The 56,314-nt window shown below is 72.8% G+C and carries 51 protein-coding genes, 2 tRNA genes and 1 pseudogene (2 of these 54 only partly in view); 24 read left to right on the top strand and 30 right to left on the bottom strand.

All coding sequences use genetic code 11. The annotated features are described in order from the left end of the window. Nucleotides 1–76: the final stretch of an iron uptake transporter permease EfeU gene (gene efeU, locus ACZ7OY_RS04115; RefSeq protein ID WP_471909920.1), read on the top strand. 797 nt of this gene lie to the left of the window's left edge; 76 of the gene's 873 nt are visible here — the last part of the coding sequence; the start codon falls outside the window, past its left edge; the stop codon is at nt 74–76. Further along, a complete protein-coding gene (locus tag ACZ7OY_RS04110) occupies nt 36–1,037 on the top strand; it encodes an SCO2278 family lipoprotein (protein ID WP_471909919.1) in 1,002 nt (333 codons plus the stop codon). The genes efeU and ACZ7OY_RS04110 overlap by 41 nt, the downstream gene beginning before the upstream one ends. A gap of 63 nt (nt 1,038–1,100) precedes the next feature. Here ACZ7OY_RS04110 and ACZ7OY_RS04105 read toward each other — a convergent pair whose 3' ends face one another. The 4 genes from ACZ7OY_RS04105 to ACZ7OY_RS04090 all read right to left on the bottom strand — a co-directional run bounded on the left by ACZ7OY_RS04105 (nt 1,101) and on the right by ACZ7OY_RS04090 (nt 5,840). Beyond that, on the bottom strand, nt 1,101–1,838 hold the full coding sequence (locus tag ACZ7OY_RS04105) for a bifunctional DNA primase/polymerase (RefSeq protein ID WP_471909918.1): 738 nt from the start codon (nt 1,836–1,838) through the stop codon (nt 1,101–1,103). Between the two features lie 353 nt (nt 1,839–2,191). Beyond that, nucleotides 2,192–3,196, bottom strand: coding sequence for a small ribosomal subunit Rsm22 family protein (locus tag ACZ7OY_RS04100; RefSeq protein ID WP_471909917.1), 1,005 nt, complete (start codon nt 3,194–3,196; stop codon nt 2,192–2,194). 203 nt (nt 3,197–3,399) lie between these two features. After that, entirely contained in the window at nt 3,400–4,590 is a 1,191-nt protein-coding gene (locus tag ACZ7OY_RS04095; RefSeq protein WP_471909916.1) for a serine hydrolase domain-containing protein, read from the bottom strand. Beyond that, the gene (locus ACZ7OY_RS04090) at nt 4,527–5,840 is read right to left on the bottom strand and encodes a multidrug effflux MFS transporter (protein WP_471909915.1); all 1,314 of its coding nucleotides are present in this window, start codon (nt 5,838–5,840) and stop codon (nt 4,527–4,529) included. Before ACZ7OY_RS04090 ends, ACZ7OY_RS04095 begins: the two co-directional genes overlap by 64 nt. 87 nt (nt 5,841–5,927) lie before the next feature. On the opposite strand from ACZ7OY_RS04090, the gene ACZ7OY_RS04085 reads away from it, so the two are divergent. Continuing rightward, nucleotides 5,928–6,935, top strand: coding sequence for a Gfo/Idh/MocA family protein (locus ACZ7OY_RS04085; RefSeq protein ID WP_471909914.1), 1,008 nt, complete (start codon nt 5,928–5,930; stop codon nt 6,933–6,935). A 49-nt stretch (nt 6,936–6,984) separates the two neighbouring features. Here ACZ7OY_RS04085 and ACZ7OY_RS04080 read toward each other — a convergent pair whose 3' ends face one another. After that, nucleotides 6,985–8,640 (bottom strand): alkaline phosphatase D family protein, encoded by a 1,656-nt coding sequence (locus ACZ7OY_RS04080; RefSeq protein ID WP_471909913.1) that lies wholly within the window; start codon nt 8,638–8,640, stop codon nt 6,985–6,987. 719 nt (nt 8,641–9,359) lie between these two features. After that, nucleotides 9,360–10,652: pseudogene (locus ACZ7OY_RS04075) on the bottom strand (D-alanyl-D-alanine carboxypeptidase family protein); the annotation flags it as partial. Nucleotides 10,653–10,870: 218 nt separating this feature from the next. Here ACZ7OY_RS04075 and ACZ7OY_RS04070 point away from each other — a divergent pair. From ACZ7OY_RS04070 to ACZ7OY_RS04055, 4 genes are all read left to right on the top strand, one after another. Further along, entirely contained in the window at nt 10,871–12,328 is a 1,458-nt protein-coding gene (locus tag ACZ7OY_RS04070) for an ABC transporter permease (protein ID WP_471909912.1), read from the top strand. A 104-nt stretch (nt 12,329–12,432) separates the two neighbouring features. Then, nucleotides 12,433–13,155, top strand: coding sequence for an ABC transporter ATP-binding protein (locus ACZ7OY_RS04065; protein ID WP_471909911.1), 723 nt, complete (start codon nt 12,433–12,435; stop codon nt 13,153–13,155). A gap of 197 nt (nt 13,156–13,352) precedes the next feature. Further along, the gene (locus ACZ7OY_RS04060) at nt 13,353–13,898 is read left to right on the top strand and encodes a DoxX family protein (RefSeq protein ID WP_471909910.1); all 546 of its coding nucleotides are present in this window, start codon (nt 13,353–13,355) and stop codon (nt 13,896–13,898) included. Nucleotides 13,899–14,028: 130 nt separating this feature from the next. Next, complete coding sequence (locus tag ACZ7OY_RS04055; protein WP_471909909.1) at nt 14,029–15,318, top strand: flavin-containing monooxygenase; 1,290 nt, start codon at nt 14,029–14,031, stop codon at nt 15,316–15,318. A 151-nt stretch (nt 15,319–15,469) separates the two neighbouring features. Here the strand turns inward: ACZ7OY_RS04055 and ACZ7OY_RS04050 are convergent, their stop codons facing one another. From ACZ7OY_RS04050 to ACZ7OY_RS04010, 9 genes are all read right to left on the bottom strand, one after another. Continuing rightward, nucleotides 15,470–16,597, bottom strand: coding sequence for a tryptophan dimethylallyltransferase family protein (locus ACZ7OY_RS04050; RefSeq protein WP_471909908.1), 1,128 nt, complete (start codon nt 16,595–16,597; stop codon nt 15,470–15,472). Nucleotides 16,598–16,834: 237 nt separating this feature from the next. Beyond that, nucleotides 16,835–18,187: a cytochrome P450 gene (locus tag ACZ7OY_RS04045; protein ID WP_471909907.1), complete on the bottom strand. Its 1,353-nt coding sequence runs from the start codon at nt 18,185–18,187 to the stop codon at nt 16,835–16,837. 8 nt (nt 18,188–18,195) lie between these two features. Then, a complete protein-coding gene (locus tag ACZ7OY_RS04040; RefSeq protein ID WP_351616636.1) occupies nt 18,196–18,789 on the bottom strand; it encodes a GTP-binding protein in 594 nt (197 codons plus the stop codon). Then, nucleotides 18,764–19,141: a DUF742 domain-containing protein gene (locus ACZ7OY_RS04035; RefSeq protein ID WP_351616638.1), complete on the bottom strand. Its 378-nt coding sequence runs from the start codon at nt 19,139–19,141 to the stop codon at nt 18,764–18,766. Before ACZ7OY_RS04035 ends, ACZ7OY_RS04040 begins: the two co-directional genes overlap by 26 nt. Next, on the bottom strand, nt 19,138–19,539 hold the full coding sequence (locus tag ACZ7OY_RS04030; RefSeq protein ID WP_351616640.1) for a roadblock/LC7 domain-containing protein: 402 nt from the start codon (nt 19,537–19,539) through the stop codon (nt 19,138–19,140). Before ACZ7OY_RS04030 ends, ACZ7OY_RS04035 begins: the two co-directional genes overlap by 4 nt. Next, nucleotides 19,536–20,720 (bottom strand): ATP-binding protein, encoded by a 1,185-nt coding sequence (locus ACZ7OY_RS04025; RefSeq protein WP_471909906.1) that lies wholly within the window; start codon nt 20,718–20,720, stop codon nt 19,536–19,538. The genes ACZ7OY_RS04030 and ACZ7OY_RS04025 overlap by 4 nt, the downstream gene beginning before the upstream one ends. A gap of 280 nt (nt 20,721–21,000) precedes the next feature. Further along, nucleotides 21,001–22,638 (bottom strand): flavin-containing monooxygenase, encoded by a 1,638-nt coding sequence (locus tag ACZ7OY_RS04020; RefSeq protein ID WP_471909905.1) that lies wholly within the window; start codon nt 22,636–22,638, stop codon nt 21,001–21,003. Between the two features lie 14 nt (nt 22,639–22,652). Then, entirely contained in the window at nt 22,653–23,693 is a 1,041-nt protein-coding gene (locus tag ACZ7OY_RS04015; RefSeq protein WP_471909904.1) for an NAD(P)-dependent alcohol dehydrogenase, read from the bottom strand. A gap of 9 nt (nt 23,694–23,702) precedes the next feature. Next, nucleotides 23,703–24,647, bottom strand: a complete 945-nt coding sequence (locus ACZ7OY_RS04010) for an alpha/beta hydrolase (RefSeq protein WP_471909903.1) — start codon at nt 24,645–24,647, stop codon at nt 23,703–23,705. Between the two features lie 216 nt (nt 24,648–24,863). Here ACZ7OY_RS04010 and ACZ7OY_RS04005 point away from each other — a divergent pair, with 216 nt between their 5' ends. The 12 genes from ACZ7OY_RS04005 (at nt 24,864) to ACZ7OY_RS03950 (ending at nt 36,869) form a co-directional block, all read left to right on the top strand. After that, nucleotides 24,864–25,055, top strand: a complete 192-nt coding sequence (locus tag ACZ7OY_RS04005; RefSeq protein ID WP_471909902.1) for a hypothetical protein — start codon at nt 24,864–24,866, stop codon at nt 25,053–25,055. Continuing rightward, nucleotides 25,055–27,379, top strand: coding sequence for a TOMM precursor leader peptide-binding protein (locus ACZ7OY_RS04000; RefSeq protein ID WP_471909901.1), 2,325 nt, complete (start codon nt 25,055–25,057; stop codon nt 27,377–27,379). Before ACZ7OY_RS04005 ends, ACZ7OY_RS04000 begins: the two co-directional genes overlap by 1 nt. 210 nt (nt 27,380–27,589) lie before the next feature. After that, nucleotides 27,590–28,645 (top strand): sensor histidine kinase, encoded by a 1,056-nt coding sequence (locus ACZ7OY_RS03995; RefSeq protein ID WP_471909900.1) that lies wholly within the window; start codon nt 27,590–27,592, stop codon nt 28,643–28,645. Nucleotides 28,646–28,684: 39 nt separating this feature from the next. Next, nucleotides 28,685–29,296, top strand: a complete 612-nt coding sequence (locus ACZ7OY_RS03990; protein ID WP_351616658.1) for a response regulator transcription factor — start codon at nt 28,685–28,687, stop codon at nt 29,294–29,296. A 272-nt stretch (nt 29,297–29,568) separates the two neighbouring features. Beyond that, on the top strand, nt 29,569–30,282 hold the full coding sequence (locus ACZ7OY_RS03985) for a phosphoadenylyl-sulfate reductase (RefSeq protein ID WP_471909899.1): 714 nt from the start codon (nt 29,569–29,571) through the stop codon (nt 30,280–30,282). Further along, nucleotides 30,264–31,190, top strand: coding sequence for a sulfate adenylyltransferase subunit CysD (gene cysD, locus ACZ7OY_RS03980; RefSeq protein ID WP_384730007.1), 927 nt, complete (start codon nt 30,264–30,266; stop codon nt 31,188–31,190). Before ACZ7OY_RS03985 ends, cysD begins: the two co-directional genes overlap by 19 nt. Further along, a complete protein-coding gene (locus ACZ7OY_RS03975) occupies nt 31,190–32,509 on the top strand; it encodes a sulfate adenylyltransferase subunit 1 (RefSeq protein WP_471909898.1) in 1,320 nt (439 codons plus the stop codon). Before cysD ends, ACZ7OY_RS03975 begins: the two co-directional genes overlap by 1 nt. Then, nucleotides 32,506–33,600, top strand: a complete 1,095-nt coding sequence (locus ACZ7OY_RS03970) for an ABC transporter substrate-binding protein (protein WP_471909897.1) — start codon at nt 32,506–32,508, stop codon at nt 33,598–33,600. The genes ACZ7OY_RS03975 and ACZ7OY_RS03970 overlap by 4 nt, the downstream gene beginning before the upstream one ends. A gap of 27 nt (nt 33,601–33,627) precedes the next feature. Next, on the top strand, nt 33,628–34,425 hold the full coding sequence (locus ACZ7OY_RS03965) for an ABC transporter ATP-binding protein (RefSeq protein ID WP_471909896.1): 798 nt from the start codon (nt 33,628–33,630) through the stop codon (nt 34,423–34,425). Next, nucleotides 34,412–35,302, top strand: coding sequence for an ABC transporter permease (locus ACZ7OY_RS03960; RefSeq protein ID WP_471909895.1), 891 nt, complete (start codon nt 34,412–34,414; stop codon nt 35,300–35,302). Before ACZ7OY_RS03965 ends, ACZ7OY_RS03960 begins: the two co-directional genes overlap by 14 nt. 5 nt (nt 35,303–35,307) lie before the next feature. Beyond that, nucleotides 35,308–36,081, top strand: coding sequence for a sirohydrochlorin chelatase (locus ACZ7OY_RS03955; RefSeq protein ID WP_471909894.1), 774 nt, complete (start codon nt 35,308–35,310; stop codon nt 36,079–36,081). Further along, a complete protein-coding gene (locus tag ACZ7OY_RS03950) occupies nt 36,078–36,869 on the top strand; it encodes an AfsR/SARP family transcriptional regulator (RefSeq protein ID WP_471909893.1) in 792 nt (263 codons plus the stop codon). The genes ACZ7OY_RS03955 and ACZ7OY_RS03950 overlap by 4 nt, the downstream gene beginning before the upstream one ends. On the opposite strand, the gene ACZ7OY_RS03945 is transcribed toward ACZ7OY_RS03950, so the two are convergent. From ACZ7OY_RS03945 to ACZ7OY_RS03885, 13 genes are all read right to left on the bottom strand, one after another. After that, nucleotides 36,853–38,334 (bottom strand): APC family permease, encoded by a 1,482-nt coding sequence (locus tag ACZ7OY_RS03945; RefSeq protein WP_471909892.1) that lies wholly within the window; start codon nt 38,332–38,334, stop codon nt 36,853–36,855. The genes ACZ7OY_RS03950 and ACZ7OY_RS03945 overlap by 17 nt on opposite strands. A gap of 32 nt (nt 38,335–38,366) precedes the next feature. After that, entirely contained in the window at nt 38,367–39,614 is a 1,248-nt protein-coding gene (locus ACZ7OY_RS03940) for a beta-ketoacyl-[acyl-carrier-protein] synthase family protein (protein WP_471909891.1), read from the bottom strand. Then, nucleotides 39,611–39,841, bottom strand: a complete 231-nt coding sequence (locus ACZ7OY_RS03935; protein WP_471909890.1) for a phosphopantetheine-binding protein — start codon at nt 39,839–39,841, stop codon at nt 39,611–39,613. Before ACZ7OY_RS03935 ends, ACZ7OY_RS03940 begins: the two co-directional genes overlap by 4 nt. 20 nt (nt 39,842–39,861) lie before the next feature. Then, the gene (locus ACZ7OY_RS03930) at nt 39,862–40,869 is read right to left on the bottom strand and encodes a beta-ketoacyl-ACP synthase III (RefSeq protein WP_471909889.1); all 1,008 of its coding nucleotides are present in this window, start codon (nt 40,867–40,869) and stop codon (nt 39,862–39,864) included. Then, entirely contained in the window at nt 40,866–41,858 is a 993-nt protein-coding gene (locus tag ACZ7OY_RS03925) for a VlmB-like protein (RefSeq protein WP_471909888.1), read from the bottom strand. Before ACZ7OY_RS03925 ends, ACZ7OY_RS03930 begins: the two co-directional genes overlap by 4 nt. Then, nucleotides 41,855–42,352: a flavin reductase family protein gene (locus ACZ7OY_RS03920; RefSeq protein WP_471909887.1), complete on the bottom strand. Its 498-nt coding sequence runs from the start codon at nt 42,350–42,352 to the stop codon at nt 41,855–41,857. Before ACZ7OY_RS03920 ends, ACZ7OY_RS03925 begins: the two co-directional genes overlap by 4 nt. Beyond that, on the bottom strand, nt 42,349–42,891 hold the full coding sequence (locus ACZ7OY_RS03915) for a hypothetical protein (protein WP_351612897.1): 543 nt from the start codon (nt 42,889–42,891) through the stop codon (nt 42,349–42,351). The genes ACZ7OY_RS03920 and ACZ7OY_RS03915 overlap by 4 nt, the downstream gene beginning before the upstream one ends. Nucleotides 42,892–42,900: 9 nt before the next feature. After that, nucleotides 42,901–43,401 carry a type II toxin-antitoxin system RatA family toxin gene (locus ACZ7OY_RS03910; RefSeq protein ID WP_471909886.1) on the bottom strand — a complete coding sequence of 167 codons (501 nt, stop codon included), beginning with the start codon at nt 43,399–43,401 and terminating at the stop codon, nt 42,901–42,903. Nucleotide 43,402: 1 nt separating this feature from the next. Continuing rightward, complete coding sequence (locus ACZ7OY_RS03905) at nt 43,403–44,710, bottom strand: aspartate aminotransferase family protein (RefSeq protein WP_471909885.1); 1,308 nt, start codon at nt 44,708–44,710, stop codon at nt 43,403–43,405. A gap of 9 nt (nt 44,711–44,719) precedes the next feature. Further along, nucleotides 44,720–45,859 carry an acyl-CoA dehydrogenase family protein gene (locus ACZ7OY_RS03900; protein WP_471909884.1) on the bottom strand — a complete coding sequence of 380 codons (1,140 nt, stop codon included), beginning with the start codon at nt 45,857–45,859 and terminating at the stop codon, nt 44,720–44,722. 42 nt (nt 45,860–45,901) lie between these two features. Continuing rightward, nucleotides 45,902–47,509: an aldehyde dehydrogenase family protein gene (locus ACZ7OY_RS03895; protein WP_471909883.1), complete on the bottom strand. Its 1,608-nt coding sequence runs from the start codon at nt 47,507–47,509 to the stop codon at nt 45,902–45,904. A gap of 159 nt (nt 47,510–47,668) precedes the next feature. After that, a tRNA-OTHER gene (locus ACZ7OY_RS03890) sits at nt 47,669–47,761 on the bottom strand. 26 nt (nt 47,762–47,787) lie between these two features. Next, nucleotides 47,788–47,880, bottom strand: a tRNA-OTHER gene (locus ACZ7OY_RS03885). Nucleotides 47,881–48,064: 184 nt separating this feature from the next. On the opposite strand from ACZ7OY_RS03885, the gene ACZ7OY_RS03880 reads away from it, so the two are divergent. Together ACZ7OY_RS03880 and ACZ7OY_RS03875 are read left to right on the top strand one after the other, a co-directional pair. Then, nucleotides 48,065–49,072 carry a bifunctional lysylphosphatidylglycerol flippase/synthetase MprF gene (locus ACZ7OY_RS03880; protein WP_471909882.1) on the top strand — a complete coding sequence of 336 codons (1,008 nt, stop codon included), beginning with the start codon at nt 48,065–48,067 and terminating at the stop codon, nt 49,070–49,072. Nucleotides 49,073–49,096: 24 nt separating this feature from the next. Continuing rightward, nucleotides 49,097–49,303, top strand: coding sequence for a hypothetical protein (locus ACZ7OY_RS03875; protein ID WP_471909881.1), 207 nt, complete (start codon nt 49,097–49,099; stop codon nt 49,301–49,303). An 88-nt stretch (nt 49,304–49,391) separates the two neighbouring features. Here the strand turns inward: ACZ7OY_RS03875 and ACZ7OY_RS03870 are convergent, their stop codons facing one another. Further along, complete coding sequence (locus ACZ7OY_RS03870; RefSeq protein ID WP_351622034.1) at nt 49,392–50,201, bottom strand: AfsR/SARP family transcriptional regulator; 810 nt, start codon at nt 50,199–50,201, stop codon at nt 49,392–49,394. Between the two features lie 139 nt (nt 50,202–50,340). Beyond that, nucleotides 50,341–52,017: an AMP-binding protein gene (locus ACZ7OY_RS03865; RefSeq protein ID WP_471909880.1), complete on the bottom strand. Its 1,677-nt coding sequence runs from the start codon at nt 52,015–52,017 to the stop codon at nt 50,341–50,343. Between the two features lie 242 nt (nt 52,018–52,259). Between ACZ7OY_RS03865 and ACZ7OY_RS03860 the strand changes: the two genes are divergently transcribed. The 3 genes in view from ACZ7OY_RS03860 to ACZ7OY_RS03850 are tightly spaced (each overlapping or abutting the next) and all read left to right on the top strand, a layout consistent with a single transcriptional unit that may run on beyond the window. Beyond that, a complete protein-coding gene (locus ACZ7OY_RS03860; RefSeq protein ID WP_471909879.1) occupies nt 52,260–53,996 on the top strand; it encodes a hypothetical protein in 1,737 nt (578 codons plus the stop codon). Then, nucleotides 53,993–55,243 (top strand): hypothetical protein, encoded by a 1,251-nt coding sequence (locus ACZ7OY_RS03855; protein WP_471909878.1) that lies wholly within the window; start codon nt 53,993–53,995, stop codon nt 55,241–55,243. The genes ACZ7OY_RS03860 and ACZ7OY_RS03855 overlap by 4 nt, the downstream gene beginning before the upstream one ends. Continuing rightward, nucleotides 55,243–56,314: the 5' portion of a nitrite/sulfite reductase gene (locus ACZ7OY_RS03850; protein WP_471909877.1), read on the top strand. The gene runs 611 nt beyond the window's last position; the window shows 1,072 of its 1,683 coding nt (coding positions 1–1,072); it begins with the start codon at nt 55,243–55,245; its stop codon lies beyond the right edge, outside the window. Before ACZ7OY_RS03855 ends, ACZ7OY_RS03850 begins: the two co-directional genes overlap by 1 nt.

Here is a 56,314-nt window from a genome sequence, read left to right as displayed (position 1 = left end):
GTTCGCCTCCGGGAAGGGGAAGGTGACGGCACCTGATGACCAGGGTTCGCGGCCCACGCAGGCCGAGCAGTCTTGAGCGGAGCGCGCTGATCGCGGCCTCGGTGACCGTCCTGTCGCTGACGGCGGGCGGCTGCGTGGTGGTGCACGGCGAGCGCGAGGTGCTCCCGGCCACCACGGCCCCCGAGGCCGCCGAGGCCCTCGGGCAGTTCACCGCCGCGTACAACAAGGCCGACCAGGCGTACGACCGTTCCCTGGACGCGGACTTCGTCGCCGGCGCCCTCTCCGACATCGACGGGGCGCGGCTGACGGCCGGGCACAGCGTCAGCCCGTCCGGCAACCAGGGGCACACCGCGCTGACGTTCTCGGACGTGCGGTACACCGTCCCCAAGAAGGCGGGCTGGCCCCGCTGGTTCGTCGCCGACGCCAAGGCCAACAAGGGCGGTTCGGCCCGCTGGCTGATGGTGTTCCTGCGCGGCGGCCTGTCCGAGCCGTGGCGGGTGTCCTATCTGACGCTGGTGGCCCCGGACGCCGTACCGCAGTTCGCCAAGGACAAGGACGGCTGGGCCGAGACCGTCCCCCTGAACCAGACGGAACTGGCCGTGGACCCCGCGGACTTGAGCCAGGACTACGCGACGTACCTCAGGAACGGCGGGAAGTCCTTCGCCGACGGCACGTACACCAGCGTGCTGCGCGCGGAGCGGACGAAGGGTGCCAGCCGGCCGGGGCTGGCCACGCAGTACATCGACGAGGCGCTGACCCGGGACGACTACGCCCCGCTGGCGTTGCGCACGGCGGACGGCGGGGCGCTGGTGTTCTTCACCACGCACCACTACGTGAAGCAGACGGCTGCCGCCGGCGCGTCCGTGCCCACGCCCAACGAGAGCGTGCAGGCGCTGACCAAGGGCGAGATCAAGCAGTCCCTGACGATGGAGTTCGTCTCCAACCAGGTGGTGCTGGACCCGAAGCGGGGCGCGGGGACCGGCCAGGTGTCGATGATCGGCAAGGTCCAGGGTCTGACGGCGGGCCGGGGCGAGTAGCCCCGACGTGAGCCCGTCGGGCGTACGGGTGTATGGGCGTACGGCCGTGGCGCCGGGCCGCCGTCAGTGGCGCAGGGGCCAGGCCGAGGCGGCGTGGTCGGGCTGGTTCCCGGCATGGCGGGAGCAGGCGTCGGTGAGCGCCTCCAGCAGGGTCAGCGGGTCCGGCAGCCGGTGTTCGGGGCCGCGCAGCCAGCGCACCTGCCGTCCGTCGTCCCCGGGCAGCCGGGCGGGCGGTACCAGGACGTAGGAGCCCCGGCAGTGCCAGCGCATGCCCGGGTGTTCGTCCGCCGTCTCGGGGTGGCTGTCCAGCTCGCACGGCCACCACTCGTCCTCGTCCTCGGGGGTGCCGCGGGTGAGGGTGAAGAAGAGCATGCGCCCGTCGTCGCTCTCGGCGACCGGGCCGACCTCGACACCGGCGGAAAGCAGGCTCTCCAGCGCCTCGGCGCCCGCTTCCAGGGGCACGTCGAGGACGTCGTGCACCATGCCGGTCGCGGTGATGAAGTTGGCCTGCGGCTGGTGCCGGGCCCAGCGCTCGATCTGGGCGCGGTCGGTCGTGGACTGCGTCTGCCATGCGAAGGACACGGGGTGCCGGGCGGGTGTGGGACAGCCGACGCGGTCGCAGGAGCAGCGGTAGCCGGGTGCCGGGTGCGCGGCGGGCGCGAGGGGCAGTCCGGCCCGGGCGGCGGCCAGCAGCAGGGCCTCACGGCCGCCGGTGTCGGCGGTCTCCTTCGGGCGGCGGCCACGCAGCCACCGGGTGAGTCTGCCCTGCCGGCGGGTACCGCCACCGTTCTCCGCGCTCATCTATCGCCTCGCCTCGCTGTCGTGCGGCCAGCATGCCTCATCGTCCCACCTTCCGGCCCTTCGGGGAGCCAGTGCCCCCGATCGGGGCAGGTGGTGACGAGCGGGGCATAGGGGTTACGAGGGGTTACAGGCGACGGATCGACACCCGGATCGTTAACTTTCACGCCTCGCACGCCGTCCCTGTCCGCCCTTTCGCGCCCTCCTTCCCGTCCGCACCGCCTGAGTGCGCGCCGAACGGACTCGGCCCATCGCGCCGGACGGACTCGGCCCATCGCGCCGGACGGACTCGGCCCATCGCGCCGGACGGACTCGGCCCATCGCGCCGGGCGGGCGGCCGGCCGTACCGGACGGGCTCAGCCGGTCGTGTCGTCCCCGTCGTACGGCGGCCAGGCGTCGCCCCAGTCCGCGTCGCGCGCGGCCTTGTACAGGTCGCCGTGGCGTTTGGCGACCGTCGTGCGGCGCAGCTGTTCGTCGGCCTCGCACAGGTCGAGGAGGACCTGGCCCTTGCGGATCTGCGGGCGCCGGACCACCCGGGCGGGGGCCGGGGTCACCGGGAGGCGGGTGGCGGCGACGTAGCTGAACTTCTCGTCCTCGTAGGGGAGGGAGCCGCCCTTGACCTGACGGTGCAGCGAGGAACGGCTGACCCGGGCCGAGAAGTGGCACCAGTCCGTGCCGGGGACGATGGGGCAGAGGGCGGAGTGCGGGCAGGGCGCGGCGACGCGGAAGCCGGCGGCGATCAGGCGGTCGCGGGCGGCCAGGACGCGGGCGTAGCCGTCGGGAGTGCCGGGCTCGACGATCACGACGCTCCCGGCGGCGGCCGCGGCCGCGTCGACGACGGACACGCGGTCGGCCTCGGTGAGCTCGCCGAGCACGTACGACACCGTGACGAGATCGGTGCTCTCGATGGTGAGCGCCGCTCCGATACGAGAGCGCTGCCAGCGGGCGTCCCGCAGGGCGGGGTTGGCCGCGGCGATCTCGCGGCCCAGGGCGAGCGCGGGCTCGGCCCAGTCCAGCACGGTCACCGGCCGGAGACCGTCCCAGGTGGCGCTGACGGCCCAGGTCGCCGCTCCGGTGCCGCCGCCCACGTCGACGTGGCTGCCGGGCGCCCAGCCGGGCACGGCGTCGGCGAACGCCTCCAGCGCGGCCCGGACCGCCTCGAAGGTCGCCGGCATCCGGTACGCGGCGTACGCGGCGACGTCCGCGCGGTCCCGCAGGATCGGCGCGTCGGTGGGGGTGGCCCCCCGGTAGTTGGCGATGAGCCGCTCCACGGCTCCCGAGGCCTGCCTGGCCGGGAGCCCGTCGAGAAGGGCGGCAAGGGCGCTGCGGAGGGTCTCGGCCGGGGCTGCGGGGACGTTCACCCGCCGATTCTCTCAGGTCCCGGGCGGCCCCGGACCGGCCGGGACCCGGCGGCCACGCGCCTGCGGGCCCGGCGGTCGCGCGCCATCGGACCCGACTGCGCGGCCGGACTCTCCCGGCTGGTCGCCCTGGAGGATCCCGCCGGACGGATCGGCGCGAGGGGTCGCCGGACGGATCGCCGTGGAGGACCCGTCGGACGGGGCCGCTACGCCCCGCGCACCGCTCGGGCCAGCCGGGTCGCGGCCGCCGCGCGCGGACCGCTGTCCGCCGGGCGTCTGCGCGGATGGACCGTGTTGGCCAGCAGCACCAGGAAGGTGTCCGTGGCCCGGTCCAGGACCAGCGACGTCCCCGTGAAGCCGGTGTGGCCCGCCGCTCCCCGGCCCGCCAGCTCCCCCATGAACCACGGCTGGTCCAGCGCGAAGCCGAGGCCCGGCGCGGTCAGCAGGAGCTCCACGAAGTCCGGGCCGAGGATGCGGGCGGGTCCGTACGAACCGCCGGCCAGCAGCGCGCGGCAGAACACCGCCAGGTCTCGCCCGGTGGAGAACAGGCCCGCGTGGCCGGCCACCCCGCCCAGCGCCCAGGCGTTCTCGTCGTGGACCACGCCCCGCAGCATCCCCCGGTCCGCCTTGGCCCACGGGCGCCGCTGGTCCTCGGTGGCCGCCGCGCCCGGACAGGGGCCGTACCCGGTGGCCGTCATGCCCAGCGGGCGGGTGATGCCGTCGCGGACGAGCACGTCGAGGGTGCGGCCGCCGACGCGTTCCAGGACGTGCTGGAGCAGCAGCATGTTCAGGTCGGAGTAGCGGTACGTGCCGGGCGCGCCCACCGGCGCCTCCGACCGCAGCCGCGCCAGCCGCTCGGCGTCGTCCGCGCAGTCGTACAGCGGGAGTTCGGGGCGCAGCCCCGAGGTGTGGGTGAGCAACTGCCGTACGGTGATGCCGTGTTCGGCGGCGGCGCGGAAGTCCGGCAGATACGCGCCGACCAGGGCGTCGATGCCGAGCGTGCCCCGCTCGATCTGCTGCACCGCGGCGACCGACGTGAACAGCTTGGTGAGGGAGGCCAGATCGAAGGGCGTGCCGACGGTCATCGGCACCCGCTCCCCGGGCGGCGCCTCCACCCCGGTGTCGGTCTCCGGGTCGTACGAGGTGTGGCGCACCGCCCAGCCCGCGGCCTCCGCCACGGCGATCACCGGGCCGCGTCCGGCGACCACGACGGTGCCCGCCGCCCAGGGGTGCTCCCCCGCGCTGAGCTCGCGCACCTCGCGGACGAGGCGGCTCAGTTCGCGGGCGTCCAGCCCGGCGCGCTCCGGTGTGTCGATGCGCAGTCTCGGCGCGCTCAGTTGCCCTCCCCGGGGCTCTCGGCCTCGTGCGTGATCGCACGTGCGTTCCAGGGACGGCACATTCCCACGAAGCAGGCCGCCGCCACCAGTGCGGCCGTCAGCTGGACGAGCGCCATGGGGACGGCGGTGTGCTCGCCCGCGATGCCGACCAGCGGCGAGGCGATCGCCCCGACGAGGAAGGAGGACGTGCCGAGCAGGGCGGAGGCGGCGCCCGCGGCGTGCTGCACGCGCATCAGGGCGAGGCTCTGGGCGTTGGGCAGGACGAGGCTCATCGCGGACATCAGCACGAACAGCCCGGCGGCGACCGGGACCAGGCCGGTCTCGCCGAACGCGCCGCTCGCGGTCAGCAGCAGGGCGGCCGCGGCGAGGACCACGACCGCGAGGCCCGCGGCCAGCACCCGGTCCAGGCGTACCCGGCCGACCAGCAGCCTGCCGTTGACCTGGCCGACGACGATCAGTCCCACGGAGTTCAGGCCGAACAGCAGGCTGAAGGTCTGCGGGGAGGCCCCGTAGATCTCCTGCACCACGAACGGTGAGGCCGAGATGTAGGCGAACAGCGCGGCGAAGGCGAAGCCGCCGGTGAGCACGTACCCGGTGAAGACGCGGTCGGCGAGCAGTCCGCGCATGGTGCGCAGCGCCTCGCCGACCCCGCCGCCGTGCCGCCGCGCGGCGGGCAGGGTCTCGGGCAGCCGCGCCCAGACCACCGCCGTCAGCACGACGCTGACGCCGGTCAGCAGGACGAAGACACCGCGCCAGTCGGTCACCCGCAGGATCTGCCCGCCGACGAGCGGCGCGACGATCGGGGCGAGGCCCGAGACCAGCATGAGCGTGGAGAAGAAGCGGGCCATGGCCACACCGTCGTACAGGTCGCGCACGACCGCCCGCGCGATCACTATGCCGGCGGCGCCCGCGAGCCCCTGCGCCAGCCGGAAGGCGACCAGGAGTTCCACGCCGGGTGCCAGCGCGCACAGGGCGGTGGCGACGACGTAGACCACGAGTCCGGCGAGCAGCGGGCGCCTGCGGCCCCAGCGGTCGCTCATCGGGCCGACGACCAGCTGCCCGAGCGCCATGCCCGCCAGGCAGGCGGTGAGGGTGAGCTGGACGGTCGTCGCGGGCGCGTGCAGGGCGCGGGTGACCTCCGGCAGGGCCGGCAGATACATGTCCATCGCCAGCGGGGGTGTCGCGGTCAGCGCGCCGAGGACGAGGACGACCAGGAGACCGGCCCGGCGCTGGGCCGGGCCGTGGGCCGCCGTCGGTGCGGATCCGGCGCCGTGTTCCAGGCCGGGTGTCCCTGTGGTGCGCTCGGACATACGCCCCTCCCTCTCCGAGTGATCCGCCGCCTATGCTCTCAGCTCGTACAGAGTGCCGAAGGCCGCATGAGCGAGGGTGGGGGCCGCATGACCGTGACGGAAGACAGGGTGCGCTGGGGGGTCCTGGCCACCGGCGGGATCGCGGCGGCGTTCACCGCGGACCTGGTGGACCTGCCGGACGCGCAGGTGGTGGCGGTGGCCTCGCGGACCCGGGCGTCGGCGGAGGCGTTCGCCGAGCGGTTCGGGATACCGCGCGCGTACGGCGACTGGGAGGCGCTCGCGCAGGACGAGGACATCGATGTCGTGTACGTCGCCACCCCGCACGCGGCCCACCGGGCGGCGGCCGGTCTCTGTCTGGAGGCCGGGCGGAACGTGCTGTGCGAGAAGGCGTTCACGCTGAACGCGGGCGAGGCGCGGGAACTGGTCGCGCTGGCCCGCGAGCGCGGGAGCTTCCTGATGGAAGCGATGTGGATGTACTGCAATCCGCTGGTGCGGCGGCTGAAGGCGCTGGTCGAGGACGGCGCGATCGGCGAGGTGCGCACGGTGCAGGCCGACTTCGGGCTCTCGGGTCCCTTCCCGCCGTCGCACCGGCTGCGCGACCCGGCGCAGGGCGGCGGCGCGCTGCTGGACCTCGGGGTGTACCCGGTGTCGTTCGCGCAGCTGCTGCTCGGGGAGCCGTCGGACATCGCGGCGAGAGCAGTGCTCTCCGACGAGGGCGTCGATCTCCAGACCGGAGCACTGCTCTCCTGGGAGAGTGGCGCTCTCGCTTCGGTGCACTGCTCCGTGGTCGGCGGTACCGGCACCACGGCCTCGGTCACCGGCTCCGCCGGCCGCATCGACATTCCGGACGGCTTCTTCCACCCGGACCGCTTCGTTCTGCACCGCGACGGCCGCGCCCCCGAGGAGTTCGCCGCCGACCCGGCCGACGGCCCCCGCACCAGCCTCCGGCACGAGGCGAAGGAGGTCATGCGGGCCCTGCGCGCGGGCGAGACCGAGTCCCCGCTCGTCCCGCTCGACGGCACCCTCGCCGTGATGCGCACGCTCGACGCGATCCGCGACCGCATCGGCGTCCACTACCCCGGCGAGGCCCGCTGACCCGTCCTTGCGGGACCCGCTCGACCCGTCCCGGCGGGGACCGGTCCGCTCAGGCCGGTTTGAGGCCCGGGTCCCCCACCTCCGTCACGAAGGACCCGGCCGTCGCGATCGGCGCGCCGGGTGTCGTCACGTACGGCACGGCCCTGAAGTCGGCACGGGCCAGCCGCTGCCCCAGCGCGACCCTGGCGTAGCCGCGCCGCCCGTCGTAGAACCGCAGGTGCGGGTTGGCCGCCATGTGCGCGGCCCAGTTCCCGGGCCGCGCGACACCGTCCCCGCCGCTGGCGATCGAGGTGGCCACGATCTCGGTGCCGAGCGTGCGGGAGGCCGGGTCGTCGAAGTCGTCCTTGATGTCGAAGGCGTAGCCGACGTGCACATCGCCGGTGAGCACCATCAGGTTCGCGACACCGGCCGCCCTCGCCCCGTCCAGGACGCGGCGGCGGGCGGCCGGGTAGCCGTCCCAGGCGTCCATGGAGACCTTCGCGGCCGGGCCGGTCCCCAGCCGCCGCCGGGAGAAACAGACCTGCTGCGGTACGACGTTCCACAGCGCGGCCGAGTCCCGCCAGCCGTCGAGCAACCACCGCTCCTGGGCCGCGCCGGTCATCGTGCGCGCCGGGTCCTCGCTCTGCGGCCCCGGCGTGTGCGGGACGTCGCCGTAGGCCTGGTCGGAGCGGTACTGGCGGGTGTCGAGCACGTCGAACTGGGCGAGCCGGCCCCAGCGCAGCCGCCGGTACAGCCGCATGTCCGGTCCCACGGGCAACTGCGGTGCGCGCAGCGGCTGGTGCTCCCAGTAGGCGCGGTAGGCGGCGGCGCGGCGCAGCAGGAACTCCGCCGGGGAGGCCCCGTTGCCGGGGACGGCGCCCGCGTAGTCGTTCTCGGTCTCGTGGTCGTCGAAGGCGACGACGAAGGGGTGCGCCGCGTGCGCCGCCCGCAGGTCGGGGTCGGTCTTGTAGAGGGCGTAGCGCAGCCGGTAGTCCTCCAGCGACACGGCCTCGTGGGCGAACAGCGCGGGCAGGCGGCGGTCGGTGTAGGCGCGGGCACCGCCGGTCGCGTCGACCGCGTACTCGTAGAGGTAGTCGCCGAGGTGGAAGACCACGTCGACGTCGTCTCCGGCGAGGTGACGGTAGGCGGTGAAGTACCCGTCCTGGTAGGCCTGGCAGGCGACGGCGGCGATGTTCAGCGACGCGACGAGGCTGCTCTCGGCGGGTGCGGTCCGGGTGCGGCCGGTCTCGCTGAGCCAGCCGCCCGCGCGGAAGCGGTAGTGGTAGACGCGGCCGGGCTCCAGACCGCCGGCCTCGACGTGCACGGTGTGCCGGAACTCGGGATGCGCGATGGCGGTCCCTCGCCGGACGACGGTGGCGAAGCCCTCGTCGCGGGCCATCTCCCAGTCGACGCCGATGCGTTGGGCGGGCAGTCCGCCGTCGGGCTGGTACGGGGCGGGCGCCAGCCGGGTCCACAGCAGGACCGAGTCGGGTCCCGGGTCGCCGGAGGCGATGCCGAGGGTGAAGGGGTCGGCGCCGATCCGCGCCCCGTCCAGTTCCGCGGCGGCCGCGACCCCGGTCCCGGGCAGGTCGGCGGTGAAGGCGAGCGCCAGCGCCGCGCCGGAGACACCGAGGAAGCGGCGGCGGTCGAGACTGCGGACGGCGGCCCGGAAGCCGGGCGTGTGCCGCGAGGGTGCCCGATGCGACGAGGGCGCTGCGATGGTCATCTTTCCTCCCCGGACAGTTGAGGGAGGAAGCGGGGAACCGGCCGCACCCGACACGCCTCCGCCGGCCGCGCACCACCCGGACGGGGGACACCGGGGCGCGGCCGGGCGCGGGGCGCGAATCGTCAACTCCTCAACCTGCACAAGCGGAATTTGACCGTCTGAGCCATTGCCGGCCGATGACGGGCTTATGCTCAACTCCCCTGCACAAGAGCTTCACATATGACGTAATTGGGTTCCGCAGACCACACCGATGGGGGAGGCGGCAGCCGTTCCACGGCGTCGGGTTGGGGGTGGGCCTCGCGCGGGACCGCGGGGCACGCACCGATCCGTGGAACGGCTGCCGCGTACGTCACCGGAGTCCGGGGCGCGTGCAGACCGTCCGCGCCCCGGACCCGCGTGCGTCAGGGGGCGTCGGCCCCGGCCGCCCCGCCGTCCCGCACCTCGCCCGCGCCACTGTCCGGCACCACGGCCACCCGGCTCTCCGGCGCCCCCGGCGCCGCGCCGTCGTGCGCCGCGCTGTCGTGCGCCGCGCTGTCGTGCGCCGCGCTGTCGTGCGCCGCGCTGTCGGGTACAGCGCTGTCGGGTACAGCGCTGTCGGGTACAGCGCTGTCGGATACAGCCCGCTCGGGCACGACGCTTTCGGGCGTCTCTGTCGTCTCTGTCGTCCCTGTCGTCTCAGTCGTCTCTGCCGTCCGGGACGCTTCGCCGCCCGGCGCCCGGCCCGCTTCGGCCGGGGCGCCGGCTGCCGTGGGCCGGCCCGCGCGCTTGGCCAGCCGCCGGCGCAGCGCGTACGCCCCGCCCGCCACCAGCGCGAGCGACGCCGCGCCGCCCTCCACCAGCCGCCACGGCGAGGCGTCGTCGCCCGCCGCCGCGCCCGGCGCTCCGGCCGCCGCCCGTGCCGCCCTGCGCGACGGCGACGCACTCGCCCCGCCCTCGCTCAGCGGCTGCGCCAGGGTGCCCACCGCGCTCGCCGAACCGCCCTTCGTGAAGCCCCAGTCGAGCAGCGCTGCCGTCTCCTCGTAGACGGAGTTGTAACCGCTCTCGGGATGCATCACGGTGACGATCAGGGTGCGGCCGCCGCGGGTGGCGGCGCCGGTGAAGGTGTTGCCCGCGTGGCTGGTGTAGCCGTTCTTCACGCCTATCAGGCCCGGGTACGTCTTCACCCCGTACGCGCCCGACAGCAGGCGGTCGGTGTTCTGGATCTGGAACGTCTTCTTCCCGCCCGCGGGGAAATCGGCCGTCCGTGTCCCGCAGTACTCGCGGAAGTCGGCGCTCTCGAGCCCGTGCCGGGCGAAGAGCGTGAGGTCGTACGCCGACGACAACTGCCCCTTGTGGTCGAAGCCGTCCGGGCTGACCACATGCGTGTCCATGGCCTGGAGGTCCACGGCCTTGGCCTGCATCTCGGCGACCGTGCGCGCCAGACCGCCGTTCATCAGCGAGAGCACGTGCACCGCGTCGTTGCCCGAGCGCAGGAAGACGCCCAGCCACAACTGCTCGACGGTGTAGGTGATTCCGGCCTTGATGCCGACGAGGCTGGAGCCCGAGGGTATGCCGACCAGGTCGGCGTCGGTGACCGTGTAGCGCGCGGTCCGGTCGAACTTCGCCAGGACCGTGTCGGCGAACAGCATCTTCAGCGTGGACGCGGGGGCCAGGCGCTGGTGCGCGCGGAAGGAGGCCAGCACCTCGCCGGTGTCGTGGTCGGCGACCAGCCAGGAGCGGGCGGAGAGCTTCCCGGGCAGCCCGCCGGCGCCGCTCACCTGGACCCCGGGCCGCCCCAGCCGCTCACCGCCGATCACCGTTGCGGCCGTGCCGATCGTGGGGGTCGTGGGGGTCGGCGCGGAGGTCGCGCCCCTCGTGACGGAGGGGGCCGCGGCGGCGGACGCGGGCAGGGTGGCGGCCAGCGGGGCGGCCGCGGCGAGGGCGAGCAGGGAGCGCCGGGACAGCCGAGAGGATTCACTCACTCCGGGACCGTACAAAGCGCGTGCGCGGCGCCGTACGGCGGGTCCCCTCATGAGCCTGCCAAGCCCACGAAGGAAGCCCTGACGGGTCATTGAACAGGGGTTTCCTGGCAGCGGGCCCATCACGGCCTAGGAATCAGCTGTCTGATGGAACTTTGATCCGGGGCCGCACATTCTCAGTTCCCGCACATCCCCTACTCAGGGGGACTCAAAGGTTTCTTCCTAGCTTGTGGCCGCGCCCACAGCGGGCGCCAAGAACCTCGAGGAACGGGATGTTTGGCATCTATCTCAAGCGCGAGCTGAGCCGGCGCAAGAAGGCGGCTCTGGTCATCGCACTGGGTCTGGCGCTCGGTATCGCCCTGGTCATCACCGTGAACTCGGTGTCGGCCGGCATGACCCAGGCCCAGGACAAGGTCCTTCAGTCGCTCTACGGCCTCGGCACCGACATGACGGTCACCAAGGCCCGTACGGCGCCCACCGGCGACAGTTCCGGACGGCCGAACTTCCAGTTCGACGCGAAGTCCGAGGACGACGACGCCACGCAGAGCTCGGACCGGGTGATGACGCAGGGCGGTCAGGCGCTGGCGTCCTCGCTCGTGGCCAAGGTCGCCGCGCAGAAGGGCGTGGCCGGCGCGGTCGGCGCGCTCAGCCTGAACGTCACCAAGGTCGACGGCTCCTTCACCCAGGGCAAGGCCAAGAGCTCCACCAGCGGGCAGAGCAACCAGGGCGGCCCCGGTGGCGGCAGCAGCGGCAGCATGCCGCAGGTGCAGGGCGGCGGCGCCTCGTTCGACGTCAACTCGTACTCGGTCGGCGGCGTCGACGTCACGAACCAGGACCTGGGCCCGCTGTCCACGTCCAAGATCACCTCCGGCCGGACCTTCACCGCCGCGGAGACGAACGCCAAGGTCGCCGTGGTCGGCAAGTCGTACGCCAAGGAGAACAAGTACAAGGTCGGCTCGACCTTCAAGATCTCCGGCACCAAGTACACGGTCATCGGCATCGCGACGCCCGACAGCAGTGACTCCACCACGGACGTCTACCTGCCCCTGAAGCAGGCCCAGACGCTCGGCGACGCCAAGAACAAGGTCACCACGATCTACGTCAAGGCGACCGACTCGCAGCAGATCGACACGGTCAAGGCGACCATCCAGAAGAACATCTCGGGTACGACGGTCACCACCTCGGCCGACCTCGCCGAGACCGTCTCCGGCTCCCTGTCCACCGCCTCCGACCTGGCGACCAGCGTCGGCAAGTGGCTGTCGATCGCGGTGCTGGCCGCCGCGTTCCTGGTGGCCGCGCTGCTGACCTCCTCGGCCGTCTCCCGCCGGGTGCGCGAGTTCGGCACCCTGAAGGCGCTCGGCTGGCCGAGCCGCCGGGTGACCCGGCAGGTGGTCGGCGAGTCCATGGTCAACGGTCTGCTCGGCGGCGCCCTCGGCATCGGCCTGGGCCTGGCGGCCGCGTACACGGTCACCGCGATCAGCCCGAAGCTGACCGCGCAGCTCGGCAGCTCCGGCGGCGGTGGCGGCATGGGCGGCGGTCCGGGCGGCGGCGGCCCCGGCCAGCAGTCGGCCCAGAACACGATGGAGATCGCCCTGTCCGCGCCGGTGTCGGTGACCACCATCGTGCTCGCGGTGGGCCTCGCGGTCGCCGGCGGTCTGATCGCCGGTGCGATGGGCGGCTGGCGTGCCTCCCGGATGCGTCCGGCCGACGCGCTGCGCAGCGTCTCGTAACCACCCCCGATACCGGGGCGTCGCCTCACCCTTCCCCCCGGGAGGCGGCGCCCCACCTTCCTTCCTCCCCTTCCTCTTCCTCCTCCTCAAGTCACGGAGCACCCATGTACAGACTGACCGGTGTCACCAAGCGCTACACCCGGGGCAAGGAGACGGTGGAGGCGCTGCGCGGCGTCGACCTCACGATCGAGGGCGGCGACCAGCTCGTCATCCAGGGCCCCACCGGCGGCGGCAAGTCGACGCTGCTGCAGATGATCGGCGGCCTGGACCGTCCCTCCGCGGGCAGCGTCGAACTGGACGGCGTGGACCTCGCCACCATCAGCGAGGCCAGGCTGACCCGGCTGCGCGCCGAGAAGATCGGCATCATCTTCCAGGCGTTCAACCTGATCCCGACGCTGACCGCGCAGGAGAACGTCGAGACCGCGCTCGTCCCGCTGGGCGTCAAATCCGCCGAGCGGCGCGAGCGGGCGGCCGAGGCGCTGCGCTCGGTCGGCCTCGGGGAGCGGCTCGGCCATGTCCCGACCGAGCTGTCCGGCGGCCAGCAGCAGCGGGTGGCCATCGCCCGCGCGCTGGTGAAGAAGCCGAAGGTGCTGCTCGCCGACGAGCCCACCGGCAACCTCGACGAGGGCACCCGCGACGACATCATGGGCCTGCTGGAGGGCCTGTGGCACGAGTACGGGCTGACCTTCGTCATGGTCACCCACGACTCGTCGATCGCCCGCCGGGCGCCGCGGCTGGCCACCATCAAGGCCGGTCTGATCACCCTGACCGAGCAGGCCGGCGCACGCCAGTACGCGCAGCAGGCGCCCGGCACCCGGGCGTACTGAGCCCGCCGCGGCCGAGGGGCCGTTCACCTGCCGGGCGGTAGGCCCACGTCGGCCGGCCGCCCGGCGGTGGGCGGCCCCTCGGTCCGTGCCACGCCACCCGAACGGCGTCCCGGACGAGCCGCCGCGGGGTCCGCGGTGCGACGGTGGACACCGTAGGAGGGGGTGTTCCGTTCTCGCTGCCGACTCCGGGAGTCCTCGTGACCTGCTGTGACCGACGAGATCTGGGCCTGCTGCTGCTCCGGCTGGGTACGGGAGGGGTGCTGGCCGCGCACGGCACGCAGAAGCTGTTCGGCTGGTTCGGCGGCCACGGGCTGGAAGGGACCGGCCATTTCATGGAGTCCGTCGGGTACGTGCCCGGAAGGACGAGCGCGCTGGCGGCCGGTCTCGCGGAGACGGGCGGCGGCACGCTGCTGGCCCTGGGGCTCGCGACGCCGGCGGCGGGCGCGGCGGCGGCCGGCGCCATGGCCGGGGCGTCCGCGGTGCACGCCCCGAACGGGTTCTTCGCGCAGGAGGGCGGCTACGAGTACGCGGCGAGCCTGGGCCTGGCCGCCACCGGTCTGGCGGTCGCCGGGCCGGGCCGGCTCTCCCTGGACCACGCCCTCGGGCACGTCTTCGACCAGAAGTGGATGGTGCCGCTGGCGCTCGGCGCGACGGCCGCGCTGACCGCGCTGGTCGTGGGCGCGCGCAACGCCCGGGTGCGCAGGCGGGCGGAGGGCGAGCAGCAGGCGCTCTTCGAGGAGTAGGGCCCGGACGCCGCTGACAACCTCCCCACCTGTGGCCTTCGTTACGGTTGTGGCGCGTGTGTCCGACGGGAGCGATGGGCAGTGACTGCACGTGCACGAAGCCGTCCAGTCCGTCCCGTTGGGGGAAGCCGTGAGTGTGTGCGTGATCGGTGCAGGTCTGTCGGGGCTGGCGGCGGCGCACGCCCTGTCCCGCCGGGGCGTCGACTTCGTCTGCCTGGAGAAGGCCCCGGACGTCGGCGGCATCTGGCGTCAGCCGGGGGCCGGGGAACGAGGGCCGGGCTATCTGTCGCTGCATCTGAACACCGTCAAACGGCTGACCGGGTACACCGACTTCCCGATGCCCGACTCCTACCCCGTGTACCCGGGACACCGGGACGTCGCCGCCTATCTGCGCGCCTTCGCCGAGTGGGCCGGGGTGCTGGACCGCGTCGAGCCGGACACCGAAGTGCTCTCCGTGGCCCGGGAGTCCGACGGCTCATGGGCGGTCGTCAGCCGGGACGCGAGCGGGGCACGGACGACGCGGCGCTTCACCCATGTGATCGTCGCCTCCGGCCACAACTCCGAGCCGGCCCTGCCGCGTGCGCTGCCGCCGGGAGCCGACTCCTTCAGCGGAAGGATTCTGCACTCCCTCGACTACCACGACGGCAGCGACTTCGCCGGGCAGCGCGTCGTGGTCGTGGGGCTGGGCGCGTCCGCCGTCGACATCGCCGCGGACCTGTCCCGGTACGCCGCGCGCACCGTGCTGTCGGTCCGGCGCGGGCTGCACATCATGCCCAAGCAGTTGTTCGGGATGCCGCTGGACGAGATGGCCGAGGTCGAGTGGTTCACCCGCATGCCCTTCGCCGAGCAGCGCGCCTTCGTCGAGAAGGCGCTGCACACCGCCCGGGGCAAGCTGTCGGACTATGGGCTGCCCGAACCCGACCACCCGGTGTTCGCCTCGGCGGTGACCCTGTCGGACGAGATCCTCAGCCGGATCCGGCACGGCGGCGTCACCCCCAGACCCGCGCCGGAGTCCATCGACGGCGGCCTGGTCCGCTTCACCGACGGCAGCACGGAGGAGGCGGACGCGATCGTCTACTGCACCGGGTTCCTCATGGCGTTCCCCTTCCTGCCGGAGGGCTGCCCGGTGGGCCCGCAGGGGTCGGTCGAGCTGTACCGGAGGGTCGTCGCGCCGGACCATCCGGGCCTGTACTTCGTCGGCATGGTGCGTCCGCTGGGCTCCGTCACCCGGCTCGTGGAGGCGCAGTCGCGCTGGGTCGCGCGGGTCATCGAGGGCGAGGCCGTACTGCCTTCCGCGGAAGTCATGCGCAAGGAGGTCACCGCGTACCTGACCGACATCGCCGAACGCTACGGGAACGCGGAGGGTTCCTCGATCCAGGTCGACGTCGCGCCCTACCTCAGGGAACTGAGCGACGTGTAGGGCCTGTCCGGCGGATCATGCCGCGGACGCGGGGTGATCCGCCGGACAGGCCCTGGGCCCCTCCCCCGGAGGCCGTGCGCCGGGGTCGTCTCCTCGTCGTCGCCCGAAGGCGCCGGGCCGGACAGGCCCGGCGCCTATGGTCATGCACCTGTCACCCCGCGACCGGCACCCGCTCCCGCACCGTCCCGGCCGGCGGCCGGACCTGGTAGGCCTCCGAGGAGAGATACGCGGTGACCCGGGGCGGCCGGCCCCGCTGGTGGGCGAGCGCCAGATAGGCGACGAGTCCGGTCCCGTCCTGCGGCCGCCGCGAGGTGACGGCGGCCACCGCGGCCGCCAGCGGCCCGGCGTCCACACCGTGGTCGCCCAGTACCGTCACCGCCCGCTCCAGGGCGTCCCCGTCATGGCGGACGTAGTCGCGGACCGGGACGTAGAGGGTGAAGCCGCTCGCCCGGCCGTCGGCCGTCCCGGTGAAGGCGTGGCACGACTGGACGGGACGGCGCGCCGGCCCCGCACCCTGCTCCTCCCCGGCGTCGTACCCGGTCGCGGTACGGAAGAACGCCTGTATCTCCGCCTGCTCGGCACGGCCGCCCACCCGGGACAGACCGCTCGCCTCCGCGGCCGTCAGATCCTGATGTGCGAGGTACACCTTCACTCTGGGCTCTTCCCAGTCACCCAGGTCCAGGGCGAAGAACAGGTGGCGGTCGGCCGACGGGAGTGTCCCGTACGCCCGCCGGTGGCCGAGTCTGCGCAGTGCCTCACGCACCGTCTCGGCGGATCGATTCTGCCCGGAGGCCGCGGGGTTCAGGTACACCTTGACCTTCGGGACACCGCCGGGACGCAGTTCCAGCGCGCACCACAGCGCGAACGCCCCCTGCGGGGAGGACGGGAGGAACAGATCCTCCAGTTCGTCCAGCCGGTCGGTGGCGAAGTGCCAGCGGTGCGCCATCGCCCGCAGGAAGCGCAGCCCGGCGCGGCCGCTCTCCGCCGGACCGCCCGCGCCGGCCCCGGGCTCCAGCAGCACCCGCAGGGTCGGCGGCGCGTCCGGCTGGAAGGCGAGCGAGAACTCCACCGGGGTGTGGTCGTCGGAGAGGAAACTGCCGGAGGGCGGTGCGAGGTCGAGCGGCCGTGCGGCCGCTGGGCCCAGCGCCTCCAGGAGTATGCGCGCGTAGACCTCCGCGTCGGACGCGCCGAGTCCCGCCACGTCGCACAGCCGGACCAACTGGCCCGCGGTGAAAGCGCCGAGGGTGGGAGTGCCGGAGCCCTTCGGGAAGCGGGTCACCGGACCTCCCCGTGAACACGAAGATACCCGCCGGTCAGGGCGGGTATCTCGGCCTGCAGCCCGGAGGACGGGTCCGGTATGAGGGGAGGGAGCGACACGGTGGAGCGGTGATCGGCGTCGGTGGATATGAGGTCCACGACACTCCTTCGACTCGTGACCGACGATTTGCCGAGTGGCTCACTACCCCTGTGGTTCAAGCGTCATGCAATCCTGTGAATTGGGTGGATGTTGCGTGAATCACCTTGTCAGCCAGGTCAGGAACGAGCTCCACATGCCCGACCGTTCGGGGCGGCGGCCCGTTCCTTCGGCCTGCTGGGCCCGCGCCGGCGCCGGGGCCGGACCCGCCGCGGCCGGCCGGCGCACCGGACGCACGGGGGTGAACCGGGCCGGGAGCGCCGCCAGGGCCCGGTTGAACGGGCCCGGACGCCACGTCAGGCTGTCCTCGGGGACGGCGAGTTCGACGTCGGGCAGACGGTTGAGCAGGTTCTCCAGGGCCGTCACCGTGATCTGCCGGGCGGGATCCTTGGACGGGCAGGCGTGCGGGCCCGCGCTCCACGCGAGATGCGCCCGGTTGCTGCCCGCCTGGCGCGCGGCCGTCAGGGCCGGGCCCGTGTTGGCGGCCGCGAAGCTGACCAGCATCAGATCGCCCGCCCGGATCTTCTGTCCGGCGAACTCCATGTCGGCCGCCGGATAATGGGGAGCGAGGTTCTGCATGGGCGGGTTCTCCCACAGCGTGTCGTCGATCGCCTCGTCGATCAGACCGCCCTGCCGGGCGTACGCGTCATGGGTGAGCAGCCGGTGCAGGGCGTTGCCGATCAGGTTGCGCAGCGGTTCGTTGCCCGCGACCAGCAGAAGAGCCAGCTGATGGACCATCTCCTCGTCCGTCAGACCCGACGGGTGCTGCAGCAGCCACGAGGTGACGTCGGCGCCCGGCCTGGCCCGCTTGAGCGCCACCAGTTCGCCGACGGCCCCGAACATCACCTCCATCGCCTTGTCCGCGTTGACGCCGTCGAACATGCCGGTGATGCCGAAGACGACCCGGTCGCCGATGTCGGCGGTGCAGCCGAAGAGCTCGTTGAACACGAGCAGCGGCAGCTGCTTGGCGTAGTCGCCGAGCAGGTCGGCCGAACCGCGTTCGCCGAACTGGGAGATGAGGTAGTCGGAGACCCGCTCGGTGGTCTGGCTCAGCTTGCGCGAGTCGACCCGGGCCATGCTGTCGGTGACCGCCTGGCGCAGCCTCAGGTGCTCGGCGCCGTCGCTGAACATGCAGTTGGGCCGGTACGCCAGCAGGGGCGCGACCGGGCTGTCCGGCGCGATCTTGCCGTCGTTGAAGTCGCGCCAGCGCCGGGCGTCCTTGCGGAACGAGCCGGAGTCCTGGAGCAGTTGCAGCGCCGTCGCGTAGTCCGTGACGAGGGTGGCCTCCACTCCGGGGGCGAGTTCCACGGGGGCGGTCGGGCCGTAGTGGCGCAGGTAGTCGTAGTACGCCTGCGGATTGGCCGCGAACTCCACACCGTGCAGCGGCACCCGGCCGCCGGAGTTGTGTGCCGGGCACCCGGGCGGGGGCACCGGGGAAGGGGACTGGGGGTCCATCTCTGCTCCTAGTGGGCACGTTCCTGCAAGTGGCGGACGAGGGTGATCAGCGCCTGGGCCGAGGACCGCTCGTCGCGCGCGTCGCAGGTGACGACGGGGGTGTCGTCGAGCAGGTCGAGTGCCTCGCGCAGCGCCTGCTCCTCACGCAGCGGCGAGCCGTCGAAGTGGTTGACGGCGATGGCGTAGTCGAGTCCGTACTGCTCGATCAGATCGATCACGGCGAACGAGTCCGCCAACCGCTCGGGGTCGACCAGGACCAGCGCGCCCAGGGCACCGCGGGCCATGTCCTCCCACATCTGCACGAAGCGCTGCTGTCCGGGCGTGCCGAACAGGTACAGCACGACCTGGTCGCTGATGGTCAGGCGGCCGAAGTCCATGGCGACCGTCGTGGTGGTCTTGCCGTCCACGCCCTTGAGGTCGTCCACCCCCTCGGCGGCCCGGGTCATCGTCTCCTCGGTGGACAGCGGGGTGATCTCGGAGATCGCCCCGATGAACGTGGTCTTGCCCACCGCGAAGTGGCCGACGACCAGGATCTTCACCGCGGTCTGGGTCGCTCCGCCGCGGACGTAGTCCCGCTCATCCAAACTTGGCCCTGAGCCCATTCAGCACCTCCTCCAGGATCTGCCGGTCGGCGAGAGCGGCCCGCGCCACCGGTGGACGGGTGATGAGGTGGCCGCTCTCGGTGAGGGAGGACAGCAGGATCTTCACCACGCCCAGCGGCAGCCGGGTGTGCCCGGCGATCTCCGCGACCGAGAGGTAGCCGGCCCCGCACAGGTCCAGCAGGTTCTGCTCCTCGGGCGACAGCCGGGTGGGGCGCCGCTGGTCGTCGTCGGCCGCCGTGACGAGGGTGATCAGCGACAGCTGCTCCTCGTCGGGCAGACCTCGGCCCTTGGTGATGACGTACGGACGTACTAACTCCGCGGTCTCCGAGTCCAGTTCGCCGCCGTAGCTCATGAGCGGGCGCCGAGGTTCTCGCGCGGCGGCGTGGTGAGCGCCTTGCCGAGCTGGCCGACGAGCTGCTGCATACGGAAGCTGATGTCCTGCATGTCGACGTCGGGAGACGCGGACACTCCGAGGTAGGCGCCCTCGCCGGCGGAGATCAGGAAGACCCAGCCGCCGTCGAACTCCACCAGCGTCTGCCGCCACTGGAGCGCCTCGCCGTCACAGAAGAAGGCGAGCGACCGGCTGAGCGACTGCACACCGCTCATCGCGGCGGCGACCCGGTCGGCGTTGTCCCGCTCGAAGTCCTTCGTACGGGCCATCAGCAGCCCGTCGGCGGAGATCAGGACCGCGTGCAGGGCCCCGGGAATCTCCAGGGCGCTGTCGAGCATCCATGAAAGGTCGTCGTTCACGAGTACTCATGCCCTTCGCTGTCAGCACCACGGGTGCTGCTCGTCTGATCCGCGGGATCCGGCTGGGCCGCCCGGCCCGACTGCGTACCGCGCTGGAAGGCCCCCATGATCGCTGCGGTCTCCGCGCCGGAGCGCGACGGAGCGCGCGTGACGGACGCGCTGCCCGGCACGATGGCCATCGGCCGCTTGCGGCGCCGCTTGGGCAGTCCGTCGGAGGTCGAGGACGCGGCCAGCGCGGTCTCGGGTCCGCCCAGACCCGGCACGGCCTCGGCGGCCGCCTTGGGTGCCGTCTTCGGGGCTGCCGGCGTCTTGCGCTCGGGCATGCCGGTGAGCAGGTCGTGCGGGAGGAGGACCACCGCGCGGACACCGCCGTAGGGAGAGGAGGAGTCCACGGACACCTCGAAGCCGAAGCGCTCGGCCAGCACGCCGATCACGGCGAAGCCGAACTGGGGCGGGTTGCCGAGTCCGGAGACGCCGGTGACGCGGTCGCTGGACAGCAGCCGCTCCGCCTTGGCGCGCTCCTCGTCGTTCATGCCGACACCGGCGTCGTCGACGACGATGCAGATACCCTTGGGTACGGTCCGGATATTGATTTCGACGACCGTGTCCGGGCTGGAATAGCTGGTCGCGTTGTCGAGGAGTTCGGCGAGCGCGAGCGCCACCGGTTCGACGGCCCGGCTGGTGATGCCGAAATCCACCTGTGACAGAATTTCCACGCGGCGGAAATGCCGGATGCGCCCCTGGGCGCTGCGCACCACGTCGTATACGGAGGCGATGTCGCGCTGCCGTCCGAGCCAGCCCTCGCACAGCACGGCGATGGACTGGGCGCGCCGGCCGAACTGCGAGTTGGTGTGGTCGATTTCGAGCAGATCCTGGAGAATGACCGACTCGCCGTACTTGTTCTGGAGCCGGGAGACCACCAGCTGCTGCTCGGCGGCGAGACCCTGAAGTGTCCGCATCGCGGACTTCAGCACCGTTTTGGTGGCTTCCTCGGCTTGCTCCTGAGCTGCCCGGACGGATTGGGAGTATTGATTCTCCAGTTCGGAGTAATGGGCCCTCAGCCCGTCCATCTCCTGCCGTAAGGCGCGCGCTGCCCGACGTTGCCGAACAATCAAGGCAATTGCGACAAGGATGACGACGAGAAGAGCCCAGAGCACTGGGTTCTGTATGTATTCCGTCATAAGACTCTCTTCAGGCGACTGAAGGCCGACTGCTGAAATCCCGTCATTGCGGGCGAGTCGGCGGACCGCCCGCATCGGGGTTTCCGCCCGGACCGTCCCCGAAAGTCGGGGATGCCTTCTTGCGCCCATCCGCCCGACCCGCAAGCGTGGTGATCGTATCACCGTGCGAACACATGACTGACCGTCAATATGTGCGATAGAAGCCCATATTGACGGTCGGTTACATGTCGACTTACCGAGAAACGTCCCCTCTTGGAGTACCGGGCGGGCGGCGGACGGCTCAGGCCGTCGGGCGCGCGTCCGGCAGCCGGCTGAGCGTGAATCCCCGGTACCCGGCGGCGGCGACCGCGTCGCACTCCTCGCGGTAGGCGCCGACCCCGCCGAGGTAGGGCATGAACACCCGTGGCTTGCCAGGGATGTTGGCCCCCTGGTACCAGGAGGCGGCCTCCGGGTAGAGAGTGCCCGCCGCCAGCTCGGCGACATGCCGCACCCAGGCGTCCTGCGCCTCGACGGTGGCGTCGATCTCGGTGAGGCCGTGGTCCCCGAGGTGGCCGATGCAGTCGGTGATCCAGTCCACGTGCTGCTCGATGGAGATCAGCATGTTGCTCAGCACGGACGGGCTGAGCGGGCCGGTGACGGTGAACAGGTTCGGGAAGCCGGCCGTGAGCAGGCCCAGATGGTTGCGCGGGCCCGCCGCCCACACCTCGTTCAGCGCCACACCGTCCCGGCCGCGGATGTCGACGGCCCGCAGCGCGCCGGTCATGGCGTCGAACCCGGTGGCGAGCACGACGGCGTCGGCCTCGTACTCCGCGCCGGAGGTGCGCACGCCCCGTTCCGTGAGGGAGACGAGCGGACTCCGGCGCAGATCCACCAGCCGTACATGCGGCAGGTTGAAGGTGGCGTAGTAGTCGGTGTCCAGACACGGGCGCTTGGTGCCGAGCGGGAAGCCCGTGGGGCAGAGCGCGGCCGCGGTCTCCGGGTCGTCGACGATCTGCCTGATCCTGGCACGGACGAACTCCGCTGCGAGGTCGTTGGCCTGACGGTTGGTCAGGGTGTCGTTGAAGGAGGCCTGGATGCCGCCCAGGACGCCCGCGTCCCAGGCCGACTGATAGGCCGCCTCGCGCTCGCGCGCCGTCACCTCCAGCGCGCCGCGCTCGGGCAGCGGCCGCGGGATGCCGACCGGGGTGGCGCGCAGCCAGGCGCGGAACTCGGCGTAGTTCGCCTTGCGTTCGGCGCTCTCCCGGCGGCCGAGCGGGCGGTTGCGGGCGGGGAAGCTGAAGTTCGGCGTGCGCTGGAAGACCGTGACCTCGGCGGCCTGTTGGGCGATGACGGGGATGGCCTGGATCCCGGAGGAACCGGTGCCGATCACCGCGACCCGGCGGCCGGTGAAGTCGACCTCCTCGTGCGGCCACCGGCCGGTGTGCAGGACCGGGCCGCGGTAGTCGTCGAGACCGGGCAGGTCCGGGACGCTGGCGCGGGACAGACAGCCGGTCGCCATGACCACGAAGCGTGCGGTGACCTGCTCGCCGCCGTCGGTGGTCACCGTCCAGGTGTGCGTGCGGCCGTCGTAGACCGCGCGGGTCACCGAGGTGCCGAAGGTGATGTGCCGGCGCAGGTCGAAGCGGTCCGCCACGTGCCGGATGTAGCGCAGCAGCTCCGGCTGGCCGGCGTACCGCTCGCTCCACTCCCACTCCTGCTCCAGTTCGGAGGAGAAGGAGTACGAGTAGGCCATCGACTCGATGTCGCAGCGGGCGCCCGGATAGCGGTTCCAGTACCAGGTGCCGCCGACGTCGTCGCCGGCCTCGAAGACGCGCAGCCTCGCGCCGCGTTCGCGCAGCCGGTACAGCTGGTACAGCCCGGCCAGGCCCGCTCCCACGACGACGGCGTCGATCACGGCCGGGTGCTCGGTGTCGGACATGGGATCCTCCTCGGTCATGTGTCCGGAAGCAGGACGGCGCGGCCCCGGACGCTGCCGTGGTGCAGCCGCTCGTACACCTTCGGGGCCTCGGTGAGGGGGTAGGTCTCCACCCGTACCCGCACGGCACCCGAGCGGCCGAGTTCCAGCACCTCGGCGAGCTCGGACCGGCTCCCCCAGTACGGCACGTGCACGCGTACGCCCAGCGGCAGCCGCCCGAAGCCGACCGGCAGGCTGCCGCCGCCGATGCCGATCAGGCAGATGTCCGCGTCGACCGCCGCCACGGCGCCGGCCAGGGCGACGGAGGCGGGCGTCCCCGCGAAGTCGAGGACCGCCCGCGCCCCCAGTCCGTCGGTCAGCTCCCGCACGGCCCGCTCGGCGCCCGGACCGGAGTGCAGCACGGTGTGCGCCCCGACCTCGGCGGCCAGTTCCCGTTTCTCCTCGGACACGTCCAGCGCGATCACCCGGCACGCGGTGAGCGCCCGCAGCAGCTGGATCGCGACGTGCCCGAGACCGCCGACGCCGATCACCACCACGGTGGCCCCGGGCGTCAGTCCGGGCAGCAGCGCCTTGATCGCGTGGTACGGCGTCAGGCCGGCGTCGGTGAGGGACACCGCCCGCACCGGGTCGAGCCCGGCCAGCGGCACCAGGTGGCGGGCGTCGTCGACGAGCATGTACGCGGCCATGGTGCCCGGTGCCCCCAGGCCCGGCGAGAAGATGCCCCGCGGCGCCGCGTACGGGCAGTGGTTCTCCCGGCCCTGCGCGCACGGGCCGCAGCGGCCGCAGCCCCAGGCGCCGTGCACCGCGACGGCCTCGCCCTCGCTCACCGCGGTGACCCCGGGGCCGGTCCCGGCGACGACCCCGGTGCCCTCGTGGCCCAGGGTGAGCGGCAGCGGGAAGCGCAGCTCGGCGGCCGTTCGCCCCATCACGACCAGGTCCGAGTGGCAGACCCCGGCGGCGGTCATCGCGAGCAGGACCTGGCCGGGTCCCGGCTCGGGCACCGGCACGTCGACCACCTCGGGGCCGCCTGAGACGGTGCGGAACTGGACGGCTCTCATCGTCGGCTCCTAGCGGGTCGGGACGTGCCGGTCGAGTGCGCGGGCGATGTCGCCGAGGGCGAGCCCGAAGGCGTCGAACACCTCGGGCGCCCAGAAGAAGCCGTGGATGAGGCCGTCGTGACGTACGGTCTCGGCCTCGCCGCCGGCCGCGCGCAGCCTGCGGGCGTACTCCTCGCCCTCGTCGCGCAGCGGGTCGTACTCCGCGGTGAGGACCAGGGCGGGGGGCAGGCCGCCCAGGTCGTCGGCGTACAGAGGCGCGGCGTAGGGGTGGGGGGCGGCCGCCGCGCCGGGCGCGTAGTGCTCCCAGTAGAGGAGCATCATGTCCCGGGTGAGCAGGCAGTTCTCCCCGTGTTCCCGGTACGAGGGCGAGGGGGAGCCGGCCGCGGGCGCGGTGACCGGGTAGATGAGTATCTGGGCGCCGATCCGCGGGCCGCCGCGGTCGCGGGCCATCAGGCACACCGCGGCGGCGAGGTTGCCGCCCGCGCTGTCGCCCGCCACCGCCAGCCGGTGCGGGTCGGCCCCCCAGCCGGCGGCCCGCGCGCACACCCCGCGCAGCGCGGTGTGGCAGTCCTCCGCCGGGCCGGGGAACTGGGTCTCCGGCGCCAGCCGGTAGCCCACGCTGACCACGACGGCGCCGGTGGCGTTGGCCAGCCTGCGCAGCGGGCGGTCCACCACCTCCAGGCCGCCGGTGATCCAGCCGCCGCCGTGGAAGTACACCAGCAGCGGCCGCGGGCCGCGGGCCGTGCGGGGCCGGTGGACGCGAACCGGCAACTGCCCGGCCGGGCCGGGCACGAAGGTGTCGGTCACCGGGCCGACCGGTTCCGGCTCGCCCTGCAAGGAGATCCAGTCGGCCGTCGAGGCGCGGGCCACGGTCAGCGGCACCTCGGTCACGGCGGGCCGCCGCTGCGCCGCGAAGCGGGACAGCAGCGCCCGCGCCTGCGGGTGTAGGGGCATGGTTCGTCCTCGGCTCTCCTCGGCTGGGCCCGGCGTGCAGGGAAGGTAGCGGCGGCCGGTCGGGGCCGGCTCGAACGGCCGCGGAATCCCGGTCGAGCGCACGGCGGATGACGATCTCACCGTCCAGCAGTGAACGGCTCACTTTTTTGGATGTCCGCCTAGCACCCAGAATCAGCAGCGCCGTCGAGCGACTACAACCGGAAGGAAGTACCACTCGTGGAAACACAGTTGATGGAAAAGATCCGGGAAGCGCAGAAGCTCTATTACGCCGTTCCCGCCGCCGAGCGGAGAACCTTCGGCGAACCCCTGGACGGAGAGTGTCCCCAGACCGTCGTGAAGTATTCGGTGTGCTGGGTTTCGCCCGAACACCACGACGGTGCGGAACTCGTCGGGAGTTCAATTAACTGATGGACGGTCGTGGGGGGAACGACGTGCAGTCACCGGTCCGCGCGGACCGCACCCTGGTCGAATTCCGGCCACATCTCAGCGCGTTGGTGGTGCCGGGCGAGGCGACGTATCTGATCTCCCGCAAGGGGGTGACCGCGCTGGCCGGCCGCCGGGCGGAGGTGCTCGCCCCGCTGCTGGACGGCAGCCGCACGGTGTCCCGGGTGCTGAGCGCCGCGCGGCTGCGGCTCAGCCGTGAGGAGTGCGACGCGGCGCTGTGCGAGCTGACGGAGGCCGGACTGCTCCGGTTCCGTGCGCTCGGCTCGGGTGACTCCGTCGTTCCCGCCGCCCCCGCCGACCGGTACGCGGAGGCGTACTGGGAGCTGGCCGGGACCGACAGCGAGCAGGCGGTCCCCCGGCTGGCCGGATCCACGCTGCTGGTCGGGGCCGTCGGCGGTGCCTCGGCCGTCCCGCTCGCCGAAGCCTGCCGCGGCCTGGGCGTGCGGGTGGTGACCGAGGGCGCCGCCGACCTGGCGCTGGTGGCCTGCGAGGACTATCTCGCGCCCGAACTGGGCGTGCTGGACCGGGAGCTGCGGGAGCGGGGCGTGCCGTGGCTGCCGGTGAAGATGTGCGGCGTCGAACCCTGGGTCGGGCCGGTGTTCCAGCATCACGACGGGCCCTGCTGGGCCTGTCTGGCGCCCCGGCTGCAGGGCCACCGGCGCTCCGAGTGGCCGCTCCAACAGCGCCTCGGCCTGGACCGGCCGCCGTGCCGGCCCGTCGCGGCCCTGCCGGCCGGGCTGCACCTCGCCGCCAACCTGGCCTCCCTGGAGGCCGCCAAGTGGCTGGCGGGCGCCCGGCATCCCGGCCAGGCGGCCGTCTTCACCTTCGACACCACCGACCTCGGCGCCCGGATCCACCCGGTGACGCGGCGGCCGCAGTGTCCCGTGTGCGGCGACCCCGGCCTGGTCGCCGCGCAGGTGCGGCGGCCGTTCAGGCCGGTCGCGCGGCCGAAGACCGAGTGGGCGGCGGGCGGCCACCGCCCGCACACGCCCGAGCAGTTCCGGGAGCGGTACGGGCATCTCGTCGACGACGTGACGGGGATCGTGAAGAGCATCCGGCGGGCCGCGGGAGCACCCGGCTTCACCGAGTCCTACGTCTCGGGACCCAACCTCGCCTTCGGACCCCGCACGCTCGCCGCCCTGCGCACGGGGCTGCGTACCCTCAGCGGCGGCAAGGGCGTCAGTCCCGCCGAGGCGTGGGCAGGGGCGCTCGGCGAGGCGGTCGAGCGGTACAGCGCCACGCGGCACGGGGACGAGCCGGTCGTCGTGGACAGCTACCGGGCCCTGGGGTCCGAGGCCGTGCACCCCAACTCCTGCCAGCTGTACCACGAGCGGCAGCTGCGCGAGCGCGACCGCTGGAACGCGGACGCCTCCCCCTTCCGGTACGTGCCGCCGCCCTTCGACGAGCACCGCCCCACGGAGTGGACTCCCCTGTGGTCGCTGACCGGGAACAGGCACCGGCTGCTGCCCACCTCACTGCTGTACTTCCCCGGCCAGCAGGAGCCCGACGGGAGCGGTCTGGTCGCCGACTCCAACGGCACCGCGGCCGGCGGCACCCGGGAGGACGCGCTGGTCCAGGGGTTCCTGGAGCTGGTGGAGCGGGACGCGGTGGCCCTGTGGTGGTACAACCGCACCCGGCAGCCCGCGGTCGACCTCGCCGCCTTCGACGCCCCCTACCTCGACCGGCTGACGGCGGCCTACCGGGAGATCGGCCGGGAGGTCTGGGCGCTGGACCTCACCTCGGACCTCGGGATCCCCGTGGTGGCGGCCCTCTCCCGGCGCACGGACAAGCCCGGGGAGGACATCGTCTTCGGCTTCGGCGCCCACTTCGACCCCCGGATCGCGCTGCGCCGGGCGGTCACCGAGATGGGCCAGATGCTGCCGGCCGTGGCCGGCGCCCGCCCGGACGGGTCCGGATACCTGCTGCGGGAACCCGCGCTGCTGGACTGGTGGCAGCAGGTGACCGCGGCCGGCCGGTCCTGGCTGCGGGCCGACCCGGGCCGGCGCCCGCGCGTCCCCGCGCACTGGAACCACACCCCCCGCCGGGACCTGCGCGACGACATCGACGCCATCGTCGAACTGGTGCGCGGCCGCGGGATGGAACTGCTGGTGCTCGACCTGACCCGGCCGGACATCGGCCTGCCGGTGGTGCGCGTCGTGGTACCGGGACTGCGCCCGTTCTGGGCCCGGCTGGCGCCCGGCAGGCTCTACGACGTCCCGGTCGCGCTGGGGCGGCTGCCCCGTAGCACGCCGTACGAGGACCTCAACCCGGTCCCGCTCTTTGTCTGAAAAACGTGCACGGCGGTCTGTTAATTACGGACGCCTCGTGGAAGCTCGGCACCAGCGCCTTACCATCTCCGGGAAGGACAAACTGAGGAACGTTGGTGAGGAAAGGGCAAGACAGCCGTGCAGGAGTCGACGCCCGACATCTACGTGTCGCCCGCCCCCCGCCTCGCCCGGGGGGTTCTGATCGCCACCCTCGGCTGCTTCCTGGTCATCATGCTGCTGAACGCGGTCGACTCCAGGTCCGGGGCGATCGAGCTCACCCTGGCCGTGTGCACGCTCGTACTGAGCTTCGTGTTGCAGCTCAGCCACTCCGCCCCGGGCTCCAGAAACAGACCGGCGCGGCACAGAATTCTGACGCTCGGCACCCAGGCCGTGCTCGCCTACGCGCCGATGGCGGTCTTCCAGGCGCAGTGGGGGGCGATGGCCGGCTTCCTGGCCGGCTCCATTCTCCTGATGAGCCCCTCACGGCTGGCCTGGCCGCTCTACGCCGCGACCGGGATCAGCATCCTGGTGATCGCCCTGCTGCAGGGGCGCCCGGTCACGGAGTCGATCTATCTGGGCCAGTCGACGCTGCTCACCGGACTGGTGGTGTACGGACTGTCGCGCCTGGTGGAGCTGGTGCGCGAACTGCACGAGGCCCGGGGCGAGATAGCCCGCATCGCCGTCGTGAACGAGCGTCTGCGCTTCTCCCGCGACCTGCACGACCTGCTGGGGTACAGCCTGTCGTCGATCACGCTCAAGTGCGAGCTGATCTTCCGGCTGGTACCCGTCCATCCCGAGCGGGCGATGGAGGAGCTCAAGGACGTACTGGCCACATCCCGCCAGTCGCTGGCCGACGTCCGCCGGGTGTCGAGCGGCCTGCGCGCCATGTCCCTGGCGCACGAGGTGACCACAGCAAAATCCTTGCTGACGGCGGCGGATGTGAAGACGATGGTGGTGACGGACTTCAACTCACCGGTCCAGGAGGTGGACACGGTACTCGCCGCGGTACTGCGAGAGGCGGTCACCAATCTGCTGCGACACAGCAAAGCGCGCAATTGCACGGTCGAAGTCAGCGAGAAAGACGGCATGTTGCTGCTCACCATCGAGAACGACGGCGTCGTCCCGGCCTATCAGGACGCGTCGCTGCACAGCGGCAACGGTCTGGGAAATCTGACTCAGCGCCTGATTTCGGTGCACGGAAGACTCACCGCCGGGGTGACCCCCGGCAGCACGTTCCGGGTACAGGCCGCGGTTCCCGTGCAATCGAACCGTACGGCCGACTCTTGATATTTCACACTGGGGTTTTCTCAACCTACGGGGGGTTGCGTGATCCGGATTCTGCTGGCCGAAGACATGCACATGGTGCGGGGCGCCCTGGTCGCCCTGCTGAGCCTGCAGCACGACTTCAAGGTGGTCGCCGAGATCGAGCGCGGTGACGAAGTGCTCCCCACCGCGCTGCTGACCGCGCCGGACGTCGCCATCATCGACCTCGACCTGCCCGGCATGGACGGCCTCACCGCGGCCACCCGACTGCACGAGCGCATCCCCTCGTGCAAGACCCTGATCCTCACCAGCCTGGGTCAGCCCGGGACGCTGCGCCGGGCCCTGGCCAGCCAGGTGAACGGCTACCTGCTCAAGGACGCCCCGCCGGACCATCTGGCGCACGCGGTACGGAAGGTGGCGGCCGGCCAGCGGGTGATCGACCCCGAGCTGGCGCTGGCCGCGTGGGACGGCGCCGAGAGCCCCCTCACCAGCCGGGAGACCGAGGTGCTGAAGCTCACGGCCGAGGGCGCGGAGGCGGGGGAGATCGCCGCCTCCCTCCATCTGTCCACCGGTACCGTCCGCAACTACCTGACCGCCATCGTCAGCAAGCTCAACGCCCGCAACCGGGTGGACGCGGTGCGCATCGCCCGGGACTCGGGCTGGCTCGTCACCTGACCGTCCCGGTGCCGTGGACCGCGGGCCCGTGGGTACGCCCCGGGCCACGCGGATCCGCCGAGCCGAACAGGCCGGGCCCGACCACCGGGCCCGGCCTGTTCCGTCTGTCCGGCCCGAGCCTTCCGCCGGTGTCCCCGGGACCGACACCGGCACCGGACGGTGAATCCGGCAAGTGAGCCGGACACGTCCGGGATGTGAGCTCCTCACCTTCCAGCGCCCCGCGATCGGCCGGTCAGCCGCCCGTCAGTGCAGCGTCAACCGCCCGTGCTGCCATGGTCGTATCTCAGCCAAGGGAGCATGTGGTGCACGGACTTCAACAGCTCGCCGAGAGCGCGGGCAGGACCCTGGAGGACGCGCCGGCGTCGGAGATCGTGCGCTGGGCGGCGGAGACCTTCGGTGACCGGTTCTGCGTGACGTCGTCGATGGAGGACGCGGTCGTGGCGCATCTGGCGGCCCGGGTGAAGCCGGGAGTGGCCGTGGTCTTCCTCGACACCGGCTATCACTTCCCGGAGACCATCGGCACCCGCGACGCGGTGGCCGCGGTGATGGACGTCGACGTCATCACCCTCACCCCCCGGCAGACGGTCGCCGAGCAGGACGCGCAGTACGGGCCGAGGCTGCACGAGCGCGACCCCGACCGCTGCTGCGCGCTGCGCAAGGTCGCGCCGCTGGCCGAGGGGCTGAAGGCGTACGACGCCTGGGCCACGGGACTGCGCCGGGACCAGTCGCCGACCCGCGCGAACACCCCGGTCGTCGGATGGGACGCCGAGCGGCAGAAGGTGAAGGTGTCCCCGATCGCCCGCTGGACGCAGGCAGATCTGGAGGCGTACGTGGCAGAGCACGCGGTGCTCACCAATCCCCTGCTGACGGACGGATATCCGTCCGTCGGCTGCGCCCCCTGCACCCGCCGGGTGCAGGGCGGCGAGGACGCGCGGGCCGGGCGCTGGTCGGGCCTGGGGAAGACGGAATGCGGGTTGCACTCATGACGGCCCGGTCCGCGGCCGCGCTGCGGCATCTCGATGTGCTGGAGTCCGAGGCGGTGCACATCTTCCGGGAGGTGGCCGGGGAGTTCGAGCGCCCGGTCCTGCTCTTCTCCGGCGGCAAGGACTCGATCGTCATGCTGCACCTGGCGCTGAAGGCGTTCGCGCCCGCGCCGGTCCCGTTCGCGCTGCTGCACGTGGACACCGGGCACAACTTCCCCGAGGTGCTGGAGTACCGCGACCGGACCGTCGCCGAGCACGGACTGCGGCTGCACGTGGCGTCGGTGCAGGACTACATCGACCGTGGTGTCCTGCGCGAGCGCCCGGACAGCACCCGTAACCCGCTGCAGACCCTGCCGCTGACGGAGAAGATCGCCGCCGAGCGGTTCGACGCCGTGTTCGGCGGCGGGCGCCGGGACGAGGAGAAGGCCCGCGCCAAGGAGCGGGTGTTCTCGCTGCGGGACGAGTTCGGCGGCTGGGACCCGCGCCGCCAGCGCCCCGAGCTGTGGAACCTCTACAACGGCCGGCACGCCCCCGGTGAGCACGTCCGGGTGTTCCCGCTGTCCAACTGGACCGAACTCAACGTGTGGCAGTACATCGCCCGCCACGGCATCGCGGTGCCGGAGATCTACTACGCCCACGAGCGCGAGGTCTTCCACCGGGGCGGCATGTGGCTCAGCGCGGGGATCTGGGGCGGTCCGAAGGAGGCCGAGGCCGTCGAGAAGCGGATGGTGCGCTTCCGTACGGTCGGCGACATGTCCTGCACCGGGGCCGTCCTGTCGCAGGCACGCACCGTGGAGGACGTGATCGCCGAGATCGCGGGGTCGAGGGTGACCGAGCGCGGGGCGACGCGGGCCGACGACCGGCTCTCGGAGGCCGCCATGGAGGACCGCAAGCGCGAGGGGTACTTCTGATGACGGCCGACACCACGACCGTGGCCACGGCGGGGCTGCTGCGCTTCGCCACCGCCGGATCCGTCGACGACGGCAAGTCGACGCTGGTCGGACGGCTGCTGCACGACTCCAGATCGGTGCCGGCGGACCAGCTGGAGGCCGTCGAGCGCGCCTCCCGCAGCCGCGGCCAGGACGGGCCGGACCTGGCCCTGCTCACCGACGGCCTGCGGGCCGAACGCGAACAGGGCATCACCATCGACGTCGCGTACCGCTACTTCACCACCGCCCGCCGGGGTTTCATCCTGGCCGACACCCCCGGGCACGTGCAGTACACCCGCAACATGGTCACCGGCGCCTCCACCGCCGAGCTGGCGATCATCCTGGTGGACGCGCGCAACGGCATCGTGGAGCAGACGCGCAGGCACACCCTCATCGCCGCGCTGCTGCGCGTGCCGCACGTGGTCCTCGCCGTCAACAAGATGGACCTGGCGGGCTACGCCGAGCCCGTCTTCGCGGCGATCGCCGAGGAGTTCACGGCGTACGCCCACGCGCTGGGCGTCGGCGAGGTCACGGTCGTCCCGGTGTCCGCGCTGCGGGGCGACAACGTGGTCAGCGCCTCCGCCCACATGGACTGGTACGGCGGACCCACCGTGCTGGAGCACCTGGAGACGGTCCCGGTGCGCTCCGACCCCGCGCGGCTCCCGGCGCGCTTCCCCGTGCAGTACGTCATCCGCCCGGGGACCCGGCAGCACCCCGACTACCGGGCCTACGCCGGGCAGCTCTCCTCCGGCGTGCTGCGCACCGGCACCCGTGTCGTCGTACTGCCCTCCGGGCGCTCGTCCGTGATCACCGGCATCGACCTGCTGGGCGAGCGGGTCGAGGAGGCCAGGGCCCCGCAGTCGGTGGCGCTGCTGCTCGCCGACGACCTCGACATCTCCCGGGGCGACCTGATCGTCCCGGTCACCGACGTGCCACCGGTCACGCGGGACGTCGACGCCACCGTCTGCCAGCTCACCGACCGTCCGCTGCGGGTCGGCGCGCGGGTGCTGCTCAAGCACACCACCCGTACCGTGCCGGCCGTGGTCAAGGAGATCCCGAGCCGCTACGCGCTGGACGGCTCCGCCCCCCATCCGCTGCCCGGCCTGCTGACCGCCAACGACATCGGCCGGGTCGTGCTGCGCACCGCCGAGCCGCTGGCCCTCGACGGGTACGCCGACAACCGCCGTACCGGCTGCTTCCTGCTGCTGGACCCGGCCGACGGGGCCACGCTCACCGCCGGCATGGCGGGCGAGTCCTTCGCCGCCCGGCCAGGCGGGGGCGACGGGAGGGCGTCCTCGTGAGGAACCGTGGCCTCGCCGCCGCGACCGTACTCGTACTGCTCGCCCTCCTGTCCGCCTGCGGCTACGGCTCGCAGCGGGAGCGGGGGTACGACCAGGCGCCCGTCGCCGCGGGCGCGGAGAAGACCGACGGACTGGACGCGGTGACGATCGGCTACTTCCCGAACCTCACCCACGCCACCGCCCTGGTCGGGGTGGAACGGGGCCTGCTGCAACGCGAGCTCGGGGGCACCCGGCTCAGGACCGCCGTCTTCAACGCCGGGCCGTCGGAGATCGAGGCGCTGAACTCCGGCTCGATCGACATGGGCTGGATCGGACCCTCGCCCGCCGTCAACAGCTACGCGGTCTCCGAGGGCAGGAGCCTGCGCATCGTCAGCGGCTCCGCCTCCGGCGGGGTGAAGCTGGTGGTCGACCCCCGGAAGATCAAGTCGCTGGGGGACGTCAGGGGCAGGCGGATCGCCACGCCGCAGCTGGGCAACAGCCAGGACGTGGCGTTCCTGAACTGGATCGCCGAGCGGGGCTGGAAGGTCGACCCGCAGTCCGGCCGGGGCGACGTCTCGGTCGTCCGCACCGACAACCGGATCACCCCCGACGCCTTCAGGTCCGGGGCGATCGACGGCGCCTGGGTGCCGGAGCCGACGGCGTCCAAGCTGATCGCCGAGGGCGGCCGGGTGCTGCTCGACGAGTCCGCGCTGTGGCCGGACCACCGGTTCGTGATCACCAACCTGGTCGTGTCGCAGCGCTTCCTCACCGCCCACCCCGAGGCGGTCGAGGCCGTGCTGCGCGGCTCGGTGCGCACCAACGCCTGGATCAACGCCCACCCGGACGCGGCGAGGGCGACGGCGAACGCGGCGCTGCGCCGGCTGTCCGGCAAGGCACTGCCGCCGGACGTCGTCGACCCGGCGTTCCGGTCCATCCGGATCACCGACGACCCGCTGGCCGCCACCCTCGCCGTCCAGGCCGAGCACGCGGTACGGGCCGGTCTGCTGGACCGGCCCGATCTGCGCGGGATCTACGACCTCGCACCGCTGCGCCGGGTCCTCGCGACCGAGGGCGGGCCGACCGTCGACGACGCCGGGCTCGGCATCCGGTAAGACCCAGCCACCGAGGAGGTGCCGAGGATGGAGACCACCACCCTCACCCTGGCCACCGCCGCGACCGACGCGGCGGCCGGTCTCGCCGCGCGGATCGCGCACGTCTCGAAGTCGTTCCGCGACGGCTCCGCCCGGCAGCTCGTCCTGGACGACATCAGCCTCGATGTCGCGCCGGGCGAGTTCGTCACGCTGCTGGGGGCCTCCGGCTGCGGGAAGTCCACGCTGCTCGGCCTGCTCGCCGGACTGGACCGGCCGAGCGCCGGGGAGATCAGCACCCCGGCCGGCCGGCCGGCGCTGATGTTCCAGGAACACGCCCTGTTCCCCTGGCTGTCGGCCGGCCGCAACATCGAACTGGCGCTGAAACTGCGGGGGATGCCCCGTGGCGAGCGGCGGGCGCGGGCCGAGGAGCTGCTGGAACTGGTCCGGCTCAAGGGCGCGTACGGCAAACGGGTGCACGAGCTGTCCGGCGGTATGCGCCAGCGCGTCGCGCTCGCCCGCGCCCTCGCCCAGGACAGCAGGCTGCTGCTGATGGACGAGCCGTTCGCGGCCCTGGACGCCATCACCCGGGACGTGCTGCACGACGAGCTGACCCGCATCTGGCAGGAGACGGGCCTGTCCGTGCTGTTCGTCACCCACAACGTCCGTGAGGCCGTGCGGCTCGCCCAGCGGGTGGTACTGATGTCCTCGCGTCCCGGCCGCATCGCCCGCCAGTGGCAGGTCGGCATCGACCAGCCCCGCCGGATCGAGGACGCCACCGTCGCGGAGCTGTCCCTGGAGATCACCGAGGAACTGCGAGGGGAGATCCGCCGTCATGGCCGGCACTGACGCCGCCGAGGCGACCGGCGGCAGCGACCTGGCCGGGCTGGAGGCCGGGCTGGACGCGCTGGAGGCCCCGCGTACCCGCCGCCGGCCGCTGCGCGAGACGCTGCTGCGCAGCGTGCTGCCCCCGGCCGTCGCCGTCGCGCTCGTCCTGGCCGTCTGGCAGCTGCTGGTGTCGGCGCACGTCACCGACGCCTACCGGCTCCCCGCGCCCTCGGCCGTCTGGCACGAGGTCACCGAGGCCTGGCTGCGCGGCACCCTGTTCGGCTACATCTGGACGTCCGTCTCGCGCGGGCTGTCCGGCTTCCTGCTCGCGCTGCTGGTCGGCACCCCGCTGGGCCTGCTGGTGGCCCGGGTGCGGCTGGTGCGCGCCGCCGTCGGCCCGGTCCTGTCCGGCCTGCAGTCGCTGCCCTCGGTCGCCTGGGTGCCGCCGGCCGTGCTGTGGCTGGGCCTGAACGACTCGATGATGTACGCGGTGATCCTGCTCGGCGCCGTCCCCTCCATCGCCAACGGCCTGGTCTCCGGGGTCGACCAGATCCCGCCGCTGCACCTGCGGGCCGGCCGCACCCTGGGCGCCACCGGCCTGCGCGGACTGCGGCACATCGTGCTGCCGGCCGCGCTGCCCGGCTATGTGGCCGGGCTCAAGCAGGGCTGGGCGTTCTCCTGGCGCTCGCTCATGGCCGCCGAGATCATCGCCTCCTCCCCCGAACTCGGCGTCGGTCTGGGCCAGTTGCTGGAGAACGGCCGCAACACCAGCAGCATGCCGATGGTGTTCTTCGCCATCTTCCTGATCCTGCTGGTGGGCATCGCCGTGGACCTGGTGGTCTTCAGCCCGCTGGAGCGCCATGTGCTGCGCTCCCGCGGCCTGTTGGTGAAGAGCTGAACGCGATGCGCCCGTCGGCCCTGCTGGTCGTGGCCCACGGCAGCCGGGATCCGCGGCACGCGGCCACCGTGCGGGCGCTGGTCGGCCGGGCGCGGGCGCTGCGGCCGGGCCTGCGGGCGGGGACGGCCTTCCTGGAGTTCGGCACCCCGTCGGTGCGTTCGGCGCTGGAGCGCCTGGCCGCCGACGGGGTACGGGACGTCGTCGCCCTGCCGCTGCTGCTCACCCGGGCCTTCCACGCCAGGACCGACATCCCCGCCGTCCTGGCCGACGCCCCGGCCGCGCTGCGGGTGCGCCGGGCCGCGGTCCTGGGGCCCGACCCCCTGCTCGTCGCCGCCCTCGAACGCCGGCTCGCCGAGGCCGGGCTGCGCCGGTCCGAACGGGCGTCGACCGGCGTCGTGCTCGCCGCGGCGGGCTCCACCGACCCGGAGGCGAACGCGGCGATCGCAGCCATCGCGCGGGAGTGGCGGCGCAGCACCGGTTGGTGCGCCGTGCGGCCCGCGTTCGCCTCCGGCTCCTCGCCCCGCACCGTGGACGTCGTCCGTGCGCTGCGCGCCGACGGCGTGCCGCGGGTGGCCGTCGCGCCCTACGTCGTCGCGCCCGGCCGGCTCTCCGAGCGGATCGCGGCCCAGGCCGCGGGGGCGGATCTGCTGGCCCCCGTGCTGGGCGCGGCCCCGGAGCTGGCACGGCTGCTGCTGCGCCGCTGGGCGCAGGCGGTGACGGCCGTGCCCGACCAGGACTTGAGCAGCGGACGAGACCACAGTGTGACGCTCCACGCATGAGGTTCACCATTCTTGGAGCGATCGGAACCGTGGTCGACGGGCGCTTCGTCGCCGTCACCGGGGCTCGCCAGCGGATTCTGCTGACGACCCTCCTGCTCACCGCCGGCCGGCTGCTGCCGAGCGAGCAGCTGTACGCCGAACTCTGGGGCGAGGACCCGCCCGAGCTGGTCGAGAACGCCCTCCAGGCCCATGTGTCGCGGCTGCGCCGTACCCTGCGGCGGCACGCGGGCGACGGGCAGGCGCCCGCGCTGATCGGCCACCCTTCCGGCTATCAGCTGGTCGTGCCGCCCATGGACGTGGACGTGCACGTCTTCCGGGAGCGGCTGGCGCGGGCCCGCTCCGCGGCCGAGCGGGACCCGGCCATGTCCAGGGAACTTCTGGAGTCGGCACTGGAGCTGTGGCGGGGGCCGCTGCCGCAGGAGGTCGCCGCCAGCCCGCTGTGCCGCAGCGCGTCCGTGCAGCTGGACGAGGAGTACCTGAGCGCGCTGGAGTCCCGGCTGGAGCTGGAGCTGCGGTTCGGGCCGCCCGCCGACGTGATCAGCGAGCTGCGCCGGTTCGGTGTGATGCACCCCTGGCGGGAGCGCATCACCGAGCTGCTGATGCTGGCGCTGTACCGGACCGGCCGGCAGGCCGAGGCCGTCGAGACGTACAACGCGACCCGCAGCCGGCTCGTCGACGAGCTCGGTATCGAGCCCTCGCCCCGGCTGCGGGACCTGTTCCGGCGGATACTCAATCAGGAACCCGCGTTGGAGCACCGAAGAGGCATGGTGCTCAGTCTGGACGAGTGACCGAGGCCTGCGCCGCCGCGGGCGCCACCTCGACGGGCACCGCCCGCTCGCCGCCGTCCCGTCCGGCGAGCCTGCGGTAGGTGTCCGCCCTGTTGGTGCGCAGCCACCAGGCGTAGCCGGCGCCGAGCAGCGCGAGGACGGGCAGGGTCCAGGGCAGCGCGCCGACCACCGCGGAGTCGGTGCCGGTCAGCAGCGAGTAGTTGCCCAGGACCAGCCAGACGGTCGCGGTGAGACCGGCGAAGGCGAGCAGCGGGGCCACCAGCCCCTGCCAGACGCCGGCCCCGCCACCGCGCCGCAGCAGGCCGACGACCGACAGCGCGGCGGCGGCCTGGAGCACGATGATGCCGAGGGTGCCGAGCCCCAGCATGCTGGTCGTCATGTCGGCGTACGGGTCCAGGCCCGCGGCCGCGAACACGGCCACCGCGACGAGGTTGAGCGCGGACTGGAGTGTGCTCGCCCGGTGCGGGGAGCCGTGGCGGGGGTGGCGCGCGGACAGTGCGGTGGGCAGCAGGCCGTCCGTGGCCAGGACGTGGGCGTAGCGGTTGGCCGCGCTGTGCAGGGCGAGGGTGGCGGCGAAGAGGCTGGTGCACAGCAGCACTTCGAGGACGGTCCGCCCGGCGGTGCCCAGGTAGTCCCCGGCCAGGACGAAGAACAGGTCGCCCAGCTGTGCGCCGGCCGTCGCGCGTACGTTGCGGGCGCCGAGGGCGCCCACGGCCAGCCAGCTGGTGAGGGTGTAGAAGACCGAGATGAGCACGACGGCGGCGTAGGTGGCGCGGACCACGTTGCGCCGCGGGTTGCGGGCCTCGCCGCCGTAGAGCGCCGCGGACTCGAAGCCGATGAACGACACGAAGGCGAACATCATGGCGACGCCGAGCCCGGGTCCGGTCGCCTGGTGGCCGAAGGAGGCCGCGGGCAGTGCGGCGGCGCCGTGCCGGACGAGTACGGCGATGTCCAGGGCCAGCAGGACGCCGGTCTCGCCGATCATGAGCAGGGCGAGCAGCCGGGCGCTGAGCGTGATCTCCCGGTGGCCGAGCACGGCGACCAGGGCCACCCCGGCCAGTGCGCACACCTCCCACGAGACGTGGTAGCCGTGGGAGGCCAGGACCAGGCGGGTGAAGTAGCCCTGGGCGCCGACGAGTCCGATGGTGGCGGCGTTGTAGGAGAGCACGGCGATGAATCCGCCGGCCACGGCGGCCGGCCTGCCGAGCCCGTCGGCGATGGAGGTGTAGAAGCCGCCGGAGCCGCCGGTGCGGCGGGCGCTGACCGCGTAGCCGACGGCGAAACACAGCAGTGTCAGCCCGGCGAAGGCGAACGCGGCGGGGACGCCGGGGCCGTTGCCGACCGCGAAGGCCAGCGGCACGGTGCCCACCATGGCGGACAGCGGTGCGGCGGCGGCGACGATGACGAAGACGATGTGCCAGGTGCTCAGGTGCGTCCGGGAAGTGCTGGAGCGTAGCTGCGACATGGTCGGCTCCGGGGAGGAGGGGCTCGGGCGGGTCAGGCCGCGGCGAAGGCGAGCACCGCGTTCTGGCCGCCGAAACCGAAGGAGTTGGACACGGCCAGCGGGATGTCGAGCGGGACGGCCGCGGTGGCGGCCTCGATGTGGATCTTCGGGTCGAGCGTGGTCAGGCCGGCGGTGGGGGGCACCAGGGCGTGCTCGACGCTCAGTACGGTGAAGGCGGCCTCCACGGCCCCGGCGGCACCCAGCAGATGTCCGGTGACGCCCTTGGTGGAGGTGACCAGCGGTGCGTGCGACAGCACCCGGCTGAGCACCTGGGCCTCCACCAGGTCGTTGAGCCGGGTCGAGGTGCCGTGGGCGTTGACGTGCGCGACGTCCTCGGGTGTCGCGCCCGCGTCGGCGAGCGCGGCACGCAGGGCGGCCTCGGCGCCGGCGCCGGTGGGGTGCGGGGAGGTCATGTGGTGCGCGTCGGCGGTGGCGCCGTGGCCGACGAGCCGGGCCCGGGCGCGGGCGCCACGGGCGCGGGCGTCGCGGGCGCGTTCCAGGACGAGTACGCCGCTGCCCTCGGCGGCGACGAAGCCGTCCCGGTCGACGTCGAACGGCCGGGACGCCCGCGCCGGGTCGTCGCCGCGCTGCGAGAGCGCGCCCATCTGCGCGAACCCCGCCATCACCAGGGGGGTGATCATGGCTTCGCTGCCGCCGGCCAGGGCGATGTCGCACCGGTCGAGCAGCAGGAGGTCGCGTGCGGTGCCGATGGCCGTGGCGCCGGAGGCGCAGGCGGTGGCCACCACCAGGTTGGGCCCGGTGGTGCCGAGTTCGATGGCGGTCTGCCCGGCCAGCATGTTGGGCAGCTGCATGGGCAGCAGCAGGGGGGAGACCCGGGTCGGGCCGTCGCGGAGCAGCACCTGGTGCTGGGCCTCCACGGTCTCGGGCCCGCCGTCGGCGCAGCCGAGGACCACGGCCACCCGGGCGCCGTCCCAGTGCCTGGGGTCCAGGCCCGCGTCCGCCACCGCCTCCGCCGCGGCGACCAGGGCGAACTGGGTGAACCGGTCGAGCCGGTGGGCTCTGCGGCCGCCGAGCAGCGCCTCGCCGTCGAAGCCGGGCACCCGGCAGGTGATGCCCGTCGGGCCCGGGGGCAGTGCCGGGTCCGGGGCCGCGGCCGGCCGGCCGGCGCACACCGTACGCCAGCTGGCCGCCGTACCGATGCCGCCGGGTGTGACCAGACCGATGCCGGTGACGGCGATGTCCGCCGCGGGCCGGGGCGGACGGCCGGCCGCGCTGTTCACACGCCCGCCCGCCGGCTCTCGATCAGCTCGACCATCGCGCCGATGGAGTCGGTCGCGATCAGTTCGTCGTCGCTGACGGTGACGTCCAGTTCCTGTTCGAGCAGCAGCGAGAGCTCGACCAGGGCGAGCGAGTCCAGGTCGATGTCCTCCCTGGTCGCGCCGGGGGTGACCTTCTCCGGGTCCACCTTGAGCTTGCTGACGAGCATTTCCTTGACGATCTCGAACATGACTGTCCTCCTTGACGGTGTCACGGGGTACGCGGATCGGTCACCGGCCCCAGCTGCGGCCAGCTCAGCGTGGTCGCCCCCCAGGCCAGGCCGCCGCCGAAGGCGGTGAGCAGGACCCGGTGGCCGGGGCGCAGCCGGCCGTCGGCGGCGGCGTCGGCGAGCAGCAGCGGGACGGACGCCCCGCCGGTGTTGCCCAGGTAGGCGATGTTGGTCAGCTGCCGTTCGGCGGGAATCCCGAGCCGTTCGGCGACGGTGTCGAGGATGCGGGCGTTGGCCTGGTGGGCGGCGAGCCGGTCGACCTGCTCGGTGGTCCACCCGGCGCGGGCGAGCGCCTGCCCGCTCGCGGCGGTCATCCGCTCGACGGCGTGCCGGTAGGTGTCGCGGCCGCGCATCCGGAAGTACTGCTCGCCCGGTGCGTGCGGGGCGCGCCGGCGGGAACCGCCCGCCGGCACCTCGATCAGGTCGCGGTGTTCGCCGTCGCTGCCGAGCACCATCGGGCCGAGTGCGCCCGGTTCCGCCGGGGTGCCCGCGCGCAGCACCACCGCTCCCGCCCCGTCCGCGAAGATCACCGCGGTGCCCCGGTCCTGCGGGTCGATGATCGTCGTGAAGGCCTCCGCGGCGATCACGAGCACCCGGTCGGCGGTGGCGGAGGCGATCAGTCCGGCGGCGCTGGCCAGTGCGTAGAGGAAGCCGCTGCACACGGCGGCCACGTCGAAGGCGGGGACCGTGCCGACGCCGAGCCGGGCGGCCACCTCGGGGGCGGTCGCGGGGCAGGGCCGGTCGGGGGTGGTGGTGGCCAGGACCACCGCGTCCACCGCGGCCTCGCCCGCGGACTTCAGGGCCCGGCGGCCGGCTTCGACGGCCAGGTCCGAGGTGGCGGTGCCGGCCGAGACCATGTGCCGGGTGCGGATGCCGGTCCGGCTGCGGATCCAGTCGTCGGAGGTGTCGAGGCGTTCGCTGAGGTCGGCGTTGGTGACGCGGCGCGGCGGTACGTGGCCGCCGAGTCCGCAGACGACCGCCGCCCTCACCGTGCGGTCCGGGTGGCGAGGTGGGCGGGGATGCCCATGTAGGCCATGCGTTTCTCGGCCATCTGGTCCGTCCACGCCTCGGCCATGTCGTAGCGCTGTTCCGGGGTGGTGTCGAGCATGCGCACGCCCGGCCAGATCTCGTAGTCCCCGATGAGGTCCGCCCGGGCGGCCATGCCCTCCTGGAAGAGTTCCTCGCGGTGCAGCACGAAGGGGCGGTCGGGCAGCCGGTCCCACAGTTCCCGGCCGGCCCGCAGGATCTCCGCCAGGCGCGGCAGATAGTCCGGGTGTGCCTCCAGGTGGTCCTTGAGGATGGTGGCCGCGACCGTGAGGTGGCGGATCTCGTCGATGGCCGTGCCCCGGGAGATCTCGCCGGTCGCGGGCGAGAGCGGGGTCCACTTGCGTTCGCTGAGCTCGGCCGCGGGCGCCAGCACCCCCTCGATGACGATGGCGAAGACGGCCACGCCGCCCGCGAAGTCGGCCCGGGTGCGGACGATGTCGCGGGTGAACTCCACGACGGGGTCGAGGATCTGTTTCCGGTAGTCGGTGGCGAGTTCGGCGATGTCCGCGACCAGGGTGGCCGCGGGCATGCCCAGTTCGGCCAGATGGTCGCGGAACACCCGGGCGTGCCGGGCCTCGTCGATGAGCTGGGTGGCGTAGAACTCGAGCTCGGGGATGCCGGGGGCGATGGCGACGTAGTCGGCCAGCAGCCTGGTGGCGAGCTCCTCCGCCAGGCTCCGGAAGCCGAACTCCAGGATCAGTGCCTGGCGCAGCGGCCCCGGCGCGCGCAGGAAGTCCGGCACCGTCGCCTCGGGGGCGTGGCCGGTGGCGCCCCGGCCGAGGAGCGTGCCCTGGGCGACCTGGGTGATCCAGTACGGCAGATCGCACTCCGCGGGGCCCAGGGTGAGCTCCATCGCCCCGTCGAGCAGGCCGGGAGCCTCGTCCCAGTCGGCCTCGCGGGCCACCCGGGCCGTGCCGTGTTGCGTGGTCATGGGGTCGTACCGTCCCTTCCGGTCAGGGTGCGCAGGCCGCCGGCGAAGCTGAGCAGCGGGTCTCCGGAGCCGGTGTCGCTCTCCACCACCCGCCCCAGGAGCACTTCGTGGTCGCCGACCGCGATCCGGCCGGCGCCCCGGCAGCTGTAGTGCGCGAGCGTCCCTTCGAGCAGGGGCGCGGTGGTGAGCGGGTCGGGCCGCCAGGCGAACCCGTCGAACTGCGCGGCGCCCAGGGGCCGGCTGCTGTCGGCGAACCAGCGGGCCAGCTCGGCCTGGCCGCCCCCCAGGACGTTCACCGTGAACCAGCCGGCGGCGATGGCGAGTTCTCCGAGCACCGATCCGGCGCGCAGGCTGGTGCCCAGGATGAGCGGCCGGGTGGACACCAGGGTGGTGGTCGAGGCCGTGGTGCCGTGCAGCCGGCCCTCGTGGCTCACCGTCAGGACGCTGACCGGGGTGGCCAGCCGGCGTACGGCGGTGGTCCGCCCGCCGGTCACTGTGCGGTTTCCGGCTGCCGGCGCGCGGCCTGGGCCGGCCGGGCCGGGACGTGTCCCACGGGCGCCGGGTCACCGGTGTGGCCGACCGGCTTGGGGTGCTTGACCCCGAGGTCGTCCAGCAGCCGCAGATAGCCGGGCTGGCGGACCGGCTCGAAGGGCAGCGAGAACGGCTTGAGGAAGTTGCCGAACAGCCCCCGGTCGCCGAAGAGGTGGAACGGCAGCACCAGCAGCGCCCACTCGGGCCGGACCAGCCAGCACCACAGCGCGGCCACGGCGCCCTGGGTGATGAGGCTGTGCATGACGTTGTAGAGGACGTAGTACGCCTTCGGGATCGGTGCGCCGTGGCTGCGCCGGAAGGCGACGGCGCCGGGGATGTAGCCGATCAGGTCGATGTAGAGGAACAGGGCGACGGCGGGCAGCCAGCGGATCTCGCCCGCGTGGGCGATGATCATCCCGGTGGTGACCGCGAGTCCCACCAGGTACTCGGCCCGGTGCAGGGAGAACGTGCGGGGGGTCTCGAAGGGGTTGGCCTGGTCCATGACGCGCTCCTATGCGGTGGCGGGCAGGCCCGCGGCGGAGGTGCCGGGGTCGCCGGGGTCGGGTTCGCCGACGAGCCGTACGCGGGCGAACTGGCCCGCCAGTGCCCAGGCGACGGTCTCCTTGATGACCCGCTCGGCGATCGGGTCGAGGATGCCTTCGAGGCTGGGGATGCCGAAGTCGAACGCACAGGTGAAGCTCACCTCGACGTCGTCGCCCCGCTCGGTGAGCAGCCAGCGGCCGGAGAAGCTGTCGAAGTCGCCCTCGGTCTGCTCGAAGTGGACCTCGCCGTCCTGCGGCTCGAACCGCTCGGTCTCGGTCCAGCGCAGCAGACCGCTGCGGAAGTGCAGCTCCCAGCTGGAGGATCCGGTCGGCGCGGGGCGCCCTTGGTGCACGGTGGTGGACTGCACGTGCGGGGCGAGATCGGCGTAGCGCTCCCACTGCACGATCCGTTCGAAGACGTCCGCGCGCCGCTCGTCGTGCACCACCGCGTCCAGTTGCACATGTCGCATGTCAGCTACCGCCTTCCGGCATGGTGGGCGCCATCCGGACGAGATCCCTGGTGGCCTTGTCGAACGCGTCGAGGAGGAAGCGTTCGTCCACCTCGGTGAGCACGGCGGGCGGGGTGAAGCGCACCACCGCGCTGCCGTTCATGGAGTGGTTGGCCACCACCCCGTGGTTGAAGAGCTCGATGAGCAGCTCGCCCGCCAGGCCCGGCTCGGCCAGCTCCACGCCGATGAGCAGTCCGCGGCCGCGGACGTCGGTGACCAGGCCGGGCAGGTTGCGCCGGGCGATCGCGGTGATCTCCGGCAGCAGCCGGGCGCCGATGTCCGTGGCCCGGGTGACGAGCCGTTCCTCCTGGACGACCTGGATCGCCGCCTGGACGGCCGCCATCAGCAGCGGCTGCCCGGAGAACGTCCCGGTGTGGACGTAGGGGTCCTTGTCGAAGGGGCGGAACGCCTCCTTGGTGGCGATCGCCGCCGAGACCGGGACCACGCCCCCGCCCAGCGCCTTGCCGACGAGCATGACGTCGGGCCGGACGTCGTCGATGTCGGCGCCCCACCACTCGCCCAGCCGACCCATGCCGGTCTGCACCTCGTCCAGGACGAGGAAACCCTCGTACTCCCGGACCAGTTCCTCGACCTGCTTCAGGTAGCCCTTCGGGGGCAGTACGACACCGCCCTCGCCCTGGACCGGCTCGACGATGACGCAGACCTCGCCGGGGTGGGCGGCCAGCTCGGTGCGCAGCGCCTCGGCGTCGCCGTAGGGCAGGTGCTCGACGTCGGGCAGCAGCGGACGGAAGGGGTTCTGGTAGACGGCCTTGGCGGTGGCCGACAGCGCGCCCATCGTCTTGCCGTGGTAGCCGCCGAGCATCGAGACGATCCTGGTGCGCCCGTGGGCGCGGGCGAGCTTGAGGCCGGTCTCCACCGCCTCCGCGCCGGAGAGGGCGAAGTGCACCCGCTCCAGCCCCTGGGGGGCGACGGCCGCCAGCGCCTCGGCGGCGCGGGCGACGGTCGGCTCCAGCAGGATCCGGGTGGCGACCGGGTGGGTGTGCAGCTGGTGCTGGACGGCCTCCACGACCCTCGGGTGCCGGGCGCCCATGATGAAGACGCCGTAGCCGCCGCAGTTGAGGAACTGCTCGCCGTCGCTGGTGGTGAGCCAGGCGCCGGCCGAGGCCACCTCCATGTGGCTGCCGAAGAGTTCGGCGAGGGTCGCGCGGCCCTTGCTCAGTCGGGCCCGGTACAGGGCCAGGATGTCCGCCTCGGTGTCCGGTGCCGGGCCCGCGGTGGTGGTCCCGGACGGATCGCTGGTGATGGTCATGGCCCTCCTTCAGGACAGTTCGAGCGGGCCGCCGTCGACGTACTGCACCAGGGCGGCGGCGCTGCTGGCCCGCGACGGCGGGTGGAAGGCGAGCGGGCGCACCGAGGCGGCGAGGCGGGCGTGGTCGGGGTTGCGGATGAAGTCGATGCCGCCGAGGAGTTCGAGCGCCTGGTCGGTGGCGCGGGCCAGGTTCGTCTGGGCCGCGAACCGGGCCATGAGCACCGCGGCCACCGCGCCCTCCCCCTCCAGTCCGTCGCGGATCGCGCGCGCCGTGCCCGCCAGCAGTTCGAAGGCGGCCTCGGTCTGGACGACGACGGCGGCCCGTTCCTGCGGGCTGCCCCGGCCGCTGGCCAGCAGCTGCTCGGTCAGTCCCGCGGCCGCACCCGCGTAGCCGGCGGAGACGAGCAGTTCGAACCAGATGAAGCCGGCCGTCTGGAGGTCGTCGAGCCGGTGCGGGTCCTCGGCCGTGGTCCGGACCACGAGTTCCTCGGGGATCTCGACGTTCTCCAGGCGCACCTCGTCGCTCTGGGCGGCGGCGAGGACGTCGCTGACCCAGAAGGGGTGCACCGACAGGCCCGGGGTGGTGGCGGGCACCAGGGCCAGGGCCAGTTCCGGCCGTCCGTCCCGGCCGGGCACGGCGATGCTCGCCGTCAGCACGCTCATCGAGCCGGAGAGGCTGCACGGCTTCTTCACGCCGTTGAGGCGGAAGCCGCCCGGGATCGGCTCGGCGGTCACCGACGGGGTCAGGATGTTCTGCTGGGTGCGGCCCTCGGCCCAGCCCGAGGCCAGCAGCCGCTGCTCCGGCACCACGCTGGAGAGCAGCTCCAGCTGGGCGGGGGTGAGCCGGCCGGACTCGGCCGCCAGCGCGTAGAGCATGGCGACGGTGAAGTGGTGCATGGTGACCGCGGCGGCCAGGGAGGGGGAGAGACTGCCGAGGCCGCGCTGCACCTGGACCGCCTCCACGAGACCGGCGCCGTGCCCGTCGTACTCCTTGGGCACCAGCAGCCCGACCCCGCCGTGCGCCCTGAAGAGGTCGAGGACCGGGCTGCCGGGGGCCTCGCGCCGGGCGTACGGGATGTCGGCCAGGGCTTTCAGCAGCCCGGGGTGGTAGCGCTCAACGGCGTCACGGGCCGCGTCGAGGCTGCGCATGGGGATTGCACCTCCGTAGGTGGCACGGGTGGGTGGGGAAGGTCAGCCGCCGAAGACCGCGGCGCGCGGGCTGACGTCCTGGGCGATGCTCACGCCCTGGATGTGCGAGGTCTTGAGCATCGGGTAGTTGGCCTCGCCGAAGACGCCGCCGGTCAGTCCGGTGCCGCCGTGGCTGGGCAGATAGGGCAGGAAGCCGATGTGGGAGTCGTTCACCTTCAGCAGGCCGCCGTTGCCGACCCGGCGCACGAAGGCGTCGACGACCTCGGGGTCGCGGGCCCACAGCGAGTTGCGCAGGCCGTACTCGTTGGTGTTGACGAAGTCGATGAATGCGTCGAGGAGTTTCTCGTCGTCGGCGGGCTCGGGGACGACGACCGGGATCAGCGGGAAGAACGTCTCGTGACGTACGACCTCGTGGCTGCGTGCGCCGCTCAGGCCGTTCACCCGTACCACCGTGGGCTGGAGGAAGACCCCGGTGTCGCTGGGGGTGCCGTCGAGTTCGGTGCGGTGCCCGCCGGTGACGAGTTCGGCGCCGGCGTCCAGGGACTGGCGCAGCAGGGTGAAGAACTTCTCGCTGCGCCGCACCGGGGACAGGAGCACGTCCTCGTCCTCCGGATAGCCGGGGCGCACGGCCTCGGCCTGCCGCTTGACCTCGGCGATCAGCTCGTCCGCCCGGTCGGGGTGGACGAGCACCCAGTTGGGCACCATGCAGATCTGTCCGGAGCCGTAGAACGACTCGGCGATCGCCTCGGCCGCGTGCGGGATGTCGGCGTCCCGCCAGACCACGACGCCGTCGTTGCCGGCCAGTTCGAGGATCGGCTTCTTGCCCCGGGCCACGCACCGCTCCTGGAAGCGCAGGCCCTCCTCGGTGCTGCCGATGTAGAAGATGTCCTGGATCTGCGGGCTTTGCAGCCAGCGGTCGATCGTCTGGCCGGGGTTGCTGCACACCGCGTTCAGCGTGCCGGGCGGGGCGCCCACCTCGTCCAGCAGCGGGGCGATGAGTTCACGCAGCACGAACATCGTGCTCAGCGCGATGGACCGGGGGGCGCGTACCACCACCGTGTTCCCGGCCATCAGGGCCAGTACCGACAGGGCCGCGCTGGGCGCGGGCGCGTTCTGCGGGGGGTTGAAGGCCACCACGCCGTCCGGCTGCCGGCGCACGATGAGCCGGCGCCCGCCGTGCTGGAACTCCGTGTGCATCCGCTCCCGGTACCAGCCGAGGCTCTCCTCGCTGAACACCTGGAGCAGGCAGCTCAGTTCCCAACGGGCCAGCTTCAGCGGGTGCGCCTCCGCGGTCAGCAGTTCCAGGAACTCGTCCTGGCGGCGCAGCAGTTCCTCACGGAAGAGCGCGCCCAGCCGCATACGCCGCTCCAGCGGGACCCCGGCCCAGGCCGGGGCCGCCGCCGCGGCCGCCTGGGTGGCCAGGTCGATGGCGGTGTCGCCCGCCACCGCGCAGCGTCCTACGACGTACGGGTGCTCCGCCGCCGCGGAGTTCTCGTCCTGTTCCAGGGCCCGCTTGAGTTTGACGCTGGTGAAGACGTCCTCGAGGAGGGAGCGGGCACTGACCGTGTACACCCAGCCGATACCTTCGACGTCCTTGCCCGCGATGTACAGCTTGTAATTGCGCAGTGGTTTTTCACGGCCATCGATCATCGTCAGCCTTTCCCTCGATCGCCTCGGATTCTGATGAGCACTCGAATCGTGACGAGCGGGTCTGACTGGCTACTGACCTGCGGCTGACATGCCGGGAACAAGAAAAGCGGCCACGGAGGGATTCTCCGTGGCCGCTGCACGACACTGTTCCGTCGTCTGCGGAGAGGGCAGGATTTGAACCTGCGTGGGCAGTTTATTACCCGACCGTTCCCATGGGACTGGCCCCCGATAAGCCGCTCCGGGCACCTCTCCTCGTGCTTCTGTTCTTATGTCGTTCGCGGAGAGGGCAGGATTTGAACCTGCGTGGGCAGTCTATTACCCGACCGTTCCCATGGGACTGGCCCCCGATAAGCCGCTCCGGGCACCTCTCCTCGTGTCCGTCCGGTGCGTTCCCCGGCCCGTTCACATCACCAACTGTGCACTGCCCGGCTGACTTCCCGCTGATATCCGGCTGACGCCTCCAAGCGCGGGGGAAACGGCTCTTCCAAGGCTCCAGCGGGCAGTGCTGTACTTTTCTCGATCCGCCGGAAACCTACCAGTGGAAAGGGAGGTCCTATGTCCACGGCACCTACTCGGGAGTCGTCCTCCGCCGTCGTTCTCGACGCCATCACGAAACACACGCAGGCCGGGAATCCGAGCTCGTTCCTGGCGATGAACACCGGGAACGAGCTCTTCACCGTGCCCGACGCCGACGGGGTGGTGGTGTACCGGCAGGCCGGCCGCCATCTGGTGCAGTTCGGCGGCCCCTTCGCCGGCCCCGGCAGCTACGAACGGCTGCTCACCGCCTTCCAGGAGCACGCGCAGGAGCAGGAACTGCGGCTGGTGGCCGTGCAGTTGCAGCGCGCCGACGCCGAGATCTACGCGCGCCTGGGCTGGACCGTCAACCAGATCGGCGCCTCGTGGGCGGTCGGCCTGCCCGACTTCACCCTGCGCGGCACCCGGTTCATGCAGCTGCGCAACAAGATCTCCCGGGCCTTCCGCAACGGCCTCCAGGTGCGCGAGGCCGACGCCCAGGACGTGCGGGAGGCGCTGGCCGTCATCGACTCGGCCTGGCTCGCGGACAAGGGCGAGCACGTCCGCCCGCTGGAGTTCCTCGTCGGCCAGACCGGCGGGAGCGCCCAGCAGCACCGCCGGCTCTTCGTGGGTTCCATCGACGGCACGCCGGTCGGCTACATCTCCTACTCGCCCGTCTACGGCCCCCAGGCGGGCTGGATGCACGACCTGAGCCGTCGCCTGCCCGGCAACTCCCCCGGCCTGATGGAGGCGATCAACAGCACCGCCGTCGAGGCCTTCCGGGCCGAGGGCGCGCAATGGCTGCACTTCGGCTTCACCCCGTTCACCGGACTGGACGCGGCACACGAACTGCCCGGACACAGCCCGGCCTTCACCTGGCTGATGCACTTCCTGTGGGAGCACGGCGAGGACCTCTACCCGGCCCGGACCCAGCTCGCGTACAAGGAGAAGTGGGGCCCGGACCTGACGCTGCCCGAGTACATCGCCTTCCGCGGCCAGGCGTCGCCCGTCTCCTTCGCGCATGTCTTCCGCGCCTGCAATGCCTTCTGATCCCACCCGTCCGAGGAGAACCCCATGCCGTCCGAGGAGAACCCCGTGCCGTCCGAGGAGAACCCCATGCCGTCCGAGGAGAACCCCGTGCAGCAGCCGACCGCAGACCTCCAGAACGCCCTGGTGGCGTCCCTCCTGGCCGTCATCGGCGCGCCGGACGACGAGGAGACGGCCGCCACGGCCGATGCGGCGCTCCGCACCCTGGACGCGGCACTCGGCGACGCCGCCTAGCCGCGGCGGCCGCGGCACGGCGCACGCGCAGCGGTCCCGCGGGGCAGTCGGGTCTGCCCCGCGGGACCGCTGCGCGCCGCCCCCGGCGTCACGCCGGCCTGGACTGCGCCGGCACGTCGTCGGGCACCGGCAGCCGCTCCTCGCCGTTGAGCAGCGCCTGGTGCAGGCGCCGCAGCCGCTCGGACGGCTCGAGACCGAGCTCGTGGTCGAGCGTCGTACGCAGCTTCTGGTACGTCTCCAGCGCCTGCCACACCCGGCCCGCCCGGTACAGGGCGGTCATCAGCTGTTCGTGCAGCCGTTCGTGCAGCGGATAGCGGGCGGTGAGGACGGTCAGTTCGCCGAGCACCTCCGCGTGCCGGCCCAGCCGCAGCTCGGCGGCGACCCGGCACTCGACCGCGCCCAGCCGTGCCTCGTTCAGGCGCAGCAGCTCGATGTCCAGCAGCGGCCCCGCCTCCACGTCGACCAGGGCGGGCCCGCGCCACAGCTGGAGCGCGCGGCCCATCAGCCGGGACGCGGACTCGTCGTCCCCGGCCTGGGCGGCCGCCCGGCCGGCGACCATCAGGTGCTCGTGCTCGTGCACGTCCACCTCGCCCGGCTGGGCGTTGAGCTGGTAGCCGCCGTGCACGGTCTCCAGGATCTCCTTGGCGGACTGCGTCTGGCGGCGGCCGAGCGCACGGTCGATGCCCCGGCGCAGGTGAAGCACGTACGTCTGGAGCGTGGTCATGGCACTGCGCGGCGGATGATCGCCCCACAGTTCTTCGATCAGCGACAGAACAGGGACCACCTGACCGGCTTGCAGGGCCAGAAGGGCCAGCACTTGACGGGGCTTGGCGGCGGTCGGCGCGAAGGATCCGCACCGTTCGCGTGCGGTCATCGCCCCCAGCAGTCTGATCTCCACGGATTCAACTCCTCAGGCAGGCAGCACGCCCCGACAGCGTGTGCCGGGCGTGGCCCAAGCCTTTCAGGCCAGGGCAGGCCGGGACAGCGACCGGCCCATGACATGCACGGGAAGGCGTACCGGTCCCGGCCTGAGAACTTCATGTCCCGGTGCTGGAGATCTCGTACAAGGGCCGCAGCCGGCCGCTGAGGAACAGGCCGCGCACCGCGGAACGGGAGACCCGGCCGCGGAAGTTGCGGCGCACGGTACCCGGCCGGACCAGCACCACCGTGCCGGGCCCGACCTCGAACTCGTCGGTGATCCGGCGCAGCATCCGCACACCCAGGCCGCTCAGGTCCACGTCGTGGCGCAGCCCGTCGCGCACCTCCTGCACCACCACCAGCCGGTCCCGGCCCGGCGCGTGGGGGACGCCGAACGCAGCGGTGCGCATGCACAGTTCACTGGTCTCCTGGGCGGACCGCTCGACGTCCTGCGGATGCACCAGCAGGACGCAGGCCGCCCGCCCGGGCACCTTGATGCCCTCGCGCAGGCACCCGCTCACATACAGTTCGCCGTCGAAGCGGACGGCCTCGTCCCCGGTGTTCAGCCCGTTGACGCGCAGCACTCCCACCCGGCCCTCCGGGACCGGGGCACCGGTGTCCGGGGCGGCGAGGGAGAGTTCCGGGCCCACGCTGCGGCCCACGCTCACCAGCGTCCGGAACGGTTCGCCGGGCGCGGCGTCGCACAGCTCCCCGCGGTCCAGCGACTTCTCCGCCACCCGCCGGGCGGCGGGCGGTCCCGCCAGGTCCGCGACCGGGCGCGCCGCCACCGGGAACGGGGACTCCGGAGGGGCCAGGCAGGAGACGAACGCCTCCGGGGAGAACCCGGCGGCGGCGAACCGCTCGCCGAAGGCCCGCCTCGCGTCCGGCTGCTGCGGCGACGCGCAGATCACCGCCGTCTCCCAGTGACCGAGAGCGAGCCCGGCCAGTTCCGCGTCCGTGGTCCGCTCGGCGGCGAGCTGGTAGCCGTACGTGCTGGTGAGCCCGGTGGTGATGCCGTAGCTGCTCACCGCCTCCACCCACTGGGCCGGCAGGCCCCCGGGGCTGCCCGCCGGGAGCAGCACCCCGGTGGCGCCCAGCCACAGCGGATGCAGCAGATGCATGACCAGACCGGTGCCGTACCGGTAGGGCAGCAGCCCGCCGACCCGGGAGTCCGCGGACGAGCGCAGCACCCGCTGGGCCCAGGGCTGCCCCTCGGCGAGCATCCGGTAGGTCACCCGCACACCGCGCGGGGCGGCGGCCGGTCCCGGCCCGTACAGCAGCAGGGCGTCGTCGTCCGGGCGGGTCCTCGTGCGGGGCGGGGCGGCCGCCTGCCCGGCCGTCTCCCCGGCCGCGTCGACGGCCAGACAGACGGTGCCGCCGTGGCCGGCCCGGGCGAGCAGCTGGGTCAGGGCGGGCGCGTCGGCGCGCTCGGCCAGGACCAGTTCCGCGCCGCAGTCGCGGACGACGGCGAGCAGCCGTTCGGTGCGGTGCGCCTGGCCGTCGACGGCGTCGACGGGAACCGCGGTGGCACCGGCGTACAGACAGCCGAGCAGCGCGGCGGCGAAGTGCCGCCCCCGGGACGGGGCGACGAGGACCGGCCGGCCGGCCAGTCCGTGATCGGCGATCCAGGCCGCGACATGACGGGCCTTCAGATCCAGTTCCTCGTAGGTGACGGTCTCGGCCGCCAGTTGTCCGCGCGACGCCTCGTACACGAACACACAGGCGACCTTTACGGGGTTCGCCTGTGCGTTGGCGCGGACCACATCGGTGAACACGTACTCGGATTGACCCGGCATCACTCCCCCATGACAGCCCTCGACAGCCTTGTCCTCCGGCCGAGTCTGCGCCCGGTTGCTCGAATCTCACTGGACCCCCGGCACACCGCCCGACCCGGCCCCGGCCCTGTACAGCCGTCCTCAGGGAGCGGTCAAGCGGAGTGTCAGCCGACAGTCAGCGCGCACTGCGAAGGTGCGGCGCGAACCTGCCCTCGTACGGCGGGATATCCCCTACGAAAGTCCCAGGAAAGGGCGTACGGATCATGAGAGAGCTCGGTCTGCGGCGCCGCCATCTGTGGCGCCTTTCCATCGGCCTCGCCCTGGTGGGCACGACCTCCACCCTCCTCACCGGGGCGGGCCAGGCTAGCGCCACCGCCGCCCTGTCGACCACCCGTTTCACGGCCTCCGACGGCACCACGTACACGGCGACCAACCACCTGCTCGCCTCGGCGGGCGGGCCGGGCCGCGAGTGGCTGCTCGCCTGGGCGGGCCCCGCCGACACGACCAAGCCGGACTTCATGGCCGTCATCGACGCCACCAAGGGGTCGAAGACCTACGGCCAGGTGGTGAACACCGTCACCATGGGTCCGGGTCTGGCCAACGAGCCGCACCACATGCAGTACGTCTGGCACAAGGGCGACCGGCTGTACGCGGGCGGCCTGAAGGCGGACACCACCTTCGTCTTCGACACCAGCCAGCTGCCCAAGCTGCGACTGGCCGGCGTCAACGTGGCCTCGGACACCCCGTGCGGCACCATGCCGGACGCCTACCAGGTGCTGCGGGACGGCACCGCCTACGGCTCCTTCCTCGGCGGCGGCGACGTGGCCGGGCCGTGCACGTACACCAACGGCCAGGTCCGCAACGGCAACGGGGCGGCCGGCTCGCCGGGCGAGATCGTCCGCTTCGACCGCAACGGCAAGACGCTGGCCGAGATCCCCGCCGCCACCGCGAAGGGCGAGGACCCGAACCTGTGCGGGAACGTGCCGGAGCTGCCGGAGCCGACCTGCGCCAACCCGCACGGCATCATGGTCGACGAGCGCCGCAACATCCTGGTCGGCAGCGACTTCGTCGAGGCCAAGGACTTCACCTCGCCCGAGGCCCCGCTGCGCGAGGACCTGGCCCGGCCGACCGTGCGGGTCTGGGACATCACCAACCGCTCGAACCCGACCCTGCTCTCCGTGAGCAAGGTGCCGGACGGTCCGCGGGCCCAGCTGGAGAGCGACCCGATCTGGTACGAGTCCCGGGTGCTGATGGAGCCCGCGCTGCCCAACAAGCCGGGCCACAACGGCGCGTTCGTCTCCTCCATGACCGGCGGCGCGGTCTTCTACACACCGGACATCAAGGCCAAGAAGCCGGTGTGGAAAGAGGTCATCGACGACACCACCGCCTACCGCAAGGCCGGTGCCGAGGCCGATGTGCGCGGCGGCGGCGACAACTCCAGCTGGCTGATGGTCAGCCCCGACGACCGCTACCTCTTCCACACGGTCATGGGTGTGCCCAAGGGCTACGGCCAGTCGCTGGACAAGACCACCGGCATGCTCTACGTGATGGACATCCGCAAGCTCCTGGCCTCGGGCAACAGCCCGAAGTGCTCGGTCGACAAGCTCGACGAGGTCTTCAAGGGCGGCCACGAGAGCGACTGCCCGGCCGTGGTCGGCACCCAGCTGATCCGCGACACCACCGACGGCGGCCCGCACTGGGGCAGCATGGACAACTTCGCCCGGCACGCCGACGGCACCTACGGCGAGACGGAGAAGATCAAGCGGATCGCCGTGGCGAACTACTTCATCGCCGGCGCGTTCGGCGGCGACGGCGACCACCGGATCTGCATGTTCAACCTGGGCAACGGCGGCAAGGTGACCCTCGACCGGTCCTTCCGGGACGAGAACACGAACAAGCCGTGCATCAGCTTCAACCGCATCTCCTGGCCGCACGGCGACACCGGTGACGCCCGGCCGCACGGTGTGCTGTTCACAGTCAGCGACGGCGTGCTGAAGTGACCGGGACGCCTTTCACCCCCGGCGGCGCGCTGCTGCTCGCCACCGTCGTGCTGCTCGCCGGCAGCGCGCTGGGACTGCTGCTGCTGCGGGGCAGGCGCCTGCGTGGGATCCCGGCCATCACGGCGTTCTTCGCCGCCGTGGTGGCCGGGGCGGTGCTGGCGGGCACGACCGCGGCGGCCGGCGGCGGGCCCCGGCCCGCCGCGGCGGCCCGGCCGGGCACCCCGGTGGTGCGCGAGCTGCACCTCAACGGGCAGCACGTACCGGTCATGGTGGTGCCGAACCGGCCCGGTCTCAACCTGGTCGGCATCGGCGTCGACGGTACGCAGAAGGCGGCGGCCGGAACCGACCGCGACCGGCTCACCGCCGGGACCGTACGGGCGGGCAGCGCCCAGCGGTGGACGACGGTGAACCTGCCCCGAGGCGAGAGCCGCCTGTGGATCTCCGCCGCGGGTGCGACGGGCTCGTTCACGGTGGACACCGGCACCCGGACCGCCGCACCCACGGCACTGCGCGGGGCGGACGCCCCCGAATGCGCGGCGGCCGCCGCCGGCGAGCTGGCCGCGGGCCTGGACCGGCCGCTCACCAGCTGTCCCTCGGACCGGCTGACCGAGGCGGACCGCTCGGCGCTGCGCGCCGTCGTGACCTTCCTGGCCGGACGCGGCACCCGCACGGCGGCCCTCGTCGGCGACGACTCCCCGCGCGGCCGGGCCGCCGCCGCGGAGGTGCGTACCGCCGCGGCGGCCGCCCGGATCACGCTCGCGGCACCGAGCACGGGACCGGTCACGGCCTCGGCGCGTCCGCTGATCGTGGTGGCGGGCTGGCAGCGGGCGCAGTCGGTCCTGCAGGACGTGGCCGCGGGCCGGATCCGGTCGCAGGGCAGCTACCTCGCTCCCTGGCTGCTGACCCGGTCGCTGCTGGCCCCGGCCGCCGGCCAGATCATTCCGCTGCGCTTCGCGCCGCGCACCGGGATGCCCATGACCTACGCGAGCGCGCTGGCCGCACGGCTGCCGGGCGAGTACCCGTCGGCGACCGGCTACGAGGCCTGGCGGCGGGCCTCCGGCGCGGCGATCCGGGCCGACGCGGATCCGGTACGGCTGTACGCCACCGCGGTGATGTACATCCCCGGCTCCCCGCTGTCCGGCCCCGGCGCGGGCGGACACCACCACGGCGGCGCGACCGACGTGGACTGGCTGCCCGACGGAATGATCGCCCCGGTGGCGGGGCCGTTCGAGGAGAAGGGGGCGTGATGGCCACGGGCCCGGCGCCGAAGCGGCGCACACCGGACAAGGCGCGCGACGAGGGCCAGTGGGCGCTGGGCGGGCGGACCGCCCTGAACGACAACGAACGGATGAAGCAGGCCGAGGACCCGCTGCGGGTGCGCGAACGCATCGAGAACGTGTACGCGCAGCGGGGCTTCGACGCCATCGACCCGGACGACCTGCACGGCCGGTTCCGCTGGTGGGGCCTCTACACCCAGCGCCGGCCCGGCATCGACGGCGGCCGTACGGCGCTGCTGGCGCCCGAGGAGCTGGAGGACTCGTACTTCATGCTGCGCGTCCGCTGCGACGGCGGCGCGCTCGACCTGCGCCAGCTGCGGGCGATCGCGGAGATCTCCACCCGCTTCGCGCGCGGCACCGCCGACATCACCGACCGGCAGAACATCCAACTGCACTGGGTACGGATCGAGGACGTGCCGGAGATCTGGCGGCGGCTGGAGGCCGTGGGCCTGTCCACCACGGAGGCGTGCGGCGACTGCCCCCGGGTGGTCCTCGGCAGCCCGGTCGCGGGAGTGTCCGCGGACGAGGTGCTGGACGCCACCCCGGCCGTCCGGGAGATCGTCGACCGCTATGTCGGCGACCCCTCCCTGTCCAATCTGCCGCGCAAGTTCAAGTCCTCGGTCTCCTGGCTGGCCGACCTCCCCTACCAGGCCAACGACATCTCCTTCCTCGGGGTGGAACACCCGCTGCACGGACCGGGGTTCGACCTCTGGGTGGGCGGCGGCCTGTCGACCTCGCCGCGGCTGGCCGAGCGGGTCGGGGCCTGGGTGCCGCTGGCGGAGGTGCCCGAGGTGTGGGTCGCGGTGACGCGGCTCTTCCGGGACTACGGCTACCGCCGGCTGCGCAACCGCGCGCGGCTGAAGTTCCTGGTCGCCGAGTGGGGGGTGGCGCGCCTGCGGCAGGTCCTGGAGACCGAGTACCTGCACCGGCCGCTGCTGGACGGCCCCCCGCCGCGGCTCCCGGCCGCCCCGGTGGAGCACACCGGGGTGCACCGGCAGCGCGACGGCCGCCATTACGTGGGTGTCGCGCCGGTGGTCGGGC

The sequence above is a fragment of the Streptomyces sp. NPDC107559 genome, from assembly GCF_055657365.1.
This window is presented reverse-complemented; position numbering and strand designations above follow the sequence as displayed.

Bases quoted from the DNA above. Each gene is read 5' to 3' on its own strand.
- ACZ7OY_RS04110 (WP_471909919.1), top strand. From the start codon at position 36: ATGACCAGGGTTCGCGGCCCACGCAGGCCGAGCAGTCTTGAGCGGAGC.
- ACZ7OY_RS04105 (WP_471909918.1), bottom strand. From the start codon at position 1,838: ATGAGCGCGGAGAACGGTGGCGGTACCCGCCGGCAGGGCAGACTCACC.
- ACZ7OY_RS04090 (WP_471909915.1), bottom strand. From the start codon at position 5,840: ATGTCCGAGCGCACCACAGGGACACCCGGCCTGGAACACGGCGCCGGA.
- ACZ7OY_RS04085 (WP_471909914.1), top strand. From the start codon at position 5,928: ATGACCGTGACGGAAGACAGGGTGCGCTGGGGGGTCCTGGCCACCGGC.
- ACZ7OY_RS04080 (WP_471909913.1), bottom strand. From the start codon at position 8,640: ATGACCATCGCAGCGCCCTCGTCGCATCGGGCACCCTCGCGGCACACG.
- ACZ7OY_RS04070 (WP_471909912.1), top strand. From the start codon at position 10,871: ATGTTTGGCATCTATCTCAAGCGCGAGCTGAGCCGGCGCAAGAAGGCG.
- ACZ7OY_RS04065 (WP_471909911.1), top strand. From the start codon at position 12,433: ATGTACAGACTGACCGGTGTCACCAAGCGCTACACCCGGGGCAAGGAG.
- ACZ7OY_RS04045 (WP_471909907.1), bottom strand. From the start codon at position 18,187: ATGGACCCCCAGTCCCCTTCCCCGGTGCCCCCGCCCGGGTGCCCGGCA.
- ACZ7OY_RS04040 (WP_351616636.1), bottom strand. From the start codon at position 18,789: ATGGGCTCAGGGCCAAGTTTGGATGAGCGGGACTACGTCCGCGGCGGA.
- ACZ7OY_RS04035 (WP_351616638.1), bottom strand. From the start codon at position 19,141: ATGAGCTACGGCGGCGAACTGGACTCGGAGACCGCGGAGTTAGTACGT.
- ACZ7OY_RS04025 (WP_471909906.1), bottom strand. From the start codon at position 20,720: ATGACGGAATACATACAGAACCCAGTGCTCTGGGCTCTTCTCGTCGTC.
- ACZ7OY_RS04020 (WP_471909905.1), bottom strand. From the start codon at position 22,638: ATGTCCGACACCGAGCACCCGGCCGTGATCGACGCCGTCGTCGTGGGA.
- ACZ7OY_RS04015 (WP_471909904.1), bottom strand. From the start codon at position 23,693: ATGAGAGCCGTCCAGTTCCGCACCGTCTCAGGCGGCCCCGAGGTGGTC.
- ACZ7OY_RS04010 (WP_471909903.1), bottom strand. From the start codon at position 24,647: ATGCCCCTACACCCGCAGGCGCGGGCGCTGCTGTCCCGCTTCGCGGCG.
- ACZ7OY_RS04000 (WP_471909901.1), top strand. From the start codon at position 25,055: ATGGACGGTCGTGGGGGGAACGACGTGCAGTCACCGGTCCGCGCGGAC.
- ACZ7OY_RS03995 (WP_471909900.1), top strand. From the start codon at position 27,590: ATGCTGCTGAACGCGGTCGACTCCAGGTCCGGGGCGATCGAGCTCACC.
- ACZ7OY_RS03985 (WP_471909899.1), top strand. From the start codon at position 29,569: ATGGTCGTATCTCAGCCAAGGGAGCATGTGGTGCACGGACTTCAACAG.
- cysD (WP_384730007.1), top strand. From the start codon at position 30,264: ATGCGGGTTGCACTCATGACGGCCCGGTCCGCGGCCGCGCTGCGGCAT.
- ACZ7OY_RS03975 (WP_471909898.1), top strand. From the start codon at position 31,190: ATGACGGCCGACACCACGACCGTGGCCACGGCGGGGCTGCTGCGCTTC.
- ACZ7OY_RS03965 (WP_471909896.1), top strand. From the start codon at position 33,628: ATGGAGACCACCACCCTCACCCTGGCCACCGCCGCGACCGACGCGGCG.
- ACZ7OY_RS03960 (WP_471909895.1), top strand. From the start codon at position 34,412: ATGGCCGGCACTGACGCCGCCGAGGCGACCGGCGGCAGCGACCTGGCC.
- ACZ7OY_RS03955 (WP_471909894.1), top strand. From the start codon at position 35,308: ATGCGCCCGTCGGCCCTGCTGGTCGTGGCCCACGGCAGCCGGGATCCG.
- ACZ7OY_RS03950 (WP_471909893.1), top strand. From the start codon at position 36,078: ATGAGGTTCACCATTCTTGGAGCGATCGGAACCGTGGTCGACGGGCGC.
- ACZ7OY_RS03945 (WP_471909892.1), bottom strand. From the start codon at position 38,334: ATGTCGCAGCTACGCTCCAGCACTTCCCGGACGCACCTGAGCACCTGG.
- ACZ7OY_RS03935 (WP_471909890.1), bottom strand. From the start codon at position 39,841: ATGTTCGAGATCGTCAAGGAAATGCTCGTCAGCAAGCTCAAGGTGGAC.
- ACZ7OY_RS03925 (WP_471909888.1), bottom strand. From the start codon at position 41,858: ATGACCACGCAACACGGCACGGCCCGGGTGGCCCGCGAGGCCGACTGG.
- ACZ7OY_RS03915 (WP_351612897.1), bottom strand. From the start codon at position 42,891: ATGGACCAGGCCAACCCCTTCGAGACCCCCCGCACGTTCTCCCTGCAC.
- ACZ7OY_RS03910 (WP_471909886.1), bottom strand. From the start codon at position 43,401: ATGCGACATGTGCAACTGGACGCGGTGGTGCACGACGAGCGGCGCGCG.
- ACZ7OY_RS03905 (WP_471909885.1), bottom strand. From the start codon at position 44,710: ATGACCATCACCAGCGATCCGTCCGGGACCACCACCGCGGGCCCGGCA.
- ACZ7OY_RS03900 (WP_471909884.1), bottom strand. From the start codon at position 45,859: ATGCGCAGCCTCGACGCGGCCCGTGACGCCGTTGAGCGCTACCACCCC.
- ACZ7OY_RS03895 (WP_471909883.1), bottom strand. From the start codon at position 47,509: ATGATCGATGGCCGTGAAAAACCACTGCGCAATTACAAGCTGTACATC.
- ACZ7OY_RS03880 (WP_471909882.1), top strand. From the start codon at position 48,065: ATGTCCACGGCACCTACTCGGGAGTCGTCCTCCGCCGTCGTTCTCGAC.
- ACZ7OY_RS03875 (WP_471909881.1), top strand. From the start codon at position 49,097: ATGCCGTCCGAGGAGAACCCCGTGCCGTCCGAGGAGAACCCCATGCCG.
- ACZ7OY_RS03865 (WP_471909880.1), bottom strand. From the start codon at position 52,017: ATGCCGGGTCAATCCGAGTACGTGTTCACCGATGTGGTCCGCGCCAAC.
- ACZ7OY_RS03860 (WP_471909879.1), top strand. From the start codon at position 52,260: ATGAGAGAGCTCGGTCTGCGGCGCCGCCATCTGTGGCGCCTTTCCATC.